This is a genomic window from Alteromonas sp. Mac1 (assembly GCF_001562125.1).
Taxonomy (GTDB): Bacteria; Pseudomonadota; Gammaproteobacteria; order Enterobacterales; family Alteromonadaceae; genus Alteromonas; species Alteromonas stellipolaris.
Genome location: NZ_CP013932.1, coordinates 1,074,387 through 1,132,057 on the forward strand (window position 1 = coordinate 1,074,387; position 57,671 = coordinate 1,132,057).

A 57,671-nucleotide genomic window follows, 5' to 3' on the forward strand; every position below is an offset into this window, starting at 1 on the left:
GCTCAAGAAGTTGTTCAAGTTTATCTTGGAATGCCCGATGCACCCATTCGTACGCCTCAGCGAGAGTTGGTCGCCTTTAAGCGTGTAAACTTAGCGGGTGGGGAAAGTCAGTCAGTGAAGTTCACCATTAATGAATCGCAACTTGTTTATGTTGATGAGCAGGGGCAGCGCCAACCTTATAAGGGTAAATTACTCGTGACGCTTGGTGGAGGACAAGGTGTGAAACGTAGCGATAACGTTGTGCAACACAGCATTAATCTTCCCTAATATTATGTTCGTTCATCCATAGTAAATGGATGAGCGAGCATACTTGTTATATTGCAGCAGTCAGTGCCATAGTTATGGCACTGACTTTTTAATCAGCATTGAAGCACCCTTGTAGTTTGTCCATTAATACAATAAGTTGCTTTGCTTCAGCTTTCGACATGCCATCTAGTTTACATAACATTTGTGCGGGAACATCCCGTGCTATTATTTTGGCATCTTGCCCCGATTTTGACAGCATTACTCGGCGTACCCGTTTGTCCAGTTCATCTTTAACCACGCTTAACAGCCCTTTTTGCTCTAGTTTTTTTAAAATCAGCGTCATAGCACCGCCATCTATCACAGTTTTATCCAACAATTCTGCAATGGTGACGTTAGATTGTTCCCACAAGGCCATCATCACTACGTACTGTGGATACGTGATATCAAGGCTTTTAAGCAATGGGCGATAGGCACGAGTAAATGCATTAGACAGCGTGTAAAAGCGGTGGCACAACTGGCTTTCTAATTTAAGCGTATCGGGCGCAAGTTCATCAAGTTTAGCTTCATCAGACATGAGCGTTCCTAGAGGAGTTAAAAAGCATGAATAATATTTTGCATGCAAAGGACTTGATCTGCAAGCGGCATTGGTGTTAATTTAGTTTGTATGCAAAATAAGTTGCATTTACTTTCTATTAGATATTTTCATTACGCGATTTCATTACTGGGCTTCAATAAAGAATGCTCAAGTTGAGCGAAGCAAACGAGGATTTATACAATGCATACACTTCAACAAGTGGTTTATACCGGTACAGCAACTGCAACAGGTGGTCGTGAGGGAACAGCAAAATCAAGTGACGGAAGCTTAGATGTTACCCTTTCAACACCAAAAGCATTAGGTGGAGCGGGTGGCAATGGCACTAACCCAGAGCAAATGTTTGCAGCTGGCTATTCAGCGTGTTTCATTGGTGCACTAAAGCATGTTGCTGCGGCTGAAAAAATTAAATTGGGCAGCGATATAAGCGTAACTGGCGATGTATCTATTGGGCCTATCGAAGTCGGTTTTGCTATTGCAGTAAAACTAAGCGTCGATTTAGGTGATATGGAGAAATCTGTAGCAGAAAGCTTAGTGGCTAAAGCGCACCAAGTATGCCCATACTCAAATGCCACACGTGGCAATATTGATGTGCAAATTTCAGTAGCCTAGACATCTTAATACCTTTCTTCCGCTTGATCATCTGTGTAGCTGCAAAGGCAAGGGAAAGGGGGGAAACGTTAATTTAACCGCTGGTGTCGTTGCTTGTCGTTTTGGGCTTAAGCATTCAGGTACTTCTTTGTTATTATGAGTAAGACAGAAAAAATAACAGGAAGTATTATGAAGAATATAGGCTGGGTAGCCATTTGTGCGCCAATATTGTTTGCGTGTAGCGAACAACCCTCACAAGAACCGACAGCACCATCAGCGGTTTCTGATAGTGCCGATAGCAAAATTGCTGCCGAGAGCGCGGTATCTAAAGTAGATGTGCTCAGTGAAATAGAGGCGGGTAAAGATTACCACTCATTCGCCAATCCATCAGAAGTGCGAGTTACTCATTTAGATTTAGACTTAACTGCAGATTTTGAAACATCAACATTATCCGGCAGTGCTACGCTAACCGTTGAGCGCAGTGCACCTAACTTTAATGCGGTAGTTCTTGATACTCGTGCACTGAATATTACATCAGTTACGGTTGACGGCGATGCAGTGCCTTTTGATATGGGCGACACCGATCCTGAACTTGGCACGCCACTTTCTGTTGAATTACCTGAAGGAGCAGATAAGCTAACCATTGCCTATTCTACCTCGCCTGAAGCATCGGGTGTTCAGTGGTTAACGCCAGCACAAACCGCAGGAAAGCAACATCCTTTCTTGTTTACCCAAGCGCAAGCTATGCATGCAAGAAGCTTTATTCCACTGCAAGACTCTCCACAAGTACGGGTGACCTACACAGCCACCATACATACCCCTGAAGCTTTATTGGCAGTAATGAGTGCGTCTAACGATCCTACTACGGCTCGTGATGGTGAGTACTCGTTTACTATGCCGCAGCCTGTACCTTCGTACTTAATCGCATTAGCAATTGGTGATTTGAAATTTAAACCAATGGGCGAGCGCACGGGGGTTTATGCCGAACCTAGTATGTTAGACGCAGCGGCAAAAGAATTCGAAGATACCGAAGCCATGTTAGAAGTTACGGAAAAAACCTATGGCCCATATCAATGGGATCGTTACGACTTACTGATTTTACCGCCTTCTTTTCCCTTTGGCGGAATGGAAAACCCACGCTTATCATTTATTACCCCTACAGTGATCGCTGGGGATAAAAGCTTAGTGTCACTGATTGCGCATGAACTGGCGCATAGCTGGTCGGGCAATACGGTTACCAATGCCACGTGGCGCGATCTGTGGTTAAACGAAGGTTTCACCACCTATTTAACTTACCGTATTATGGAAATGATATACGGACACGACCGATTTAAAAAAGAAGCGGTTTTGGGATACCAAGATTTACAAAACGATATACAAGCCCTCAACGAAGAAGATGAAATTCTAGCTATCGATCTTCGCGGAAGAAATCCAGATGATGTTTTCTCAAATATTCCTTACGAAAAAGGCGCGCTCTTTTTACGTGAAATTGAAAACAAAATTGGTCGTGAAAATTTTGATGCGTTTTTAATGCAGTACTTTGAAGATTTCGCGTTTAAAAGCATTACCACTGATACGTTTTTAGCCTACCTGGATGAAACCTTGTTGGTGCAATACCCAGATAAGTTAAGCAAAGCACGCATTCAAAAATGGGTGTTTGAGCCTGGTATTCCTGAAGGGGCGCCTGTGCCAGAGTCGGATGCCTTTGATAAAATTGATACCACTCGTAAGGCTTGGTTAGCCGGTGAGGTAGAAGCGGCAAATATAGATACCGAGCAATGGACAGTGCATGAGTGGTTGTATTTCTTGAACAATATGCCAAAGGAACTATCCGCAGAGCAACTGGCTGCACTAGATGCTGCGTTCTCGTTGACCACCACGCAAAATAATGAAATCGCCCACAGTTGGTTGATGATTGCAGTGGCAAATGAGTACAAGCCGGCCTACGACCGATTGTACGAGTACCTAGTTAATATTGGTCGCAATAAGTTAGTTAAACCGCTATATCGTTCGCTTTCTGCAACACCCGAAGGCAAAGCTTTTGCTAAACGTGCCTTTGAAGAAGCAAAGCCGGGTTATCACCCTTTAACCATTAGAGCCAACGAAGGCTTTGTGGAATAAAAGCGATCTTTACAAGCCTTAAGGCGTAGAACTAATTAGGTATCATCAGTAGCACTAACGGGATGGTTAGCGCTACTGATGACGCATATTACCGATGTAATTGGTTCATGTAGCTAATACGCAATTAAGGAGACTCTATGTATACGCAAAAACTACAACCTGATTCTTCATTTCCCGATGTGCAAGTAACGCTGAGCACCGGTGAGGGTGTTTCATTAAGCAACAAACGTGAAGGTTGTGATTGGAAGATGGTGGTTGTTTACCGTGGTAAGCATTGCCCTATCTGTACCAAGTATCTAAACGCGCTGGAAGACTACAAAGGGCGTTTGTTAGAGCTTGGCGTTGATGTCATAGCGGTATCTGCTGACAGTCAATCTCAGTTAAAAGAGCATCTTGAAGATTTATCGATTACGTTCCCTATTGCTTCGGGGTTAAGCGAAGAAGATATGAAAGGGCTAGGTTTATATATTTCTGTGCCTCGCAGCGAAAAGGAGACCGATCACAATTTCGCAGAGCCCGCGTTGTTTATTCTAAATCAAGATAACACTATTCAAATAAGTGAGTTGGCTAATGCGCCTTTCGTACGCCCTGATTTAGAGCAGCTGGTATCCGGTTTGGAATTCATTCGCAACCCAGAAAATGATTACCCAATTCGCGGCACCTTTAGTGGATAGCGCTAATGGTTAGCTCTGATGGATAGCTTTATCAGATAGCAACATCGCTGCTTATATGAAATGTTTAAGAACAAGATGCCCGCATAGCGGGCTTTTTTATGCTTGTCACAAAAGCTCGTCATATATTCAAGAAAAGCACCGAGATACCAGTAATACTTAGATATTCTCAGGGCGAGTAAAATCGATCGCCATGGCAGCGGTTTTTTCTTGAAACTCATCAATGGCATGATTTGGCAATTGTACATTTACGGTAACGTGCTGTGCATAGTCACAACTGACTATCTTGCCTGAAAATTGTTCGCATAAATGTCGGACGAATTGCTCGTGCTTAAAGTCGATATCAATAGAGATATCATAAAGGCGCACTTCTTCTCGGGTGGGAAGTTGTTCCATAGCTTGCTGCGCTGAAGTTGAGTAAGCTCGCACTAACCCACCAGCACCTAGTTTAATGCCACCAAAATAGCGGGTAACAATAATCATGACATCGCCCACCCCCTTGTGCTGTAGAACATTCAGAATGGGCTTTCCGGCCGTGCCACTTGGTTCGCCATCGTCAGCCATTGCTGCGCTTGATGGGGAGTGGGGATTGCCAAGTAAATACGCCCAACAATGGTGGCGAGCATCTGGATATTTTTGCTTCACATTTGCGAGGTGTGACATCGCGGCTTCGCGACTATCTGCAAAGGCGGCAAAGGCAATAAACTTACTTTTTTTAATCTCGTACAGGTTTTCAATCTGCTGAGCGGGGACGGGATATGACATGCCGCCATTGTACCTGAATTTCGCCTCTGGCTAAATACAGGTACAACAGCGTTTTGCGCTTTACTACTTTACTAGAAGCTACTTTGCATTAACGTAGAATGCCTGAAACTGTTTCTGATACGTTTGTCGCACCTTTAAGAATTTCATCCATCACACCTTGAACTTGGGTGATCTGTTGACTGTTAAGGTCTACGTTATCCTTCACAGTTGCCATCTTACTGGTAGACTTGTTTGCCAGTTTGCGGTTTTCAGCCACTACAGATTCAATTTCTACAGTTGAATCACTGGTACGCTGTGCTAGTTGGCGAACTTCGTCAGCAACTACAGCGAAACCACGACCTTGTTCCCCAGCTCGGGCTGCTTCAATAGCAGCGTTTAGAGCAAGAAGGTTAGTTTGATCTGCAATACCACTGATGGTGGTTACGATGGTTTCAATTTTAAGTGATTGCTCACTAAGTTCGTGCATCAATTTATTGGTTTGATCAACTTCATCTAGCGCCACTTGAAAAACATCAATACTACGTTGAAGCGATGACGCGCCGTCTGCGGCAATCTGTGAGGTTTCTTCTGCGGTAGATACGGCAAGTTCAGCAGCTTGTGAAATGGCGTGCTTTTCTTGAACTTGCGCTGTAACGTCCGATGCAAACTTGATAACTTTGACAACTTTACCAGTGCCATCAAACACGGGGTTGTAAGTGGCTTCAAGCCATAAAGTTTCTCTATCTGCGTCAATACGCTCAAAAGTGCCTGACGAGAACTGTCCACTAGCTAAAGATTGCCAAAATTGAGGATTGTTCTGATAGAAGTCTTCTTTACAGAACATACGATGGTGCTTGCCTTTAATTTCATCAAGACTGTATTTTACTGTCGCGGTGAAGTTTTCGTTGGCGGTAACAATGGTGCCATCTGGTTCAAACTCGATAACCGCCATCGACTTATTCAGTGCATCGGTGATCGCTCTACCAGAAAAAACAGCATTCTCTTGCTCAGTAACATCATGATAAATGGCGTTAATTTCAACACCTTCACCATTACGAACGCTAAAATAGCTGGCTTTTAGCCATTTTGTTTCACCGGTCTCTGCTTTCATCGCAACGGTATTCGTGTAAGATCCACCGTTTAACAATGACTGCCAAAATAGACGATAATCGTTGTCGCTCTGAATACCTGGCACACGAAGATCTTTGTGGTTGAAAGAGGGCGTTCCTGTATTTGGGCGCGCTAAAATGTTTAAAAGCGGAGATGATGCGTATAAACAATCTCCTCTCTCAGAATACACTGCGTAAGCAAGGTTTTCTTTCAATGTACTTAGCGTTGTTGCTAAGCTGGTATTCTCGTCCGTGAGTGAGGAAACTTCCTTATTATATCGTGAACTAGATACAAACATGTTGGCTCCGTTACCTTCTAATAAAGTATGCTTATTATAGAGCGGTTATTTTTGCAGCGCTTTTAGACAATAGGCGCAATTGATAGGATTTTAGGTATGTAATTTAATACCAATTGGGTGAGGTTACTATTTTTTAATACTTGAGCCGTAATTAGTCCATTCTCAAACAAAATCAGAGTCAATTTACATGAAAGTTCTCCACACCTCAGATTGGCATTTAGGTCAAAGTTTCTTCACCAAAAGCCGTAAAAATGAACACGAGCAATTTTTTAAATGGCTACTTGGGGTGGTTGAGCAAGAAAACATAGATGCCGTTGTTGTGGCCGGCGATATTTTTGATACCGGCACACCGCCAAGTTATGCGCGGGAACTTTATCATCAACTTGTAGGTGACTTTCAGGGGGTGGGATGCACCTTGGTGGTGTTAGGCGGCAATCATGACTCGGTGTCGGTATTAAACGAAAGCAGGGAATTGTTGTCTTACCTAAACTGCCACGTTATTGCTAGTACCTATGGCAATACCGAAGCGCAAGTTTTACCCTTGCGCACCCGAGGTGGTGAAATAGGCGCAATATTGTGCGCTGTACCTTTTATTCGTGCTAGGGATGTTTTAAAAAGCGAGGCTGGGGAATCAGCGATTGAAAAACGTCAGGCGCTGGGCGAGGCCATTAAACAGCACTATGCCAATCTTTATCAAATTGCATTAGATAAACGCAGCGTGTTGAACGTCGATGTGCCCATTATTGCTACCGGACACTTAACGGCCCTTGGGGTAAGTCAAAGTGAAAGTGTGCGCGACATTTATATAGGAACGCTAGAAGGTTTTTCAGCTGAGGGGTTTCCTCCGGCAGATTATATCGCACTTGGGCACATTCACCGCCCACAAAAAGTGGCAGGCTGCGACCATATTCGATATTCCGGTTCGCCTATTCCGTTAAGCTTCGATGAACTGAAATCACAAAAACAGGTACTAATAGCCACATTCGACAACAAAACGTTAGTCGAAGTAGAAAGTAAGCCTATTCCTCGTTTTCAAGCGATGGCAGTGTTGCGAGGTAATTTAGAAGACATTGAGCTTGCCTTACAGCAAAACGAGGCGGTAAAAAGCGCAAGCGCTGAACACCCAGCTTGGCTGTGTATTGAAGTAGAAACTCAAGATTACTTAACCGACCTGCAACAGCGCATACAAGCACTAATAGACGACAAGCCTGCCGAAATTTTGCAATTAAAGCGAATGCGAAAGCAAAGAGCCAGCGCTATTTCAGCAGAAGAAAACGTCAACTTAAGTGAGTTGTCTGTACGTGAGGTTTTTGATGCAAGACTATCGTTGGAAGCCTTTGAGTCTGACGAAGATAAACAACGCAAACAGCGAATTCAAATCCTGTTCGAACAGGTAGTAGACGATGTGCAGTTATCCCACGAGGGCAGCGAAGATGCAGTCGATGCCAATGCACAGGCGAATGAGGGGAACCTATGAAAATTCTTACCCTCAGGCTTAAAAATTTAAATGCCTTAAAAGGAGAGTGGAAGATAGATTTCACCCAATCTCCTTTCATCGACAACGGCTTGTTTGCCATTACCGGTCCTACTGGAGCGGGTAAAACAACGTTGCTTGATGCTATTTGTTTGGCGCTCTATCACCAAACGCCACGCTTGGGCACTATTTCGGCCACCTCGAACGATATTATGACTCGCGGCACGTCAGAGTGCTTGGCAGAAGTTGAGTTCGATATAAAGGGCAAAGCGTATCGCGCATTTTGGAGTATGCGGCGCGCTAGAGGAAAAGCTGACGGCAATTTGCAATCTGCCGATGTGGAATTAGCAGAAGTAGAATCTGGTAAAGTATTGGCCACTCAGGTGAGACCTAAGAGCGAAGAGATAGAGCGCCTTACTGGGCTTAACTTTGCGCGCTTTACAAAATCGATGATGCTATCTCAAGGTGATTTCGCTGCCTTTTTAAATGCAAACGAAGGCGACAGGGCTGAATTACTAGAAGAGCTTACCGGCACTGAGATTTATGGCCAGTTATCTCAAGCAATTCACGAGAAATATAAAGCAGCAGAAACGACAAAACGGGAATTCAAGCTAAAGCTAGAGGGCGTAGCGTTGCTCAGTGAAGCGCAGCATAATGAACTTAGTGCGCAGCTGGACCAATTCAAAACCCAGCTCCTCACTATAAATACTGAGATTGTCTCGCTTCAAGAGCAACATCGATGGCAACAGGCGTGTGAGCAAAATCAACATGAGCTGACTAAGGCTAACGCGGCATTAGTTGAAGCGAATAGCGTTTATGAACAGGCGAAAGACGAATTAGCGCTATTAGTGGCCGGCGAGCCAGCTGAATTACTTCGTTTGCCTCATTCTGCGCTTAGTCAGCTTTGCGAAGATGTGCAACGTATTGCCAAAAATCTCACCTTGAAACAGCAGCAATTACCTGACTTGGAAAGCCAGCAGCAAACCCGGCAGGCCGAATTTGAAAACAGCGAAACGAACTTTGCGACTGCGAAAGCCCACCAACAGCGTTTTGAAACCTTGATCAACGAACAAATCATTCCTATTGATACTGAAATCAATAAGCTTTCTAATCGTATAGAGACAAACCAGCAGTCATTAGCGGATGCGAAATTAAAGCAGGGCAAGGCGCAAGAAAGTCATCAAGCATACTATGATGAACTTGAAGGTAAAAAGCGCATGCTAGATGAGCTAACCACCTACCTTAATGCTCATGCGGCAAATGGTAAAATGGCAGGTGAAATCAGTGGTTGGAAAGAAAAAGCCGCCCGTTTTAGCGATGACGAAAATACCCTTGCAGAATTAACCCAAAAAATAACAACAACGCAGCAGCTTAAAGACAGCGCTGAGGCTGACTTAACTGAGAAACAACACTACAAAACGAATGTGGTGTTGTTACATCAACAAAGCGCAGATAACGTTTCACAGTGTGAGGCTAACCTCAATCAACTACTTAGCAATGGCGACGCGGCCAGTGTTAATGCAGATATAACTGCGCTCAATAACAACTGGCCTGTTCTTGCTTCTTGCGAACAATGGCAGCGGCTTTATATCAGTCATACAAATAGCCATGCAGACAAAGCCAAAAGACTAACCACCTTGTTATCAAGTATTGAAACCCTTAAACAAGAGCGAGCAGAGTTAGCGGCAAGTTATAAAGCAACGCAAAGTCATTTAAAAGACGTTGAGTCGTTAATCAAGCTAGATGCTGAGCTTGCTCATTTGCGTCAAGCGCTCTCGCCAGGCGATGCGTGCCCCTTGTGCGGTGCAACTGAACACGATGCTTCTTTAATGAATATCGATGTGCCCGAAACTATTGCTAAGCGCGACGAGTTAACCCGAACACTTGAGAATATTGAAAAGTTGGGTACGCAAAAGCGAGAGCAAATCAGTACCGCAGAGTTCGAAAAACAGCAGTGCGAGAAGGTGGTTGCAGAGGCAAAAACTGCCTTTTCTCAACTAGAAGCCGACTGGCAACAGGCTATGTTAACGTTAAATGCGAGGGTTGAAATTTCAGATGTTGAGTCATTTAACCAGCTTCAACTTAGCTGCAAAGAACGTCAATCTCGTTTAAGCGCACAGCTTAGTAATATACAAGCTAGCGAGACTAAATTGGCCGATGCTAAAAACGATACGCTTTTGCATCAACAGCAAATAGACTCTATTAACAGTGAGATAGCGCTTTTAACAGCAAAAACATCGCAGCTGGAAGGGCAGCTACACGACTTAAACAATACAAAATCTAATGTTGAAAGTGCACTTGTCAATAACCGTCGCACACTTATTAACGAGATTGAAAGGGTGGGGTTAACACCGGATGCAAACATAACTAAGTGGCTTACTCAAAAGCACAACGATGTGGAAGCGTTTCAAGAGAAAACCCATTTACACAATAGTTTGTCTCACGAGTTAAAAGCCCTTGAAAGCAAATTGGTTGAGCTAAGCGAAGCTAAAGCGTCTGCGGATAAAGAAACCCAGCTATACAGCACGCGTATTCAAGAGACTGAAGCGAAGCGAGAAGTGCTGCTTACTAAACGTCATGCTTTATTCCCCGAAGCAGATATCGGCGCCGCTAGACGTGAAATTCAAAACACCCTCTCGGCAAAAGAGCAGATATTTAAAAAATGTGATACTCACCTTCGTGAGGCGCAACGAGCGTTAGAAAATGCTACCGCCCAGTTAAAAGTACTTACTGTAGAATTAGAAGAGAAGCAACAAGACAAACAAGTGAAACAAGTCGCCTTCGATACCGCATTGCAGCAAAGCCCATTTGCTGATGAAACCGAGTTTTTAAATGCATTATTACCCTATGAGGAGCGCCAGCGTTTACTTCAAAAGAAACAGTTGATTGAGCGAGAGCAGCAGAATGCGCAGTTGTTACTGGATAACGTCACGCAGAAGCACAACACTCTATTAGCACACGAACGCGCCTCTGAATGGCAACAATCGACTGTTGAAGCCACTCAGGTCAGCTTGAATCAAAAAGGTGAGGAAAAAGATCGGTTACTTGCACAACAAGGCCAACTATTTCAACAATTAGAGAGTAATAGGCAGGCGGTTGAAAAACAGCAAAGTTTAATCAATGAAATGCGTGAATTTGAAACTTCGTATGATGATATTGCTTATCTACACTCGCTTATTGGTTCAGCCAGTGGAGATAAATTTAGGCGATTTGCGCAAGGTCTAACGCTAGATAATTTGGTTCGACTTGCCAATCAACAGCTCGATAGGTTGCACGGGCGGTATCAACTTACCCGCAACACAAAAGACAGTTTAGGTTTAAGTGTATTAGATACGTGGCAGGGTGATGTGGTGCGAGATACTAAAACGCTATCAGGGGGCGAAAGTTTTCTGGTGAGTTTAGCGCTAGCGCTGGCACTGTCTGATTTAGTGAGCTTTAAAACAAGCATAGATTCTCTTTTCCTCGATGAAGGTTTTGGTACGCTAGATGCCGAAACCCTAGACGTAGCGTTAGATGCATTAGATAACCTAAATGCTAGCGGTAAAATGATTGGTGTTATTAGCCACATAGAAGCAATGAAAGAACGTATTCCTACCCAGCTGAAAGTCATAAAACGAAATGGAGTAGGGTTAAGTGCGCTGGAAAAATGTTACTCAGCGACAGAAATTTGACGGGAATTTGGCAGGTTTCATTTTTTGAAGCTACACTACATATAGCCTTTAGTGATTTATCGCATACAACACTGCGATCTCAAAGGTGATACCGACTACGCTGTGTTGTAATTTTAACGGCGCATATCGTTTAGTCAGGGTGATGTTTATAAGGTAATTACACGCAAAGTGGATCTTGCATAAGTACAGATTGTTGGGGGCGTGTAACCTTCCATGTGCGACCTGAATGCAAGATGGCGAGTGAAATTTCTGATTGCCGCTTTGTGTATTTTGATAAGTGAGAGTGTGTTCGCGTCGTGCGTTATTACCTCACCATTAAAAAGCAAAGTGGGCACACCTATACCAATGGTGAAAGGCGAGCAGCATTTAACACTAAACTGTGATTTAGCCCTCCCGCATATTTTTCATTTTCCTCGTAACTTTGTGAATAAAGCCGTGCTGTATCGGCTAGAGGCTGATGCTTCTAAAACAGATGCTTATAAAGCAAATAGTCCTACACCAAATCATTCTGGAACAGCCAGCTTCGAAACGGCCAGCTCCGAAAAAGAGAGCGCCGGAAGAAACAGCTTAGAAGCGCCCACGTTAACCCCGCCCATCGAGCTGCCTAGCGCGCGGCAAGCTTATATACTTCCCATCGGTGCGGCTTCATACATCTTAAAGGTGGATGCGCAATTCGCTAGGGCACTGTACCCGAGCTTATCCACAGTACCTGACTTCCACGCATTTAATACTATTCATACCTTAACGCTAAGTGCATTTGCTGGATTTTGCTTTGCGTTGGCTATCTATGTTGGGGTGTTGGGCAACAGTATGCGAAGTTTTGGGTTCTATTCTTACAGTTTTTACGTGGCAAGTGCGGCCATCTTTTTCTTGTTGCAAGAAGGCATTTTTTACGCCTTGTTACCCAATATACAGTTTCTAAATAGCGTACAGCTAAGTGTGCTTTTTGCTGGGCTAACCATTTTTGCTTCTTTGCGCTTTCTAGATCAATTACTCGATTTTAAAGCTATGCTAAAAAAGTGGCAACGCAGCACACTGCATGGTTTATCGCTAATAATATTAGTTTTGGTGAGCGTGCAGTTAGTGTTAAGTAGTGATGTGAGCATGATGGTAAACAAAGTCATGTCGAAACTCACTTTGGTTATCATGGCCGGTATTTTATCAGCAATACTTTATGCGGCGTATCATAAAGTACACTGCGCTAAACTAGTGTTACTGGGGGTCTCGACAATAATGCTGGCTATGCTCGCCAGGTTTTATTTGAAAGACTATAGTCCGTTCCTTCAGCGGTACGGGCTTATTATTGCCGTCACGATAGAAGCCTTGATATTTGCTTTTGCTGCCGCGCAAAAAGTGAAAAAGTTAGATGATGACAGAATGGCCGCGTTCAAACGGGCAGCTACCGACCCCTTGTGTCATATTCTTAATCGCGACGGATGGGAAGGGGCTGCAAAAATACTCTTAGATGAATTTAATCATCACGGTGGTTTCATAACCTTGATGTTCATTGACGTGGATAATTTTAAACGAATTAATGATTCGTTTGGGCATCAATCAGGCGACGATGTACTGCGTATTATTTCAAAAATTCTTAAAGGGCAATGCCGCGAGCAAGATGTGGTGGGAAGACTAGGGGGCGATGAGTTTGTAGTGCTAAGTTATTGCCACAGTTGTAGTCAATCTAAGCGTCTGGTAAAGCGTATTCAGCACAGGTTTAGTGACTTAGTTATACAAACGCTTAACGCACAAATTCCAGTTTCAGCCAGTGTTGGGGGCTTAATTATAGATATGCCTTGTAGCGACTTAGAGGCGTTACTCGACCAGGCTGATACACTGATGTACGAGCAAAAAAAGGCACATCAAAGTGCAATGACGCAACCCATTTAAGCGGGGATTTAACGAAGAGTTTGCCTTAAAAAACTGTCGGTAATCAGATTAAAACGTATAGCCCAACAATTGAATATCTTGAGCGAAGTGGTTATCAACTAGAGCTTTAATTTTATCGGTGTAATACGCTTGATAGCTACTTCTATCAGTGGCTTTACGCTTGTGTGGAAGTATTGATGTGGCAATGGCTAGGTGTTCGCAAATTGCGTCGAAATCTTGCTGCAAATTCTCATAGTAACCAATAAAGTTAGTTAATAAATTGCCATGTAAATCTACAAGGTAATCGCTTTGCAATTGCAGAGAAGTGTCTATGTGGTATTGATACGCTCGTGCAGGATTAAATTTCCATTGCATGAAACTTGCGAAAGTTTCATGGCCTTCCATGACATGAGGACGTTCGCGCTTAATGTGATGATACGAGCTAACTTGCAAGTCCCACGGGTTTCTCACTACGGCAAACTTGTACAACCCATTAAAAAAATCTTCAGGTAACATTTCTTTTGCAGCAATAATACGCGAATGGCGAGGAAAGCGGCTACCAATCTTATGCCCACAAAGCTGACTCATTTTATTACTGATAAACTGTGCTGCGGCATAACGATGCCCCCAACGATACTGTGAAAGGGCATCACGAATACTCGTGCCACCCGTCTTGGCAATGTGTACAAAGAGAAACTGTTTACTGTGGGAAAGTAGCACCGGGTATTATCCTAGTCATAGGTGATATAAGTATCGATACAGTGTGGCTGTTAAATGTGACAAGTATATGGATGCTTGGGTCATACCTACTATGGAATAGACGCTGCAAAGTTGCGAAATCGGTTGGCTTTTGCTTTTTGTCGGTTGAGAGTAAAGCTATGATAAAATACCGTTAAATGAAGCTATGACAAGGGTAGTGCGACACAGAAAATGAGTATGTACATAGCTTCAATGAGTACACCCTATTGCCACTAATGACAGCACGAAAACGAAAGTGAAAATGGAAATTAAATGGTAGATCTGAGTTATTATATTGGTGTGGATGGTGGCGGCACGCATTGCAGAGTGCAGTTAGAAGATGAGCAAGGTAACGTATTAAGTTGCGCCGAAGCTGGTCCTGCCAATATGATGACCAATGCTGCTGGCGCAATGCAGTCAATTATTAGCGCTAGTGAAAAAGCCATCAGCGCAATAAGTCGGCCCGCCAAATCGGCAATCAAGCTCAATCAAATACACCTAGCGGCAGGGCTTGCTGGCGCAAATATTCCCAGTGCGTTAAACGAGTTTTTAAATTTACACCACCCCTTTAAAAGCATTAACGTCATCAGTGATTTGCATGCCGCATGCCTTGGGGCGCATAACGGCCAATCAGGTGCATTGATTATCTGCGGTACTGGGTCAGCGGCTACGGTTTTTACTGGCTCCAGCACCAGTACTAATTCGCACCGGTTTAATGATAAGGGCGGTTATGGCCTTTCAATTAGCGACAATGCAAGTGGTGGTTGGTTAGGCCTTGAAGCGGTTAAGCAAAGCTTGTTGGTGTTCGATGAACTTATCCCTAAGAGCCTCTTATTTACATCAGTTTGTGATAGATTGGTCGTAACAAATGCACACCAATTGGTAACAAAAGTGGCGGGGTTTAAAGGGAAAGAGTTTGGTGCATTGGCACCATGTGTTGTGGCAGCCTACGAAAAAGGGTGCCCCGCAGCCAAGGTACTAATTGAACAAGGTGCTAGCTACCTCAATGGTGTTGGTGAAGCACTTACCTGCAATAGAATTGACGATAAAGCATTCTCCAATGATCAAGATTTGCCCCTTTGTTTAGTGGGTGGGCTAAGCCATGTGTATCAGCCACTATTAAGTGCTGGTCTTCAAGCTAGGCTAGTTGAACCTAAATCATCACCTCAAGCAGGGGTTATTCAATACGTAAAACAACAGGCAGCACTGGCTTAATGCAAACAATTACCGCACACAAAGTACTGACCACCTCAGGTATTAAGTTTAACAAGACGCTATGCATAGAACAGGGCGTGATTAAAAGCATTCGAGATGCCACAAAGCAAGAGCTTGCAAATGAGCGTGAAGGCACGCTTATACCTGGGTATGTTGATACCCAAGTCAATGGTGGTGGGGGAATACTGTTTAACCATACGCCCACGTACAATGCGTTAAAAACCATGGCGCATGCCCATTTGCAGTTCGGCACTACCAGTATGTTGCCTACGCTTATTACCGATAATGCGACTACTATGGCAAATGCCGCCGATGCAGTAAGTGAGGCCATTGCAGATAGTCATCCCACTATTGAAGGTATTCATTTTGAAGGGCCATTTTTGAGCACTGCGAAAAAAGGTGTGCATGAAGAAAGCTTTATTCGTACCCCTAGTGATAGTGAATTGGCGACCTTGTGCCGAAAGGATATTGGCAAGGTATTGCTAACAGTAGCACCTGAAAGCGTGAGCCTCAGTTTTATTAAAGAAATGGTGGCAGAAGGGATAGTGGTTGCACTGGGGCACACCAATGCCAGTTTCGAACAAGTGAGCGATGCGCTTAACGCTGGTGCGACAGGGTTCACTCATTTGTACAATGCGATGTCGGCATTTACATCGCGTGCGCCAGGCGCTGTGGGCGCAGCTTTGTTATTTGATAACGCGTATAGTGGGTTAATTGTGGATCATCACCACGTACACCCTAAAAGTGCCGAATTAGCCATAAAGGTTAAAGGCAAAGAAAAGATCATGCTTGTGACCGATGCCATGGCGCATGTGGGAAGCAACCTAGACACGCTTGCGTTTTTCAATACAGAAATTAAGCGTAGCGGCAGCAAACTCACTACGCCTGATGGCACATTGGCCGGCTCATGCCTAGACATGCATGGGGCCGTAATAAATACTTGTCATGATTTGAGCGTAAGTTTAACCGACGCAAGTGCAATGGCCAGTACTACGCCTGCCACCTTCATGGGAATGCAACAAAAACTAGGCAGTCTCGCAGCAGGGCAGTATGCGAATGTATTACTAGTAGATGACAATGTTAACTTGGTCGACATTTGGGTAAAAGGAAGGCTTCAATAACACAAGCTTCAAGGGTATATTACCCCAATGTGCTGTGGATCAGCGTTCTGAGACTGCCCTCTCGGTGATTCAAAAAATTGAATTTTCTGGAGAGTAACATGACCTACCGCGTTGCAATTGCCATTTCAGGCGCCGTTTCTTTGGGTTCATATGAAGCGGGTACGCTTTATGAAATTATTGAAGCGTTAAAAGAACATAACGAAAACTCTGCCAATCCAAAAATTGAAATAGATGTGCTTACTGGCGCAAGTGCTGGTGGCATGACCGCCGCAATGATAGCGCAAAAACTCTTGTATGATGGGGATGCCTTATCGGGTGAAAACACCAACGTGGCTTACGAAGCATGGGTTAAGTCGGTTGATATCAACGGATTATTGACGCCCTTGCCGGGGGACAATGCCAAAAATTCACTCCTCTCAAATGGCTTTGTAAAAACCATAGCGGATAAGCTCATTAATAGCCGATACGTGAAATCATCCTCGCCTAGCGCTGCGCAAACACCGTTACCCCCACCGCTAGTGCAAACACCTCATGTGGCCAGTGCAACCTCTATCAGGTTGGGGTTGGCGATGTCTAACTTAAATGGCGTAGATTACGAGGTAGATACCTACGCATATTTAACGGAAACCTTGGGGAAAGGGAAGTTCACCCAAACACGCCATCAAGACCGATATACTGCCACGCTGGATAACACAACAGATAATCAGGCTGTTTGGAATGAGATCAGTGCAGCGGCGCGAGGATGCGGCGCCTTCCCAGTAGCGTTCTCTCCGGTATCGCTCACGCGTAACTGGTTGCACGGTGATTACAGTGGCCGTGGCGCCGTTAAATTTGAAAACAGTACCTTTAGTTTTATGGATGGTGGTGCATTTAATAACTACCCTCTTGGTATGGCAGTATCTTTGGCTGAACAAAATGATACTAACTATACCGATTACGAAAATAGGTTTTATTTCTACATTTCACCTAACCCTAGGGAAAGTGCAGCCAATCCAGAATTTGATGCAACCAAGGCGTCGTTTGCTGACAGCGCCAAGCAAATGCTCAATAGCGTGTTTCTACAAAGTGGATTCCAAGAGTGGTTGATTCAAGAGAAAGATAACGAAAAAATTCTCAGGTTAGATAAACAAGCCGATACTTTACGCGAAAAATTATACACCACAAGCAGCGAAGAGGTGTTCGCAGAGCAAGCCATTATAGATTCAATGATTGGCGTGGTTTATGGCGATAATGAAGCAGAATATGCCGCCGACGTTGCCCGACTTGCGACACAATATCGTGTTGATGTTGAAGACAAACCTCTTCCGCCAAGCCATTTCAAACTATGGATAGATACGATTGCGGTACTAGAACATGCCGCGGGGCTGGGCCCCACCAATTTAAAAACTATCTATACTATTACAGCAAAAAAAGACGAGCTTAGCGGTGAGTTGCTTGGGGCATTTTTGGGCTTTTTTGACGAGCGCTTTCGGCAATATGATTACGAACGGGGCAGATTAAATGCCATGCTGACCATTAATGGAATATTAGATAAGCAGCGAGACGAAGCCGTAATTCAAAAGCAATTACCACTGAACATAGAAAAGCGTGATCATCATAGTATTCAACAGTTTTTAGATTCATCGCATTTAAATCATGCGTCTATGGCTGATGTGCAATACGAAAACAGGCAGTTGGCATACAAGCGCGTTAAAGCGCGCTTTTTTGCGTTTGCAAAAGACGCAGGTATAGCAAGTGTTGCACGCTTTTTTGCTTGGAATTTCATTGTTAGAAAAACGGTAAAAAAGGTATTGGTGTTATAGCTTAAAAAGCCATTTTGACAGGTATTTCAAAGTATATATTAAGGCAATAAACTAAAAAGCCCAGCAAGGTGAATTTACCATGCTGGGCTTTAGCCATAATATTAACTATTCAAAGGATTACTTGCCTTCGCTATGCGCCAAGAACTCTTCGTAGTTACCTTCAAAGTGGTTAAGCTTATTATCTTTAATTTCGATGATTTGCGTGGCCAATGATGAAACAAACTCGCGGTCGTGGCTTACAAAAATAACCGTGCCGTCGAATTTATAAAGCCCGTTGTTTAGCGCTTCAATAGATTCCATATCCAAGTGGTTTGTTGGTTCATCCATGACCAATACGTTGATGTCTTGCAGCATTAGCTTACCGAACAACAAGCGGTTCTTTTCTCCACCAGAACAGACTGCTACCTTCTTGTTAAAGTCGTCTGAGCTAAACAATAAGCGGCCTAGCATACCACGAACTTGTAGGTCGTCGTGCTTAGGTAAGCGCCATTGGCTCATCCAATCGAACAAGGTTAAATCGCAATCAAAGTCTTTGGTGCTATCTTGCGGAATATAACCAATCGCGGCGTTTTCTGCCCACTTAATAGTGCCGTGTTCTGGTGATAATTCATCAACTAAACATTTCAATAGCGTGGTTTTACCTGCGCCGTTTTCACCAATAATGGCAAGGCGCGAACCTGCTTCTAACAACAGGTTGGCGTTGTTAAATAATGGAAGATCTGGGTAGCCATGACCTAAATCTTCTAGGGTAATGGCTAAGCGGTGAAGCTTCTTATGTTGTTCGAACACAATGTAAGGCTTGCGACGGCTTGATGCTTTAACTTCAGCAAGCTCAATTTTTTCTAATCGCTTAGCACGAGACGTAGCCTGTTTTGCTTTAGAAGCATTTGCCGAGAAACGTGCCACGAACCCTTGAAGTTCTTCAATTTCAGCAGACTTTTTCGCGTTTTCATTAAGTAACTGCTCTTGAACAAGCATAGATGCCTCAATGAACGCATCGTAATTACCAGGGTAAACACGTAATTCACCGTAATCGATATCAGCCATATGAGTACATACTGAATTTAAGAAGTGACGATCGTGAGAAATAATCAACATGGTCGATTTACGCTTGTTAAGCTCATCGGCTAACCACGTAATGGTGTAAATATCCAAGTTGTTAGTTGGTTCGTCGAGCAACAAAATATCAGGATCGGCAAACAAGGCTTGTGCTAATAACACACGTACTTTTTTACCAGGCGCGACTTCTTTCATCAAACCAAAGTGATAATGCTCTTCAATGCCAGCAGCATTCAGAATGTCACCCGCGCGGGCTTCGGCGGTGTAGCCATCCATTTCAGCAAATTGAGTTTCTAAGTCGGCAACACGCATGCCGTCTTCTTCACTCATATCTAACTTGCTATAAATTTCATCACGTTCTTTTTTAACTTCCCATAATTCACGGTCACCCATGATCACGGCATCAACCACACTGAATTCTTCAAATGCGAATTGATCTTGGCTTAAGATACCTAATTTAGTACCTGGCGCCATGGAAACGTTACCCGCACTTGGGGTTAACTTACCGCTCAAAATTTTCATGAAGGTAGACTTGCCGCAACCGTTTGCGCCGATAAGGCCATAGCGGTTGCCGTTACCAAATTTGGCAGAGATATTTTCAAACAAGGGTGCAGAACCAAACTGCATGGTGATATTGGCGGTGGTAATCAAAACAGGTATCCAGCGGGTAAATCAGAAGAAAAAAGATAGCTTGTCGTTACACCCAAAATAGAGGTGTTACACGAGTAAGCTTTGGGCGCGCACTATAAGGAATTAAGGCTACTATGTCGAGGAAATTTTGAGCTATTAGGCTTATCTTCACATAAATGTAGTGAACAGTGTGTTTAAGGTTGACGATATCTATACGCCTTTGACGGTAACCTCAGTTCTGTCGATAGCCAAAGCGGCGTTATGCAACAGCGAGAGAAAACCTATGAGTAAGCGTTGCAGATCGTTTGCTATTGGTAAACTGCACCCTGTTAGCCGGTTTTCATTGAAGCCACTTATGTACCACTTTTCGCGCCCTGAAATATCGGCAAATGCGCCAGCATTCCGTAATTTATAATAATCGTAAGCTAGCACTAGTGCAGGTTGTGAAGTAATTTCAACAGGCAAGTCCTTTGTTAAATCGGGACACGGTGATTGGTTGATCACATCGCCAATTGTATGGTTTTTAATATAAGTGGAAAGCGCGTTTGGCCATTCATTCTCTACGTAACGCTGGCGCACGACCTCTTTTAAATGGTGCTCGGTAAATTCGAGATAGTGGGGCGACGTGAGTATATCTTTGTTCCATAGCGTTTGCCCGCCACGTTGTCGATACTGCCACTCTTTGTAATAAATAGGGAATAAACGGTCAAAATCTTCGACTTCGCGCTGAATAATAGTTTCTACCTTAGCGTGTTGGTCAGGTAATAAGGTTACTACACTGTAGCCAGGCTGATACGCTGCTAGCGATGGCACTTGAATGTTTACCAACCCCGTAGGATTCTCAGGTGGTGCAACATCATAAAGATGCATGTGGCCTGCCATGTGAAGTTTCAGGCCCGTCTCGTCTAGTGCTTCAGTGGTGGTGGGAAGCGGCATTCGTTTAAGCTGATTTGAGCTTTTACCAAACAGGCTTTCCAATTGTGATTGGGTGTTGTCGTAAAAGTCTGCCATGGGAAAATGGCTAAAGGCGATAAGTCTTTTATTGTTTGCTTTTGCCCGTTTAACGATGGTTGTTATCCACCGCAGTAACGCTGGTTTATAGGTCAATAAGGCGTTATAACCAGCGTTGCCAGAGCCCTTAAAATTTCCATCAGCGTACTGCCCCTTCGGAATATACACATTGGCATCGATAGCCAATAACCACACGTCTTTAATTGGCTCTACTAAGTAACTGGCGTCAGGCATAAAAATACACGATGCTTCATCGCACCACTGCCAACCTCGATTTTCGTATTCAATACTGTCGAAGGGCGTTTCGTACAGCAAATCCTGTGTATTCGCAGAAAAACCATGATTTTTAAGCGTTTGCATAATCTCTCGATAGCCCCACTCACGAATGTCATCCATACAGTGCCACGCACGGTTATTAATACAACGAATGTGATCGGGGCTATAAATAGCTGCTTCATTGCCTTTTGCTGTCAGAAAATCTGGTTTACCTCCTGGTCGTGTAAAAGGTCGCACAGGGTCGTGGTTACCGGTAATCGCAAAAAAACGCATGCCATAGCGCGTGTGGTATTCGTCTAAAATACGCGCAAGCGCTTTCACATTTGCTGGCTGCCCATCGTCAGAAAAGTCGCCGGGCAGGGCTACCAGTTTAATTCCGCGGTCGGCAATATCATCTAGTGCTGCACGAAACGCAAAATAGTTCTCATTGAATAAACGCGTAGACGTCAACTGTGACTGCATGCTGCGCATGAGCAACGGTGCTTGTGTCTCTGGGTCTTTTGGGAACTGGTTTGCTGACCCGGATTTTTGGCTACTCATACCTAAAGTGTTAGCGTCGAAAGAGGTTACATCTTGTGAACCATGGCCGAAAGCCAGTGTCGCTGGCGCAGCGTAAATGTCGTGTAAGTGCACATCGGCGATAAATGCGACCTCTGTGTTCGCGGCCTCTTTAAGTGCATTGTGCACGAGATTAGCGTCCAAATGCTCCTGCGCAGTTGCCTTACTGTAATTTATCAGCAAACACGCCATTACCACCATGCCACAGGTACAGGTTTTGACTACGTGGTTCATTAAGCCGAATAACCCTATTCGCCATAGATGATATTGGTTCATATACACCTTATTTTTTATATCAATTAGATAAAGACGCAGCAGACAAATAAATGGGGACAGGTTGATTTTCAATGTCACAAAAGATTCATCGCTAGTATGACATTTTTATTAAAATTAGGGGGTTAGCAGTTTTTTCATGTCCCCGCTCTTTCGTTATTTCCTTCTACCTCACATTGAAATTCAAGAGCAAAGAAAAATGTTGTTTTGGTTGTTACTTTGGTTGAGCACAGGTTTTGCCAGCGCAGCTGATTTTGATGAGAACGCACCCTTAAATCACTATCAATGGATAGGTTCGCATAACAGCTACAAGCGAGCGCTTCCCGATAGTGTTTATCAGCTTCTTAGTTTGAAAAATACGAACAAGGCCAACCAACTTAACTATGCCCACCTTTCGCTGAATGAGCAGTTATCACTCGGTCTGCGTCAGCTAGAAATTGATGTGGTTAATGATCCCAGCGGTAATCAATATCAGCAGGTTGAGCTCGCATCCCGTCTAAATGAAAACTGGTTGTCTGCTCATGAGGTTAAACAGTTAGCAAAACCTGGTTTTAAAGTAATGCATATACCGCATGTCGATGTGATGACGCATTGCGCGACATTAAAAGTATGCTTGAAGCAGCTAAATGCTTGGTCTGCCTCCCACCCAGAACATTTTCCTATTGTCGTTATGATGAATGCGAAAGAAACGCAGCCCGATTTTTTGAAAAGTAACAAGCCGGTTCTTTTTGATGAAGCTGCCTTCGCTAGTTTAGATGAAGCTATACGCAGTGGTTTACCAGGTCGACTTGTTACCCCAGACGACATTCGAGGGAATGCAAAATCATTACAAAGTGTTATTACGAATAACGGTTGGCCCAGCGTTAAAGCGTTGCGTGGAAAATTCATATTTTTGTTCGATGGCAATGAAAAGCAGCTTGATAGATACACCCAAGGTCAAAATAACCTGAAGGGAAGAAGCATGTTTGCATCGTTTGAACCCGGACATCCGTCAGCGGCCATTATGATCCGCAACAACCCCATTAACCAACAACAAGACATTCGCCAGTTGGTGGAGTCTGGCTATTTGGTTCGTACCCGCGCGGATGCCAATTTATCGGCTTCTAATGAACAAAAAGCACTGCAACGAGATGCGGCATTTCAAAGCGGGGCACAACTTATCTCTACCGACTTTTATTCCCAGTCTCCCCAAGCAAAGCGCACCCAATACTCAGTGCATTTTGAACAAGGAAGATTGATGCGCACCAATCCAATTAACTACTAAAAATCGACATAATTTAAATCACTATTTTAAAAGGAATACACAATGCAAGCTTCATTCAAAAAGCACACTTTAGCACTGGCTGTGTTAAGTAGCGTAGGCGCGCTATCTTTTCCCACTTTTGCGCAAGAAGTACCACAAACTAATACCGCTGAAGACGATATTATTGAGCAAATCGTAGTGAGCGGTTTTCGTAGCTCTTTAATAAAAGCTAAAGATCTTAAGCGTGATGCGCTAGGGTCGCAAGATTCGATTGTGGCTGAGGATATTGCTGACTTCCCCGATTTGAACTTAGCAGAATCGTTGCAACGTATCCCAGGTGTAACAATTACGCGTGAGGCTGGTGAAGGGCGCCAAATTTCACTTCGTGGTCTGAATGCTGATTTCACTCAAGTACAGCTTAACGGTATGGAAGCGTTAGGTACGTCTTCATCTGCCATGGACAGCCGAGGTACCACCAACACCTCACGCTCGTTCGATTTTAATATTTTTGCGTCTGAGTTATTTAACCAAATTGATGTGAAAAAGTCGTACTCTGCTGACATGGACGAAGGGGGAATTGGTGGTACGGTAGCACTGCATACCGCAAAACCTTTTGATTACGAAGGTTTCAAAGGTGCACTTAGTGTACAGGCCGGACAAAATTCACTGACTGAAGATACGAGTCCCCGCGTGGCGGCGTTAGTATCAAATACCTGGGACAAGTTTGGGGCATTATTCTCTATTGCTTACAGCAAACGTGATACCAGTGAGCAAGGTTATAACACCTACCGTTGGCGGCCACGAACAGACCAAGGTTCAGATATTTCGGGCTTGTCAGAAGCCGACCAAGCGGCTGTAGAAAGTGGTGAGCTACGCTTCTCTCGCGGTAGTCGCTACTCGCAGTTTAATAGCGACCAAACACGGGTAGGCGCAACCGTGGCCTTACAGTATCGTCCAAGTAACGATTTATCATTCGGTCTTGATGCACTTTATGGAAAACTGGAGAGTGACAGGAAGGAGTATCATCTTCAAAGCCGAGGTTCTAGCTCTACGGCATTAGGGTGTACTGGCCCAGATTATAACGACGGAGCACGTTACTTCTGTTCAGAACTCGTAGATTTAGACTATAACGAAAACAACGAAGTTATATACTCGCAGTGGGCTAATGCAGCCTTGCATTCTGAAAGCCGCAGTCAAATAGCTGAGACAGAAATTACACAGGTTGTTTTAAATGCTGATTGGGTGGTGAGCTCTGATTTATCGCTTTCTGGTTTAATCGGCACAATGAGCAGTGATTACACCAGTAATAGCGCCAAAGTTTACTTAGAGTCTTTTGCTGACATGACAATTGATTATCGCGATGATCGTTTTTACGGTACTAACTCATATATTGGCGACTACGATCCGACAGACATTAACGAATTTCGCTATCACGAAATTGATCTTGCAGAAAACGAAGTTAATAACAGCTTCGATGTGGCTAAATTAGATGCCGATTATGCGTTAAATGATCAAAGCAGTTTGAAATTTGGTGTGTCAATGAAGCAGTTCGAACATGAAAGTGGCGATGTTCAAACGGCAAATGTATTGCGCAGCGAATGGCAAAGTGGTGAGATTGCAGACGTGGTTGATTCGAGCTATACGTTCATCAATGATAACCACGAGAAGCAAAATTGGTTAAGTGTTGATGTAGACGGTGTACTAGGCAGTTTTAGCGTTAACCGCGATTTAGCTGCATCGCAAACGCCAGATAAAGTAGAAGAAGAAACGCAAGCTGCTTATGCCGTGTATGAATTGGACATGCTACTGGGCGACAGCGAACTTCGTGCTAACGTAGGACTTCGTTATTACAATACGGAAATTAACTCTTCCGGCCTGATCAATGGTACTGAGTACGTTACTGTAACACGAGAGTACGACGGTATATTGCCTGCGATGAATGTGGCGTGGTATGCCACAGATAATTTAGTCGTGCGTGCTAGTGCTGGTAAAAACCTAACGCGCCCTACACTGGGGAGTTTGTCAGTAAGCGGTACCGTAAACACAGATCCACTATCGGGTTCAAGTGGCCTTAATATTGGCGCTGGTAATCCCGCATTAGAGCCTTTTGAAACATTAAATATGGAAGTGGGACTAGAGTACTACTTCGATGAAGTAGGCTATGTTTCTGTTTCACACTTTCGTAAAGACATCGAGAACTTTATAGCGTCTACCACAGTAAGCATTCCTTATGGCGATACGGGCTACCCATTGGCGTTAATCGAAGGTGCGATTGATGAAGATGGCAACCCTCAAACCGCAGCAACCTTGTACAACTTCTCGCAACCGCAAAACCTTGATGATAGTGACTTTTCTGGATGGGAGTTTGGTGTTCAACGGGATTTTGATTTCCTGCCTGCGCCATTTGATAATTTTGGTGCTATTGCTAATTATACGTACGCCGATGGCGAATCGCTTCACAATATATTGGTTGATGGTGAAACAGTTCAGGTTTCGCGTCCTTTCTATGGGCTATCTGAGCATACTTACAACTTCACACTTTATTTTGAAACGGAAACTTGGGGAGCGCGAGTGTCTACCGCATACCGCGATGATTATTTAGTGACGGTTGAAACTTCAAGCTCCGATCAAGATGAAGCGGGCTTTCACGGCTCAACTTACTGGGACTTTTCGACATTTTACAATGTGAATGACGCATTAAAAGTGACACTGGAAGGGGTAAACCTAACTAATGAGCGGGAAGAGCAGTATTCAGACTCAGATGATCGTCTTTACAATACCACGGTAAGCGGAAGAACCTTTTACCTAGGCTTTACTTACGCGATGTAATTGTAAGCATAGTCATGCTGAGAAAGTATTAAAGGGCACCTTAGGGTGCCTTTTTCATACAGTGAGAGATGTTAACTAATGGCGGTAAGTCACACCAAGATAAACATTTCTTCCACTGAATGTGGTGTTGTAAGCACGATGTGTAGAATCAGAATACTGTTCTTCACGTTCGTTAGTCAGATTCGTCGCTTCGGCGCGCAATTCCCAATGTTCTCCTAAGTGGTAGGCGATAACGGCATCTAAATACATGCTTTTTTCAAACCCAGTTTCGTCTTCATCAATGATGGTTTCGTCACCGATGCGGGCTAAATAACTATCGCGGTAGGTCGCGGATAGCCTAGCACTCAATGCGTAACTTTCCCAATATGCGGTAACGTTGGCAAGCCAAGGTGATAAATAGGGAAGTGAGGTATACTGCAGCTTTTCGCCAGTGACGGAACTAAAATATTGTACGTGTCCTTGGGTGTAGCTTAGGTTGCTTATCACACCTATCTTGTATTCAGGGTGCGTAGGCCATGACGTTTCTAGCTGGTAACTGCCCTCCAATCCATACAACCACGCGTGCTGTGTGTTAGATGCGGTAATGCGTTTTACTAGTGTATCTGCATTTATGGTGTCGCCGGTCCAGTTTGTGTATTCAGGTGTGTTTGAAAACCGCATTGTTTCAGAGGTGTAAGCAATGTAGTTATCTAAATATTTGCTAAATGCTGATAGTGAAAACTGACTGACCCCATTTGTGTATTTTTCTAATGCAATGTCTAGGTTGTAAGAGGTATAAGGACGCAAGTTTTGGTTAAAACCATACAGAGAGTTAGTCTCAGGCAAATATTCTACAGGGCGCGTAATATCATTGAGTTGGGGCCGCCCCATGGTTCGGCTCAATGCCATTCTATATAGCGTATCTTGCTGCAACTCATAGGTAATATTCAATGATGGCAGCCAGTTAATGTAGTGTATATTGGGGATGCTACTTAACAGAGCATTTTCATTGTTAACGCGTGTGTGCTCATACTCTACTCGTAACCCACTGTTAACATGCCAACGGCCGACGTCATGCTGCCATTGCGTAAATAGGGCAATGCGGGACTCGGTAACGCTACTTTGGTAGTGTGAAGGGGGTTCATGAGTAATATGGTTTATATTTTGAAGCGCTTGGGTATTGGTAGGCAGATTGAAATAACGAAATACCTTGTTGGTATCAAGGGTTAACCAGTTTAATTTAGGATGTGTGGTAAGCGCTGTACCAAGGAACGCGGGAACCGTGCTATTAATGCTAGTTACATCATCGCTAGTGGTTTCTCCGGCTGGTATGTCGTTAAAGTGCGCTTCCCACTCTTTATCTAAAAAGTTTTGAATGTTAAGCAACTCTGATTTGTTTTCAAACCTGACGGCGTCCACTCCCCATTGCCATGTACTTGTTACTGATGGCTCGAAACTCAGCGTGTATTTGGCATTTATAAACTGGGTAGAGGTAAAGTATTGCTCACTATCCAACTCTTTCATTCGCCAAAAAGAGGGGGCGGTTAAATCGTCTGAGTAGGTTATATTGGCGAAGCGGCTATCTTGACGGTAGTCAATGACGACGTCGGTAACACCTTGCATATAGGCTTTATTGCTGGTGGGGATGTCGTAAGATGCCCCTTCCAAGCCAAGTAATAGATGGCCTTTCCAAGCACTGCTAATATCATGATGTGAGTTTAATACCCATTGGTTGTAGGTTGTGGAAACGTGTTGAAAACGACTTTCTGTGCCAACTTGGGCATGTTCGTACGCCGCATAGATCAATTCGTTTTTTTCGTTCACGTCGGCAGCAGTAATAACCGTTTCGCCCGCTACAATGGGAGTGGAATTTTTGCCTCTAGGGTAAAGGTGGTACTCAAAACGGTTTCCACTTAAGCTGCCATAGAGCCAGTCGAAGGTGGTGTGCTGATGGACCGTTTTGTATTCTATCGAGGCGCCCACACCGAGCCGTTTCATATCACTTTGCCATACCGAATAGCGATTTCCCCGTGGTACGCGATATTCGCCATTATTCCAAGCAGCAGTGAAATCTGGGTCCAGCTTAGAGGTATCAGCGCCATCGGGGGGGATTTCCCGCCAGCGGAAGGTATTTGCGCCCATTTCTTGTGATTCACGAAGCCCGTAACTTATTGAGAAAAGGGCTCCCCACTTATCGTTGGTTGAAGATACCATTGCCGAAAGCTTTTTCGACAAATGATCGCTAAATTGATTATTACCTAATTGTTGAGTAACACTCCAGTTTAATCCCGGATTGTCGAATGGATGTGCCGTTTCTAGCGCTGCAATACCCGCCATGCCACCAGAAGCTTGATTCGCCGAATAACTCTTAAGAACCTGTATTTCACTAAATAAATCAGTGGAAAACAAATTCAAATCAAAGGTTCTGTCTTGTTGTTTTTGTTGCCGACTGTCCATGGGAGAATCGTTGTTTGCCAACACTGGCATGCCATTTAATGTAACTAAGGTGAAATCGGGGTTGAGCCCGCGCAGCATTATTTGACGTCCTTCACCGGCTTCTCTGGTTATCGAAATACCGGATATACGCTGCATCGATTCGGCCAAATTACGATCGGGGTAGGTGGCAATGTCGTTAGACGCAATAACGTCAGATATGACTCGATTTTCCCGTTTTCGTTTGCCAGATATATTTAACGAGGCGCGTATACCGGTTACGGCTATTTCTTCAATTGCGATATCTGCAACAGGCGTTTCACGCTCTTGAATCAGCGTGAAACCGTGTGGTTGAATTAGGTAAGCATAGCCCGTGTCATGTAACAATAACGTTAGCGACGCCGCAAGAGTGTAGTGCCCTTCAATCTTTGGCGCCTCAATATTGGCAATATCTTGTTGATTAACCGCGAAAGGGCGATTGAATTGTGTAGCAAGTGCTTGCAGGCTTAGTACGAGCGGCTGGGGCTCAAGATATACCGGTTTTGTTTCTTCATTGGTTTGCGCTGCCCGCAAAGCGAAACTTGTTATGAAAAGTGCAGGTAAGCAGAGGCACCAGCATACAACGCTCATCCGTAATAGAGAGAAATATACCGTTGAAGCGTTATTCGCTCTCATCATCTATCAGTAAAACATTAGCGAGCAGTTTCGATTAAAACAAAGCGGTCCTGGTGCTCTTCTAAGATTAATCCTTGTGCGCTAGCTAACAATTTTAGTGCTGCTTCAGGTTCGGCTACGTTGAACCGTCCGGTTAGCAAAGCGTCTTTGTTAGCAGTGATTTCTACCGGTTTTTGTAAGTAGCGAGAAAAGCGCTCTACCGCAAGGTAGAGGGGTTCATTGAAAATATCTAGCCAGCCACTTCGCCATGCCGGTAATTGATCATCCACTAATCTAAAGGTTTGGCTCCAAAGGTTGTTCTCTAGCACAATACCTTCACCTTTAGTGAGGGTATGGGTTTTGTCTGCAATAATTTTCACAATACCATCATATACACGAATAACGGTCTTATCAGAGAGTTTGTCTATGTCAAAAGCAGTACCTACTACTTCTACTTTCACTTTGTCTACGCTGACGATAAACGGCCTAGATGGCTCGTGTGCTACATCAAAATAGGCCTGCCCTTTACGTAAGCTCACTTCACGTAAAGTGGCACTATGGTTAACATTTAAATGTGAGTCACCATTTAAGTACACCGCAGAACCGTCTTTAAGCACTTGAGAAATACGCTGAGCTTTGGGGGAAGATAGCTGCATGGTTTCTGATAATAGTGCCACGGTATCATCGGCGATGTTGTGTGAGGGTGTTGGCTGGTTTAATTTTAAAAACGCGACAAGAACGGCAACCACCACAATACTTGCAGCCATGGCCCAATAGTGAGTATGGGATGTGTGAGGTTTTTTGTTCAGTGCGCTATTGCGCTTCAGGTTAGACTGTTCGCGAAGATTAGCGGCAACGTTTATTGCTGCCATTGCAACTTCAGGCTGTCCGAATGCTTGTGCAATTCGTTGAAATGCAAGTTGATGCTGCTTGTCACTTAACCACACTGATAAGGCAATTTTGCCTTTTTCGTCTAATTCGTCGAAGCGATCAAACCAATCAGCTGCCTGGTCTAAATGCTCTTGTTGTTCCATCTATGCCTCTGTTACCCGTCTACTTATTAGTAGAGTGTTTGCCGCCTAAAGTGGGGACATTAATGAGTGGGTTAGTGATTGTTTTTTTCCCAACCTGCTGCTTCTAACTTTAACGTAAGTTCTACCATGGCGCGGGTGAGGTGTTTTTTAACGGCCTCTACACTTAAATTCAATGTGCAGGCTATTTCATCTCGGCTTAGGCCATCTACTCTTCGTAGTATAAACACTTCGCGTCGCAGTGGTGTCATATCCGCGAGTACTGTCTCGATAAAGGCGAGCTTCTGTGCATTGTGGTAGCTCTTTTCGGGGCTGTCATTTGCGGCTTCAAGTTCTTCGGTTTGCCAATCTACCGACGAAGGGAGTTTTTTGCGTTGGTGATCGTAAAGGACTGACTTCGACACCGTAATCATATAAGCAAGCGGATTGTCCAGTTCGGCGTATTGCGCGCTTTTGCTAGTTCTAAGCAGAGTTTCTTGCAGTACATCGTCAGCAACGATATTGTCGTTGGTTAGCCCACGAATAAATGCCCTCAACGCGTTGTACCGCTCGAGGCCTTCGTCTGCCGATAATATTTGCCAGTCTAATGTGTTGGGTGGTTGAGTCACAAAGCAACGTATTTACACAAATAATTTAACTAAGTGTATTGCACATATATTTCATTGATGTGACGACCTTTAAGTTACCTAAATACTAGATTTAGTGTGTGTTATTCATTGCGAATATCTCTAATCCGAATTAAGCAGACAGTTTGTGATGCTCACTTTGCGGTATTGCAGCGGTACTAGGTAATACGCTAGCTATATCAGATAATTTACTTTTCACATCGATATTAAGCGGCGTAGGCTTGGACGCTAATTGTTGCATTAAGTAACTTTTCCCAGCCGCTACACCCACCTTATAATCGTGGCGAAGATCACTATCCGCGCTACCGAGTAATTTGCTCTGTAATTTAGTGCCTGCGAAAATTTGAACAATCTCGGCATCCGCTGGAGGGTTAGCAATAAAGGCTAACTCTTGCTGATAAGCTTGTTCATGTTGAACTAAATAGTTAATCGTTTTTGGGCAGTGACCTGTTGCGCAAACTAATGATTTAAGCTTGTGTAACCATGCCGATTGCGCTTGAAAATTCACATCACCAGTACGAATAACCACAATTTTTCTAGCCCCGCGTTCATAAGCCTCACGCACAGGTAAAGGCGCACCTAAACCACCATCTAAATAGTAGTCGGATTCAGGTTGTGCCTGAGGAAGCTCTGTTGTTACGCTTTCATTAACCGACACCGCGTTATAGTCAGTAGTCAGCTTTACACCTTGTTTGTATAAGAAGGGCAGCGCACTCGAGGCTTTCAACAGTTCACGCCATTGATTACCATTGCCTTTCGGGCTTAAAAAGTATGGCTTACGATCACGAGAGTTTGTGGCGGTAATGAATAGCTCACGATCTCCTAGGCTTTCTTTTGCGGCCTTGAAATCTAAAATTCGGTTGGCTTCTTTCGTTTTGTCAAAATACCAATCTAAATCGACAATATGTTTGCCCACCAGTCCGCGACCTAACTGGAAGAAACGTTTGTGTCGAGATAAACCTCGAATTAATCGTTTGGCATAGCCTTTTTGCCGGGCTAAAAAGCTTGTTAAGTTCTGTGACCCTGCTGACGTTCCAATGAACATATCGAAAGGATCGTACCCTTCTTCTAGCCAGGCATCTAACACGCCAGCTGTGAAAATCCCTCGCTGCCCACCACCTTCAGCGATGAGTGCAAGTTTCGTGCGCTCGGTGGCATAAAGAGGAAAGGACGTGGGCGCAGCAGAGGAATTCATTTCATTACCTGTTTATTAAACCTGTTTAGTTGATTTAACTAATGTAACGAAAGGTGCAGCTGTTCGAAAATTGAAAGAATGAATCGGTGTGATAGGAAAAAACCTACAGGATGTTAGCTACCTGTTGCTGTATTGCTCGCTCGATTATCAGCTTCGAATTTACAGGAAGGTATTTTGTGTGTGCCTCGATAAAAATTGGCTTTGTATAAATATTTTTTATCGCCGCGTTTACTTTCTCAATAAAGGCCAGTGCTTCTGGCGTTTTACCGCATATCACGTGGCCAGATACGAACTTTGGGTTGTTCGCAATAGCGTAACTTCTCATTTCAACGGGCTGGGTATTGCCAAATGATCTATTTAGTGATGCAGGGAATATAAGTGCAAAATCAGCTTTACCTGCTGAAATAATCTTTATAAAACGGCTAAAGAATGTAGGGTTGCTCAAAGCTATTATCTGACTCTCATCAATGTTGCTTAAGTCATTATCTACCCGCTCACCATAAGAATAGGTTTCTGGCAGCACAATAGCTGATGCGTTAAATGCATTTAAAGCCTTGTGAATGCTGACTACTTCGCCATTCTCGTTTAGTAATTCTGGAGCCAAAGGCGGAAGTGAGGCGAGCTGATACAGTTGTTGCGTTTGAAAGAAGTTTAGCGGCAAAGAAAAAGTATACTTCTTTTCTCGCTCGGCTGATTTTATCTTGTTGATCACACAAACAGATTCGCCATTATCTATCTGTTGGAATGAACGTTTAAGTGAGACTTCTAAAATAGGCTTGTCGTAGCCTATGGCATGAACCAATAATTGCGCGGTGTCTACACTGGCCGAAAAAGGGGAGTGTGGTTGATTAATTCTGCTTGTTAAATTGTGATCGTCAGTATGAAGCGTTATTGAAGATGTATTAATAACGTTTCCACTCACCAACCCTGAAATAAATAAGCTGAAAAAGAAAGTGGCCAAAAAGGCGAAAAAGCGCATAGAGAGAAAAGTTGGTTACTCTTAATTACTATGCGTGAAGGGTAAACCTATTTCACTATTTTTAAAATACTTGATAGTAAAGATATGGGGTTTATATACACCTAACTCCCCATCACATTAAATAAGGCCAAGCCGTTATTTTTCGAAATATGAACCGAAACTACCTGTTATATGTACGAAATGTAATGTTGTAGATTGTAAAAAGACAAAGGAAGCCTTATGAATTGTATGTCTAAATTATTGGTTGGCGCCGCGGCCGCTATCGTTGTTACCACGGGAACGGTGCAAGCTGAAGCAGTATCTTCTCACAATGTAATGCAGGCGCAAGCTCACGCGTACAACAAACAGCAACTTCTTGAAATGGTCAACCGTGCTGATGTGCAGGAAAAATTGGTAAGCTTAGGTGTATCACAGGGCGATGCTGTTTCTCGTATAAATGGTATGACTAACAGTGAAATAGCGCAGCTTAACAGCCAACTGAATGATGCACCTGCAGGTGGTGTAGTGGGTGCAGTAATGACGGTGCTAGCCATTATCGCAATTTTGGATTTAGTAGGTGTAACCGACGTATATCCCTTTATTCGTCCAATCAATAGTTAACATGAATTTTGATGTATTCTTCAAAGCCTGCTTTTTTGCAGGCTTTTTAATGCTAAGCGGTTGCCAGGGAACGCCGCAGGCCGACCGTATCGCGCTACAAAAACCTTCTGGTGTGCCATTACGCCACACTATTGATAGGGTTCCGTTTTATGCTCAAGAACAATTTTACTGTGGCCCCACCACATTATCTGAAGTATTCGAGTATTACGGCCACAGTGTCAGTGCGAATACCTTAGCGTCCCAAATATTTATTCCTGATAAAGAAGGCAGCTTACAGCTAGAAATGATTGCGGCAACGCGCCAGTATGATTTTTTACCTTATACCGAACGGGGTACGCTGACTAAATTAATGCAGTTAGTGAGTAGTGATATACCTGTCATTGTATTTCAAAACTTATCTATTCAACTGCTACCCCAATGGCACTACGCGGTAGTGACAGGTTTCGATTTAACCACACGCACTATTACCTTGCATACAGGCGTTACTCCCAACCACATGATGTCCTTCGAACTATTTGAAAAAACATGGGGTAGAGGAAATTATTGGCTACTTGCGCCCGTTCCTTTGAATAAAACCAGCGGTAGCATGAACCCGTTTACTTATGTCAGTGCTGCGTACGATATGCTAGAAGTGGGTAAAGGCGAGCAAGCTGCGGCTTTTTTACAAACTGCTACCAAGCAGTGGCCTAATCAATGGCTAGCCTATTTCTTATTAGGTAATTACTATTTAGAAGAACAGCCAGAGAAAGCGGTAGAATGGTTTAAGCAGGGGTATCAGGTAGGTCAAAATCAAGCAGCCTACATGAACAATTATGCTTACGCCCTGGCCAGAAGTGACAATCTAACGCGTGCGCTAACAGTCATTAATGAAGCCTTGTTGCGGTTTCCTGACGATGACAATGTAAAGAAAACCGCGTTAACCATAAAAGCAGATGAGTGACTACTGCCAGTAGTTGATTGTTATCTTTGGCTGATAATTAATTGCAAAGCGCACATGTTTTTAAACTCAAGCTTTTAAATCAGGCCCTAATGCATAATTGACCCAATAGCAGGTGATTCTTTGACTTTTGCTGCGCTATTGAGGTTACCTAATTCGCTAGCTTCTTCAACTAGTGCGGTCATCGCGTTAATGATATCAAGAAAATTGGAAAGCTGGTCATGAGACAAATCCTTAGATAGCGTTTCAATTTTACTAACAAGCTGTTTAGTGGGTAAGCGCATAGTGTCAAAATCTCGTTGTTTAGTGCGTATTACGCAGTTATTTGGTCAATACCTGCCCTTGAACTTTCAATTAGCTTGCCAACTTTTTTTGACGCAACCCTTACGATAAAAAGTGCATAGTTAATACAAAAAAGAAAAGCCAGCTGAATAGCAGCTGGCTTTATAGATGGGAACGCTAAGCTTAATAATTAGAAACTATATCTAACGCCTACTTTTATTCTCCAAGTCGACTGCTCTTCATCAAACGAATTATAGTTGCTGGTGTCAGTACCACCATAGGCTTCTGAGTAAACATACTGGCCCGCATCATTAATGTCATAATCGAACAATATTTGTTGTGGGTAGCTTAAATCATATACCTTACCCCAATCACTATTTAGCAGGTTGGCGAAGTTATCGATGTTCAGATAAATGCGCCCTTTATGGCCCTCAACAAAACCAGGGATTTCTTGCGAAATCGCCAAATCTACTGTGGTTATCCATGGTTGGGTCGATGAATATTTACTTACATAACCGCCAGCACTGCCGGCTACACCTGCTTGCTCAGCAATAGCCATGATTTCGTCGTAACTAAGGCCACTGGAGAAATCAATTGCTGCGTCGTTAGCACCCGATGGAATGTAAGGTAAATAAACGTCTGAATCGTCAAATTCAGACTGGTCACCCAACCCCCCGTCTTGGTATGCACCTAGTACCCAAGAGAAAGGCTGACCAGAACGGCGTTCAAAGAATAAATTAACGTTAGTGTTGTAGCCGTCGAAAAACTGGTGGGTGTAACCAAGATTCACTAGAAAACGGTGTTTGATTTCGTAATAAGCCGTGCCCACTAAAGGGTCGTTACGATTAACTGTAACTTCATACTGATAGTTGGATTCCGCCGTTGAACTTGTACCAGGGTTCACCTCAGTAATATCTTGATGAGTATAAGAGGTATTGAGGCTTAAACCGTTATCCCATTGCTTAGCCAGCGCAGTGGTAAATATAATGCTGCGGCCGCCATCATCAGAATTGGTTAGCTGTATATCGTAGTTATCTTCATATTCAGTACCATCATAAACGTTGTCCCAAATAATACGGCCATCTGGGGTACTGTTACCATTATCGATACGAGACAAGTCTTCCCAGTAAGCCGCATTTTGGCGGTCAACGTAAGTTAATTCAGTCGTCCACGCAAAGTTATCTCCTAGGGCAGGGATGTCGAAAGTGTAGTCTGCAGCAATCTGATAACGCCAGTCAGAAGGCAATTCAAAATCAGGATCGATTGAGTTAGTGCTTCCCGCTCCTTGCATTAACGCACTTTGTGCTTCAGTAGGAACTGAAGTGAAGTCTACCGAACTTGCGTCAAGGCTAGAAAAGGATACTGAGTCATTGGTTACACCATCGGTGGTGTATGCGTTAGAGATCCACACCAGTGGCATACCACCATAGAAACGGCCGGCACCACCTCGTAGAGTTAAGTCGTCATTGATATCCCAGTTAAAACTTACCCGAGGAAGGAAAATATCGAAGCCATCAAGATTTTCGGTATTAGTAAAGCCGTAAGTGTTGCTGAAGTTATCGTTTAGCTGAGGAGAATCTTCTACGGTAAGGTATTCGTATCGCAAGCCTGCCGTAACAGTAAAGTCGTCGAATAACTCATACGTGGCATCGCCATAAAGCGAGTAAACAGTACTTTCAACATTATAGGCAAGATCTTCAACATCGTTGGTATACGCATTAGCGTATTCGAAATAAGAAATTTCCTGATTAGCGAATGCCTCAGTATCATCAAAATACCACGTACCTAAAGAGTCTCGGCCGTAAAGATTGTAGTTCCATGTGTTTTCTATTTCGGTACCGAATTTGTACTCAATATCTCCCGCTAAATAAGTCGCGTGGAAGGCGAAGTTCCACACTTCATTTGCGAGGACATTGGCATGACGGTTCTCATCCGCCCCACCAACTATGCTGTAGCCACTGTCTGAACCCGCGGCAGTGTCGATATTGATTTCACCCCAATCAGAAGCTGTAACAGAAGCTTGCTCAAATTCTTTGTATGAAAGACTTACTTCTGTTTGAAGGTTATTTGACCAATCTGAATAAACGTGGGCAGTGTAATATGTATTTTTCTGCGCTAAGGTCCAAGCACTTGATGATAATAGGATAGTTTCTGAATCGTCGTTATAGTTTTGTGCTGCGGTATTTTCTTGATAGCTATAGGTAAAATCAGCACGGTGGTCGTTGTTAATATTCCAATCTAGTTTGATGAGATATTTTTCGTCTTCGTCTGCATCGGGTGCGCCTGCAATCGAATCTTCAAGGCCGTAAGTGTCACTGAGGGCAGAAATCACTTCTTCAGCCGCACTGACAAGTTCCGTAGGGTATGCAGAAGCGTTAAAGCCAGTATCAATTTCTTCTTCCCATTTTTCATAAGAACCAAAGAAGAAAAGCTTATCTTTTATTAACGGGCCACCTAATGTAAAGCCGTAAGACGATTCGTCGTTATCAACATCATAGTCGGTGTTGTAAAGTTTTGTGTCTTTTGCAGTACCAGAAAAAGGGACTTCTTCATAGAAAGCGGTACCATGAAATTCGTTGGTACCAGACTTGGTGACCACATTCACATTACCGCCACCAAACTTACCTGCACGAGCGCTGAAAGGCGTAAATTCGACAGAGACTTGGCTGATGGCGTCTAAGGATACCGGAGGACGTGACGTAGGATAGCCATTGCTCTGCAGGCCAAAGGTGTCGTTTACCCCTACACCATCAACAGTGAATGTGTTGTATTTAGGATTCGAGCCCGCAATACTTAACTCTTCACCATCAGCACTAACAACAGCTAGTGGGTTGGAACGAACAATATCTTTGATGTCGCGGTTAAAGGTGGGCATGTTTTCAATGGCAGATTCGCCAAACACTGAATTCGACCCGTTATTTGAGAAGAAGTCGCGAGTACCGGTAACCGTAACACGCTCTATATCTGAGATAGATTGAAGCGCTGCATCTAGTTCAAATGTGTCGTTTAGTTCTAAATACACATCTTCAATAACACGACTTTGGAACTTTTCTGACTCGACGACAATCATATAAGGACCACCAACACGTAAACCACGTGCTGAGAATGTTCCTTCTTCATTAACGGTTATCTCTTTTACCGTACCTGAGGGCTGATGAATGATGGTAATAGCGCTGCCTACCGCGGGGTTACCTTGAGGACCCAATATGGTTCCTCGCATAGACGATGATTGACCAGTGGCTGCAACGGCTGTAGTTGCAATGCCTATAGACAATGCCACAGCCATCGCGACGCGATTAAACTGAATCTTATTATTCATGTGTGTCTCGTTATAGATCAAGGTTGGGTTTTGTGCTCAGCTAGCCACGCATGCTTACTAAGCACGTCTTATTTACTGTTGCCTTAGGTAGCGCAATTGTTGGCTATTTTTATTTCATCTTTATTTCATTTGTGTAAATGCAAATTTGCATAACAATATGAAATAAAAGGTTATTTGAGCTTTTTGGGAGGGTTTGGGTCAATCGCTTTTACGTGTTTTTACATGCTTTACATGTATTTACTCAATGGCTAGGTTGAATTGCGTTAAACCTACAATACATGAGAGGAAATACGTGCTAACTAGTAAAGCCAGCTAATCGGTTGACATCCGGCTTCATTGCTTTTGGCATGAAGTCAAAAAGTGCTTTCACCCTAGCGGCGTTTTCTAGATCTTTGTGGGTCATCATCCAGAGGTCGGTACTTTGATGATTTACTTCGATGTTTACTCTTTGCAATTTTTCAGTTCCTTCTCCCATAAAACAGGGAAGGTAGGCAAGACCCATCTTGTTTTCAGCGGCTATCAACAAAGGCTCAAAAGAGTCGGCTTTCATGACTACCTTTTCTTTTGAGATGAGTTCTGATATTCGAATAGAAGCATTGCCTTGAAGCATCACTAACCAAGATGCAGATTCAAGAGGATGTTTACCTTGGAGGCTATCGATATAATCAGGAGCTCCGTAAACTCCAAATGCAATTTTGCATAACTTCGTGCCGACTAAGGGGGAAGGTATTTCACTTGCTGTACGAATGGCAACGTCTGCATCCAAATGTGAAATATCAATTTGTCGAGATGTCAGGTTTAGATCCAACTGTATTTTCGGATAACGTTCATGAAAAGTAGCTAAATGAGTACCTAAAACTAACCGAGACAATGCGTCTGTTGTGGTCAATCGCAATGTACCTTCGAGCTTCATTTCTTGTCCGAAAATTTTATGCTCCAGCTCTTTCACTGTATTTTCTACAGCAAGTGCAGAAGCAAGTAACTTTTGCCCCTCTACGGTCAATTTATAGCCAGTTGATAGCTTGTGAAAAACTTGTAGCTTATGGCGGTACTCAAAAGCATCCAGTCTTCGCAGTACCGTACTGTGGTTTACCCCAAGCGATCGAGCGGCAGCGGACAGAGACCCTTCATTAGCCACGGCCAATACATACTGCAGATCGCCCCATCTTATGCTGTGCATTTTTGCATGCCAAATGTGTTTAATTAGCGTATTTACCAAAAATTTAGCACAGGTATAGTTTTCTCACCAACACATTGAACTTTAAAATTAATAATCAGGAGCAAAAAATGTTTAGGAAAAGTCTATTAATCAGTTTCGCAAGTTTACTCGCTTTTTTCCAGCTAGCGTCCGCTTTGGCACAAGAAACACAGTTTGTTGACTCAGCTAAGACGTTAGAAACTGCGGAAGCTTTTCTTTGGGCAGCAGGTTCTGGAGATATGGAAAAACTTCAGGTACTTATGGCAGATGACTTCGTTTGGCACAACGAAGGTGACGCGAGTATTCCTTGGATTGGAAAGTGGGACTCAAAGGGTAAGGTACTAGATACTTTTCTTCCTCGTTTCAGCGCAGGTTTGAAAGTAACAAGTTGGTCTACAGATTATAGCTTCGTAAATGGGGAACAAGCGGTATTTATGGGCACCATGAGTGCAATACTGAATGAATCTAGCGTGGATACAGGCACATTCAGTTGGGCCGTACGCGTTCACGTTGAAGATGGTAAAGTGAAGAGCTGGAACTGGTTTGAAGACAGCTTTGCAGTATCTAAAGCCTATCACGCTAAGCAATAACTAGTGTAAAACAGCTCTTTTCTAATAGCTTGATATGCTAAGTGGCGTGTTGAGCTAATTGCTTTGCGTCACGTTAATTGGTTTTTACAAGAAAAAATGGTGGCCCCACCCTGACTTGAACAGGGGACCTGCCGATTATGAGTCGGATGCTCTAACCAACTGAGCTATGGGGCCATATTTGAAATGCGTTTGCATTAATACGCGAAACGTATCAATGAAAAGCGAGCGCAAGTATAAGCAGTTTTATTTGCCTTGTCACGCCTAGGGTTAGGCTTTGTGAACAGTTTGCTTTATTTTTGTTCAGCTTTGCACGCATTTGTGATGAATTTGCATTCTTATCACCTTCTTTATCTTAGTCGGTAACCTCAATCCTTGACGAGCCAGCCACATTGGCAGCACTATGAAGCTTAGCAATGGGTCTGTTGATGTTTAACACCGCTGGGCGAAGGGGGAAACCCCACTTGGCGGTGGCCCACGCACATGAAATTCAAACAGGAAGTACAAATAGAAATGAAAATGCACAGGCGTTTAGGTGTCATATTAGCGATTGTTTTAGGTTTGTCGGGCTGCGATAAGCTGGGCATGAGTGAACGTGAAGTGGGCGAGATCCCATTTACGCTTACGGGCATAGAGAATGGCGCATGCCCGTTAATGGTAAAAGTCGGGCCTACGAAATGGCAATTAGATTACTTTGGCTTTTATCTAACCAAACCTGAAGTACGTATTGACGGTAAATGGCAGCGAGTATCGTTTAAGCAAACGCAATGGCAAACCCAATCTACGGCGTTATTAAAGTTTCATACACTGTGCAGCGACCCACAAAATGCAAACAATAAAATTATTCTTGATGTTTCTGAAGGCCTTTTAAAACTGGCCACAAACCTTCGGTTTACGATGGGGCTTCCTTTTGATGTAAATCATACCGATCCATTAGCTCAGGCATCACCGTTAAGTGATGCCGGCATGTTTTTAAACAAACAGGCAGGACATCGTTTCTTACGTTTAGATTTATCTCACGCGGGGGCAAATGATAAACAGTGGCAGTATCATTTAGGCAGTGCTAATTGTGTGTCTGAATCCGTCGATACGGCGCCTGAAGCATCTTGTGCTTTTACAAACAGGGTAGAATTTATTTTACCGATGACTCAGCTCGACAGCGAGCTGGAACTTGAGATTTCGGTTTCGAATATACTCGCTCAGGTGGACCTTTTAGAAGCCGATAGCTGTGAATTTGGGAGTCCTGATGCACAACCCTGTAAGCAATTACTTCGTAACTTACTGAATAGACCTTGGATAAAATGGGATTAAACACATAGTAAGCGTTCAATGTAGACTTTCGGATACTAGAGAGGCAGGTCTTCGCAGGTCATAATAATGCTAGCGAATGGCTAACCTGAGTATTAGCTACGTGAAATAACATTTTTAATTGATGATAGATGCATTTATACGCGTGAACGTCGTTTTATGCTTATACTTTAAGTCGAGATAATAACCTATCGCCAATAGGTTATGCTGTGCACATAGTCTCAAAATTTGCTATCTTAATAAAATTGAAATTTTCCTGAACAGGGCGAACTGGCGCGGAGAAAAGAATGACAGAGAAGGCCTACCTGATAAGCGGTAGAAATACCATTATCCATAAAATTCGAAAATTAGACTTGTTAGTAACCAATGGCGACGATAATCCGCCCATTATTGTTACTTACAAAGGTATCAAGCAATACGAAGGGAAAATCCCTGACAACAAGCGCGATGCCAAAATGATGGACATGGAGCTTGTTGACATTACAACAGGAGATGTATTTGGTGATGAAAAAACCTTAGTCTTTATTCAAACCCTTAATGGGAAAGAATACAAAATCGATTACACAAAAATCGGTACCAGCATGTTCATCAAAATCCATCAAGATAGCATTTTCTAGTCATTAGAAATTATAGTGGGGTCAGCAAACCTGCCCCCAGTTATCTGCCAACTGCGTATTAAACCCCGCAATTGGCCGTGCTTCTCCCTTAAGTTGCACATAGCGCTGTTCAAATATTGAAAACCTACAAATATCTACCGGCGTGACTTCTGACGCGTTAACGCTATTGATAATACCTGCAGTTTCCAACCCCTCGGCAATGAGTTCGGAACAAAACCAACTACTGAAGTCTTCTTGGTTGTAACTGATGCTTCCTAAAATAGGGTGACTATCTAATGCGTCTACAGCGGAGCCGAAAAGTTGTAGTACATCATAAGCTTTCCCTTCTTGAGCAAACATGAAATTAAAGAAATCACGCTTGTTTTGCTCGAACATATTGCGAGCAGATTCACCTAACGGCAACCACCACATGTCGCCGTCGTAAGTATGCACCCGCTCACTTAATCGATTAGTCATCACGCCTTTTTTACCTTCATAGACGGTAGCTTCCATAACTTGATTAAAGTATCGACCAGACGCTTCATCACGCATTTTGGTTTGCATAACAATGGCAATGTGCGTAACGGCTGAGCGCGTAGTTAACTTTGTCCAGCGAGAAAAAAGGCTATTTCCGCCAAAAGCGATAATATCGCCTGGGCGCATTTGTTCTCTAATATGATGGTATTTTTGCTGTTCTAACATGTTTACCTCCTTGTCTAATGACTGAGTGACTTGTATCAAAGTGTGTGCAACCCGCGACCAGTAAGCGTTTTAGTATGGTTAATTATCGGCTTTTATCGTCCGTTTATCGCTTGGTCTCACGTAATAGAGTTTTAACCTTTTTATAGCGCGAATGTCATATTTTTTCACTAGTTTATGCTCGCGAAGACAAAAGTAGTTGTCGACGCATCATTTAACTAATCTCATTTGAGGAACTTGATATGGATATGTCACGCCACGTTAGATTACCTGCTTTGTTTGGTCTTGGGATCACACTTGCGCTATCTGCAAGCCTAGCCAATGCAAATGGGTATCCTGAAAGTACTGAAAAAGACCTTGTAGCAGTTTGTGAAGCGATAAAAGAAGATAATCGTTTAGCGTTGCACAAAGCAGTAAAACGCAGCCGTATTAGTTATAAAAATTTGCACAAAGGATTAGTGTGTAACGGCGAAGATATGCTTTCTTTCGCCCAGTCGCATAACGCGACGTCAACAGGCGATTATCTTGCACGTAGACTGAACGCTAATAAATCAGTCTTAACGGCGAAACGTTAATAGCAAGAAAATCAGACTTTATGATTGAATTTTAAATCCCTGGATTTGGAGCTACTGTTTTTCAGTAGCTCTTTTTTTATTTAATGGTTTCGTAATCCATTATTAAAAGAGCAATACCTTTTCGCACATGCCCTCTACGCACAAATCCTCTAGGTATAAATCTAATGCGCACAACCCTAATGAGCATAATCCTAATGAGCATAGCCCGTCTATTACTGCCTGATTCAGCTTAGAGAGAAAAACCTCGATAAAGACCAATGTCTTACTAGCGTACTATTCGTTCAGCCGATAGACTGTTTTCGGTAAGAGGGAAATGCTTCTTCTACAGATTTACCGTGCTTTCAGGAGAACAATAAGTGTGATGGTTGGACTACAAAAATGGATAACCGGCGCGATATTAGTACTTGGGTGTTATTACCTCGGGACATGGCTGTCTTTCTCAACAGGACTGCCATTGCCTGGCGCGCTTACTGGCTTGCTCATTCTTCTGGTCGTGCTTTTTATCGTCCCTAAAGCAGAGCCTCTTGTAGCGCGTGCTGCTTCCCCCTTACTCAGTCATATGTCGGTATTGTTTGTACCTGCGGTGCTTGGTGTTAGCGCATATTGGAAAGAGATAGCACAAAACGGGTGGGCTATTGGGATCGCCATCGTTTTCACTACCTGCATTAGCTTGGGGATTAGCGCTAAAATAGCAGAAAAGCTACTTGCCTCACGTCATGGGCACTTTTCGCAAGTACCTACCGACAAAAAAGTACCTGCCAACAAAAAAGTAGCTGATCAAGTCACCAGGCAACAGGACGTAAAAAAGGGAAGTGAAAATGATAGAGGCTATTAGAAATACCACCACGCTTTCGGGTATCGCTTGGCTTGCAATTACGCTTCTTTTTTATTGGATTGGATTAGCGATAAATCGTAAATATTACCGTTACCCGATTTCTCACCCACTTATTTTTACGGCGCTAAGTGTAGGTTCGGTTGTGTATTTATCAAATACTGCTATGGCGCATTACCAGCAGTCTGCTAGCTTGCTACATTGGTTGTTAGGCCCTGTTACCGTCGCGTTGGCATTGCCGATTTACCGACAATGGCAACGCTTGCGTCACTATGGTTTACCTTTGCTGCTAAGCATTATGGCTGGCGGAATTGTAGCACCTATTTTGGCATGGGCAGCGCTGTGGGTATTCAACTCGCCAGTCAGTATTCAACTCACCATGTTAGCCAAGTCTATTACCACACCTCTTGCCATGGAAGCATCGGCTCAAATAGGTGGGATTCCAGCCCTTGCTGCTGTGTTTGTTATTACTACCGGTGTGGTGGGTGCCATTGCGGCAACAAGCGTTTTTCGTATTTTTAAGGTATCCGATACTCAATCTCAAGGTGTTGCACTTGGGACTGTTGCCCATGCGGTAGGAACCGCGAAATCTCTACACATGGGCGATGAAGTGGCTGCCATGGCAACACTCGGTTTATGTGTGAACGGCATATTTACCGCTATTATTTTGCCATTATTATTTAGTTTTCTCTCACCATCGCTTTAATATTGACTACAATGGATAAAAGCATTTCATTCGAAAGTGCTATTGTTAGTTACGACGTGTCAGGTCAATATATGAACCGTCAAAATTTATCGCTTCAGTTCGAAGTATTAACGCCGATACAGTATTGATTACAACACATTGTAATTTTCACTGTTATCAAAAAGCTAGGTGGTAAGATTATTCAATGTTTTCTGTACTCGTCTGTGACGACTCATTAGTCGCTCGAAAACAAGTTGCCAAATGTTTGCCTCAGGACTGGGAAGTTGCTGTGCATTTTGCAAAGAATGGCCAGGAAGCTCTCGTCGCGCTTAAAGAAGGAAAAGGTGACTTACTGCTGCTTGATTTGAACATGCCTATACTTGATGGTTATGGCACGTTAGAAGCAATTAAAGCCGAAGGTTTGTCCACGAAGGTCATTGTAATTTCAGGCGATATTCAACCTGAAGCCTACGATAGAGTAACGGCCTTGGGGGCATTGGACTTTATCCGTAAGCCCGTATCGCCTCAAACCCTTGCTGAAGTACTCGATAAATTTGACATACTGCACAGTGAGCCAGAACCTGTTGTTGAAGCCGCCCCTTTAGATCCTGACATTCGTGACTGCTACCAAGAAATAACGAATATTGCCATGGGGCAAGCCGGTGACCACTTGGCGCGTATCATGAACGTGTTCGTTCGACTTCCTATTCCCAATGTAAACCTTATTGAAGTATCTGAATTGCACATGATGCTTTCAGATATTGAAAGCCATGAACAAGTTACCGCCGTGTGTCAGGGCTTTTTAGGGCCGGGCATCAGTGGCGAAGCCATTTGTATTTTAAGTGACTCAAGCTTTGAAGATGTGGCAAAAATTTTAAATGTGGAAGGCGAAGTGGATGATCAGCTTCAGCTAGAACTTTTAATGGATGCGGCAAGTATTCTTATTGGCACTTGCCTTACTGGCCTAGCAGTGCAAATGGATGTTAACTTCAGCCAAGGTCATCCTATTGTTTTAGGGCAGCACAGAGCCATTACTGAAATTATCAGTATGAATCAGATTCGATGGAAAAGAACCCTCGCCATTGAGCTAAGCTATGGCTTAGAAGGTTACAACGTGCAATGTGATTTGATTTTGTTATTTACAGAAGAGTCGATGAAAATGATGAATTCGAAACTTGCCCACTTGTTGGAGGACTTCTAATGAGCCAGCATTTGGACGATTTACTCGAATTCCATTGGATGATGGATATGCTACAAACGGTTGATGTTGGCATCGTTGTGCTAAACCGACAGTTTAAAATTCAAGTCTGGAACGGCTTCATGGAAAGTCATAGTGGTATGTTGCCCAGTGACGTTCGTGATAAGTCGCTTTTTGATTTATTTCCTACCATTAAAGAAGACTGGTTTAAGCAAAAGTCTAAACCGGTATTTGAGCTAAAAACCAGAGCCTTTATGACCTGGGAACAGCGCCCTTATTTATTTAAGTTTCCTAACTACCGGCCGATTACAGGTAGTGAATCATTTATGTATCAAAACATCACACTGTCGCCATTAATATCGGCTACAGGAAATGTTGAGTACATCAGTATGATGATTTACGACATGACAGATGTTGCGGTTGGTAAAAAGCAACTTGAAGCCATACAAGTGCATATGACGGAAGCACAAGAGCGAAATCAGCTCGCCCGCTAATATCCACTTTAATCGCTACAAGTAACATGCGAACCAACCCTCCATTTTTTATTCGAGTTAATCGACACGTGGCCGTAGTTCTGCGTGTTGCCGGAGTCATTATGCGAACGTTTTTCCAGTTTCTACTCTCACCCTTTTTATGGCCTTTAGAGGCGAAAGCAAAAGCTATTGCTTCGACAAAGCATTCCATTCTAGTCGCTACGGTTTTTATGTTAGCAGCATGTGGCGGCGGAGGCGGTGATTCAGATAGCGGCAGTGGCGGTGGCAATAGTGACTTAGTGATTAACGCCGGTGACGATGCAACGGTTACCGAGGGGGCAAGCTATTCATTGAGTGCGGTAGTGAGCGGCGGGAACGAAGAGTATACCTATCGTTGGTCGGCATCGCCTTCATTGACAATCACGCACGAAGACACGAGCGATTCTGCTGCTAGCTTTGAAGCGCCAAGCGTATCTAGTGCCACCGAATATACTATTACGGTAACGGTGAACGACACGGGGGGCAACGAAGCTAGTGATTTAACGGTTATTACTGTAGTGCCGATTAATATAGCCCCAGAGGCGATTATTGAAGTACCTGAGTGGGATGGACTAGATGCAAATAATTTCCCTGGTGGCGTAGAAGTTATTTTTGATGGTAGTAGCAGTACCGATGATGACGCCGCCGACGACAGTGCATCTATTTCTGATTACAGCTGGACGCAAACCGACGGCACTAATGTTATTACCGGTGAAGAAACGAATTTATCAACCCTTACTATCGTCACGCCCATTGCCAATGATGCGCAGACCCTAAGTTTCGAGCTAACAGTCACCGATAGTGAAGGTACCACCGACACGGAATCTGTCACTATTTTTGTGCAGTCAGAATCAGACACGCTACCTGTGGTTGACGCAGGTTCTTCGCAAGGCGTTTTCAGCGGTGAAACTATTGTACTAGATGGCGATGCCAGTACCAGTATTCCAAGCGCGTTACCTCTTACTTACGATTGGGAGCGTAGCAACAACGTATCTTCAACAACGCTACCTGTTAATGCAGCAGATGCAGCTACCTTAAGCCAAAACGTAGATATTCAAGCCATAGACGATGAAGATGACTTATCTACTTTTGCTATCGCGCCTGCGGTAACTGAATATACCGTAGTGGCTTACACATTAACTGTGACCGATGCCAACGGTAATCAAGTAGAAGACACCATTAATGTAGGCGTACGCCCCATGCCCACCCCGTTAATTAATGATACTGGCGTGTTGCAGCAAGCAACTAATAATGCGCTGACTGAAGCTCAACAAAATGAGTGGCCAGGTCAAGATGGTCAACGTGGTGCAGATGTTGTTGAGCAAAATGGTTTGATTGAGAAAGCAGGAAGAGGCAAAGCGGGCTTCGATTATACCCGTTTGAATGCTAATGGTGATGAACAGGATGCCAGTGCAGATACGTGGTCATGCGTACGCGACAACGTAACGGGCTTAGTGTGGGAAGTGAAAACCGACGACGGCACACTGCAAGATAAAGACTACACTTATTCATGGTATAGCGACGATGTTAATGGTGGCTATGAAGGTGACTTAAGCGGTAGCGGTACGGTGTGCTCGCTGACTAGTTGTAATACGCAAGCCTATGTCACGGCACTTAATGCTCAAGGACTATGTGGGTTTTATGACTGGCGTATGCCAACTCATCAAGAGCTTTTCTCGCTCATGCATTTAGGCATCTCTGATAGCATGACCATTGATGAAGACTACTTTCCTTATACCGGTGTACTTTCAGCAAACCCAGTGTGGTACTGGACTTCTGTGCCTAGCGCTGACGGTGTAAACAGTGATGATGCGCAAAATGCATGGGCGCTGGATTTCGATTCTGGGGTAGATAACTTTTTAAATAAATCCTCGGCGGCAAAAGTGCGCTTAGTAAGAGCGGGGAGATAATCATGAAAATTTTAGCACCTGTATTAGCACCACTAGCAGCATCATTGATGTTAGTTTCTACTAGTTTGTCTGCACAAACCTGTTTGTCAGATGGGCTTGAAACCACACCGGATGAAGACTTTACCACCATCACCAGTAGTACGGTGTTACATGAGCCAACCGACTTGGTGTGGGAGCGCTGTGCAGAAGGCCAAACGTGGGACGGGTCTACCTGTGATGGCGAAGCGGTGAAGTACACGTGGCAGCAAGCCTTAAAATTAGCGCAAGCGGCCAGTGACGAAGACTTATTAGGCTGGCGACTTCCCAATGTTAAAGAACTTGCCACCATTGTTGAGCGTGATTGTGTACGCCCCGCTGTGAACAGCACTATGTTCCCCGAAACACCACCCGATGACTTCTGGACTTCTACTCCTTCAGTTGATGATCCTGATAGGGCTTGGGTAGTGGCTTTCTTCAATTCGAGCCATTCAATCAAAGAGAAAGATCGCTTTATTTACGTTAGATTGGTGCGAACGTACACAAACGATTAGCGAATAGGCGCAAACCTTCAGTTTATACTTTAGACTAGTGCTAAGGTTGTAAGGTAGGAAATGCGAAAGCGCGCACTTATAATGCGCGCTTTTCTTATTGCTAGCAGGCATCCATGTTTACCTTGATACTTCACCCTGATTTTTCGCAGTTTAGACTCATGTCACCTTCCTATTTACGTGCAAGCTAGCCACAATAGTCTCATGAAATATTTTGAACGCCTTTTACTAGGTATCGTAAGCACCGTGCTACTTGTTGGGTGGGTTAAACCAGCCTCGGCAGAAATTGCGTGCAACATTGATTTTGCTTATGGCTTAGCTGTAAACGACACTCAACTTCGCGTTATGGAAAAGTCCCGCACACGGGTGCAAATTAACGATCAAACTCAGCTTTTTATTGATGGGCGTTGGCAGACCCTTTCCGCTGAACAAAGCGAGTGGTTAGGAGAGTACGCCCACGGTCTGCATTATGTGGTGCCTAAAATGATTGTTTTGGCTACCGAGGGTGTCGACTTAGCAGTAGATACTATTGAAAGTGTTTACCTAGGTTTAGTGGGAAGCGATCACGACAGCTACGAGCGCTTAAATAGCGCCATGAAGCGAGTAAAAGTAAGGGTTAAAGACAAGTTCCGTCATGCAAGTAATCACTATTTCATTGGTCCAGGATCGCTTGAAAGCGTGGACGATTTTGTTGATAGTGAGATTGAAGCCCAACTGGAAGAGGCTATTTCTACCTCGGTAGGTGGTATCTTGTCGGCTATTAGCGGGATTAATACCAACAGCGATGAAGTGAACAGTGAGAAGGTCGCTGAAATTACCCGTCAATTAGGCACGGTAGGTGAGCAGCTTGAAAGAGATATGAATAGCAAAGCAACCAGCCTGCGAAATAAAGCAGAGTGGATTTGTAACAAGCTAAAACGATTGGATGTTGCTGAAGAAAAGCTTCGCGCTTCAATTCCGGCACTGCAACCGTATAACCTCATTACTTCCCATTCCCCAGAAGAAACGGAATAGCAGGTAGCCTTGCGCTAGGCTCTGATAATTCAAGCCAACCCAAACCGTACTTATACAAAACAAGACAGTAACGTATTCAGGTAGCGCCTGCCTTTGGCGGTTACCTGCCAGTGGGTATCGGTAATATCGAGTAGCCCTTGGGTCTGTGCATCATCCAAAGCGTCTTGATATTCTTTTGTCAGCTCCACGCCAGTTAGTGCGGTGTAATCCTCAATAGGGCAGGGCTCTACCAATCTAAAGCGATTCATGAAGAATTCAAAAGGTAAGTCATCAGTTGGTACTTGAGTTTCAGTATCCAAGTAAGGGCGGGTTATTTCCATGTAGCCACGAGGATGTTTTATTTTGACTGTACGCGTAATAGTACCCGTGGCGATATCCGTAATCTTGCCGTGGGCACCGCAGCCTATTCCTAAGTAGTCTCCAAAGCGCCAGTAGTTAAGATTATGCTGACACTGATGTCCTGCTTTTGCGTAAGCAGAAATTTCGTATTGCTCGTAACCTGCCGCTTTTAAACGTGCATGCCCTTGTTCTTGAATATCCCACAAAATATCGTCATCGGGTAATTCAGGCGGGCGAGAATAAAAGGGGGTATTAGGCTCAATCGTTAGCTGATACCACGACAAATGATAGGGTGATAACGCTAAGGCTTTATCTACATCCGACATGGCATTTTCCACACTTTGCTCAGGCAAACCGTGCATCAAATCTAGATTAAACGTGGGTAGGCCAGCACTATGCGCTTGATTTATCGCCTCTATAGCTTGGGTATCGTCGTGAATGCGGCCAAGCACCTTTAAGTGGGCTGGCTGAAAGCTTTGTATGCCTACAGATATGCGGTTTATACCGGCTTGATAGAATCCAGCAAAACGTCCACTTTCCACCGTGCCAGGGTTTGCTTCCATGGTAATCTCAGCATTCTCCGCTAAGTTCACCCGCGTGCGAATACCGTTAATTAAGTCGCCAATTGCCTCGGCTGAAAATAAGCTTGGCGTGCCTCCGCCAATGAAAATAGTTTCAACGGTTCTATCACCAATACGCTTAGCGTCAATGGCTAAGTCATCAAGTAAGTGAGCCACATATTCTTTTTCGGGCAGCGCAGACTTTAAACCGTGTGAATTAAAATCGCAGTAAGGGCATTTTTGTACGCACCAAGGAATGTGCACGTACAAACTTAGCGGAGGATTACGCAAAGGTGTTTCTCATCGTTTCTAATAATATAGCTAGGGCATTTCCGCGATGACTGATACGGTTCTTTTCAGTTTTATCTAATTGTGCGGCGGTACAATTGTGCGACGGCACCTTGAACACAGGATCGTAACCAAAGCCACCATCACCTTCACGGGTATTAAGAATTTCACCTTCCCATTTACCTTGGCTAACTAGCGGCACTGGGTCGCCAGCGTGGCGCATAAAAACCAATGTGCAAAAGAAGTGCGCTTTGCGATTATCAGAACCGGCTAAATCCACTAATAACTTATCGATATTGTCGCTGTCGGTAGCATCTTCGCCAGCAAAACGAGCTGAATAAATGCCTGGTGCGGCCCCCAGAGCATCAACCACTAAACCCGAATCGTCAGCAATAGCGGGTAAACCTGTTACCTTGGCAGCATGTCGAGCTTTAATGATGGCATTCTCAACAAAGGTAGTGCCGGTTTCAGGCACGTCTTCCACGCCCAATTCCTTTTGCGCGATAACATCTACACCGTATTCAGCAAACAAGCTGGTGAACTCACGCACCTTGCCCTGATTACCAGACGCAAGCACTATCTTTTGAGGAAAAGTCATAAAAATACCTTAACAAATTTAATTTTTGGCTAGTTTGCTGATGCAGTATACCTAGGATTCACTGTCACTGGACGATAACTAGTGCGGTCAAGTAGGTGTGTTGGCTGCGTAGCAAACCCTCCGCCGCATGGATGCGGCGGCGGAGCGTACAGGGATATATTTACCGCGTGTTTGTGGAGCAGCCAACACACCTGATTGGCCGTGTCAGCGTTACCATATCGTAGCATCGCGTTAGCGCTTTTTAGTGCGTACTTTGGTTTTGTTCTTTGGCTTCGCTTTAGACTTGGCTTTTGCTTTGTCTTTGGCCGTTAGCTTTTTCTTTCTTGGGCCAATCTTGGGAGCTTTATTTTGCGGACGAAGTTCTGCAATCACGCGTGCTTTGATAGGCTCTTCGGTGTAGCGTGCGGCTTTGGAGATAAATTCAAAGTCGTGGGCTTCTATCAGCGATATTGCAGTGCCTTTAGCGCCAGCACGGCCGGTACGGCCAATTCGATGAACATAGACATCGGCTTTACGTGGCATATCGAAGTTAATAACATGACTAACTTCAGGTACATCAATGCCTCGCGCAGCTACATCGGTGGCCAGTAATACTGGCACTTCGCCACTTTTAAAGCGCGTTAAGGCTGCCATACGTTTATCTTGTGGCATTTCGCCTTGTAACCAGCACACCATAATATCTTGCGATGCTAAGTAATCTTTTAGCATTTGTAGGCGTTCACGGGTTTTAACAAAAACAACCGTAGTAGTCGCTTGTTCTTTTAATATATGAACGAGCAATGCTTTTTTATGGTTCAAGTCATCAGCTAAGTGATACCACTGGTGAATTTTGTTCTTTTCTTTACGTGACGGAAACGCTTCAATCACTTCAGGATTTTGCAGAATGTCGTTAGCAAACTGACTTACACCACCGCCTTCTAACGTGGCAGAAAATAGCATGTTCTGTTTGCGCCAGCGGGCTTCACTCGCAATCTGGTTCACAATAGTGCGAAAACCCATATCTAGCATGCGGTCGGCTTCATCTAGTATAAGGCACTCGATGTCACGGCAATCGGCCATTTCATTTTGAATATGCTCGAACAGACGCCCTGGGGTCGCCACCAAAATATCGATGCTTTGGCTAAGGGTTTCTCTATCGGTACCGTAGTTAATACCACCAGTGATCACACCACTAACAATGTCAGTGTGCTTGGTTAACTCAATAGCTTGTTCATACACCTGAAGCGCAAGTTCGCGGGTAGGGGTAAGAATAAGAATGCGGGTTGAACCTGGTTGTTTACGCGGGTAGTCGAGTAAAAACTGACAAACAGGTAACAAGAACGCAGCGGTTTTTCCCGTGCCTGTGGGCGCAGAAGCTAAAATGTCGCGTCCGTCCATTGCATGAGGAATAACCAAAGATTGTACGCTGGTGGGGCTCTCGTAGCCCATATCCGCCACCGCGTGGCAGAGTTCTTCGTCTAATTCGAGATCTTCGAAAGTCATAGTATAAAAACGCTTATATTGAATGGGGCGTATTGTAGCATTTATGGTACAAAACGTAGAAAAAAAACACGTAATAGATAATTTACTGAAGTGTTTTGTGTGAACACCTCACAAATCCATGTTGAAAGCACCTTTTTAAAGCGCTATGAGAAACTAATTTATTACAGCGCGTGTTCAGTGCGCCTTATTGAAGGCGATTTACCTGTGCGATTTTCTCGTGCGACTAATAAAGGGAAAAACGTGATCGCCTTAGCACAGTAATGCGCTTATTTTCTCTAATTTAGCGTTGTTCAGTGCTTCGCGAATTTCTGGGCCTTTAAATCCTTGTGCAATAATGTGCTGAACATCCACTGCATTGGCGGCCACTAATGCCTGGGTTATCAAAGTTTCGCGCTCTGACCAATGTGATGAATTCATAGTGCCGGTCTGCTTCGGATCAGAAAATTGTAGTGCAATAGGCAGCAGGGCATTGAGAAAAAGACTAAAGCGTTCAGGTCGTCGCCATGCATCGGTTTTATTAAACACAGTTAACAAGGTTTCGGCTTCTAGTTTGTCGTTATTAATAAGTGAAGCTTTGTGCTCACTCACCATTTCGGCAATGTCGCTTACCGTGTTCTGCACTTTCAATCGCTTACATAATTGCTGAACCTGTTTATGTGATAAGCCCGAACAAAGCGCAGCAAAACGCACTTCTATTGAGGCTGTATAATTGGCGCCCTGATTTTGAGGTTGAGTGCGTGTTTGAATTTGTTGAAGTGCCTGAATACCAGTATCAAAAGAGCTTTCAGACTCGCTAAGTTCTGCAAACCAGTCGTCTAAGCCGTGGCACGCTTTTAATGTTTTGAAAAATACTTCGGGCGTGGCTTCAAGCAAACTTCGCTTAGTTTCTTGCCATACTCTTTCTGCACTTAGGCTGGTTAACTCACCAGACTTGGCCATGGCGGTCATCAGGCTTAAGGTTTCTTCAGCAATGGTAAAGCCTAAATAGGCATAGCGGGTGGCAAAACGGGCTACGCGAAATACCCGCAAAGGGTCTTCACTGAAAGCCTCTGAAACATGACGAAGCACTTTATTTTGTAAATCTTGTTGGCCATGATAGGGGTCGATAAGTTCGCCGTCTTGGTCTCGAGCAATCGCATTTACTGTTAAGTCGCGGCGTTTTAAATCTTCTTCTAGTGTTACCGACGTAGAAGCATCACATTCAAAGCCAGTATAGCCGCTACCCATTTTACGCTCGGTACGGGCAAGTGCGTATTCTTCCGAGGTTTTAGGGTGTAAGAATACAGGAAAGTCTTTACCCACTTGCGTAAAGCCTTTAGCTAGCATTTGTGCCGGTGTTGCCCCTACCACCACATAATCACGTTCGGTAACTGTTCTCCCTAATAGGGTGTCGCGCACCGCGCCGCCAACTAAATAAACCTGCATGTAACCTCTATATCGTAAATTTTCTTAAGCCAATGGGTATTATTACAGAAGCAGTTTACATAAGCACACTTTGACTTCTGTTCACGCTCTGGTAGTTTAAATCGCGTTTTCAACTTCAACAGCGAATACCATGTATTTGAATTACTTTGGGTTAAGCGATAATCCGTTTTCAATCGCGCCAAACCCCGATTACCTCTATATGAGCCCGCGGCACAAAGAGGCGTTAGCGCACCTTACTTTCGGTTTAAGTGAAAGTGGCGGTTTTGTTATGCTTACCGGCGAGGTAGGTACAGGGAAAACCACGGTTTCTCGTAAGTTATTGCAACAGTTGCCCGATAACACCCAAGTAGCAATGATACTAAACCCAACGCTTTCTGCGCTGGAGTTGCTCGCCACTGTGTGCGATGAACTTGGTTTACAATACCAAGAAGAGAAAGCCAGTTTAAAATACTTTACCGACTTAATTTTATCTAAGCTTGCAGAAAATCACCAACAGGGTATGAATACCGTGTTAATGGTTGATGAAGCGCAGCATTTATTGCCGGAAGTATTGGAACAGTTACGGTTACTCACTAATTTAGAAACTAACCGTGAAAAGCTATTAAAAGTAGTATTAATTGGCCAGCCAGAATTACAGCAATTATTAAAGCGCAACGAGCTCAGACAGCTCGCACAGCGTATTACTGCGCGGTATCATTTACTGCCACTTACCGCGCCGGAAGTTAGTGCTTACATCGCACATAGATTAAGCGTAGCTCACGGAGATGTGAGTATTTTCAGCAAATCTACCTTGCGTGCAGTGCATCAAATAACGGGGGGGATTCCAAGGGTTATAAACCTGCTGTGCGATAGAGCGTTAACACTTTCTTTCACTAAACAACATGCGGTAGTGCAAAAGCCTATTTTTCTTGCCGCAGCACAGCAAATTCTTGGTGAAGATGTGGTAAGCCAGCGTATGCAGGGTAATCGCAAATGGTGGCTTTTCAGCGCATTTGTGGTGGCTGTGTTCTGTGGCTATGGTCTAGGGAGTTTATATGTCTAATATACTTAGTATTAATGACTTAAAGCCCGGCATGGTGATTGTTAGAATAACGCAACAGAACGGGCCGGTTAAAATTCGAAAATCAGGCTTGGTATCTAGCGATGCTATGGTGGAAGGCTTAGCAGAAATGGGTGTTCAGGAAATAGAAATAGATCCTGACCAAACTGTAGAAATTGCGCCTTCAACTACAGCCGGAACTGGACATCGCACGCAAACCCAAGCGCTACTACGTGGTCAGCACGATACCAGCGCAAAGTTCGACAAAACACTATCTGACCAATTTAATCGCAGTTTGTTTTTGCCTACTGTACAAGGGCTGCCTTCCGTGTGGAAGGTATACGGCAAAGAGCTTGCAACTTACTCGGCTATTGTTGCAGTTGGTTTATGCTTAGGGTTTCTGGTTGCTACGCGAGGTGAGTGGTGGCCTGCGGTTACGGCGTCGGTTGTGGAATCTATTCAACCTGAAGCCTCAACGGCGACGGATAGCTCGCTAATGGGTCAAAAAACGCTGACACAAACACCCTCACCGTTAACGGAACCCGTCAGCGGGCAAGGTAATGGACAAACAACAGCGCAAGCAACTATACCGCAGGAGGAGTCTAATGTACCTGAACAAGGAGCGACATCTAGCGCAAATTTACCTTCTGAAAAACCCGACTCGCAAAATGTTGGTTCAGATAACATAGCTCAGGCCTCTGGCGCTAATGCTAAACCAAACTTGCAAACTTTGTCTAAGCAAGCCGCGGCAGAGGATGAAAATGGTTCTGAGGATACCTTCGATTTAGCAGCGGCTGAACAAGAAGGGCGTGTGCTTAATGCTCAAGGTGACCAAGAAGACAATAAAATTGAAGTATCACCAGAGCTATTAGCTCGCTTTAACCAAGCGGTGGCAGCACTGGATACCCAAGCCGAGAATGATGATTTTGAGCCAAAAACGAAAGTAACGGTACGAGATAACATTCAGCGTGTTGATCAGTTGCCTGTGCGGCTACTAACGCGTTTGCCCTCTATGAATTTCAGTGCGCATATGTACGCATCTCGGCCTGATGATCGTTGGGTGCGAGTGAATGGCATACAAATGACTGAAGGCGATTGGATTGATGATAAAGTGCAAATTGTCAATATTGAAGCGCAGCAAGTGGTATTAGGTTTTGAAGAAGAGCTTTTCACCATGGCGGCGCTTACTGACTGGTAATGGCAAAGGAAAAGCAACGGGTATTGAAGTGAAAATTAATACCCTTGGCTTATAGTCAGGATGCTAATCAGTCTGGCGCTTGATTTACCAAAACATCTTGAAAGAAAGTCGACAAGTTCACGTTGAAATCATCGGGCCGTACGCCCGATACAATTTCGTCATCATTCGCACTTAAATCTAGTCGAGTAATATCGCCATATTGCTGCGAGGGGACACTATAAAATGTCATCACAATGGGGCTCATCGTGCTAAGTGGGTTTTGTTGGCTGACAATGGCAAGTTTTCCACTTTTTAGCCTAACAATTGAGCCTACCGGGTGCACCCCCATGCATGTAACAAACTGGCTAACTAAGGTTTGGTCGAGTCTGTCGTCTTCTGTTAGTCGTTTGAGTGCTTGTGTAGGGCTAATGCTTTCTTTATGGGGGCGGTTAGACACCATAGCATCGTAAGTATCAATAATGCCTGCAATGCGCGCAAATTCGGAAATTTCTATTTCTTTTAATGCATTAGGGTAACCGCTGCCGTCTATACGTTCGTGGTGTTGCGCGATAATCGATAACACTAAATCTGAAATCTCACCGCACTGCTGAACAAGCTCAACACCAATATCAACATGAGTTTTCATCACTTCCCAATCTGCCGCTGACAAATCCTCAACGTTGTTATGAACATCCATAGGTAAGGACGACATGCCAACATCCATTAACAAAGCCCCTAAACTCGCTTGGTCTATGGTTTCTCTGTCATAGCCTAGAAATTGGGTAAACATGCCCATTAAAATACTACAGTTGATGGAGTGTTCTAGCAGGTAAGCGTTGTTGTTTTTTATCAGGGTTAAGCAGGACAGGGCGTCTTTGTTATCAAATATACTATCGATAAGGCTTTGTGCTAGGTCTTTCAATAACTTTAAGTCGTTTACTGCACCGC

47 protein-coding genes, 1 tRNA gene and 2 pseudogenes (2 of these 50 cut by a window edge) are annotated in these 57,671 nt (G+C 43.9%); 28 read left to right on the forward strand and 22 right to left on the reverse strand.

What is annotated here, in order from left to right:
- On the forward strand, positions 1-267 hold the final stretch of the coding sequence (locus tag AV939_RS04480) for a glycoside hydrolase family 3 C-terminal domain-containing protein (RefSeq protein WP_061997186.1). 2,331 nt of this gene lie to the left of the window's left edge; 267 of the gene's 2,598 nt are visible here — the last part of the coding sequence; the start codon falls outside the window, past its left edge; the stop codon is at positions 265-267.
- 88 nt (positions 268-355) lie between these two features.
- Here AV939_RS04480 and AV939_RS04485 read toward each other — a convergent pair whose 3' ends face one another.
- Positions 356-820 (reverse strand): MarR family winged helix-turn-helix transcriptional regulator, encoded by a 465-nt coding sequence (locus AV939_RS04485; protein WP_057793646.1) that lies wholly within the window; start codon positions 818-820, stop codon positions 356-358.
- Between the two features lie 201 nt (positions 821-1,021).
- On the opposite strand from AV939_RS04485, the gene AV939_RS04490 reads away from it, so the two are divergent.
- The 3 genes from AV939_RS04490 (at position 1,022) to AV939_RS04500 (ending at position 4,224) form a co-directional block, all read left to right on the forward strand.
- Positions 1,022-1,450, forward strand: a complete 429-nt coding sequence (locus AV939_RS04490) for an organic hydroperoxide resistance protein (RefSeq protein ID WP_057793643.1) — start codon at positions 1,022-1,024, stop codon at positions 1,448-1,450.
- Positions 1,451-1,618: 168 nt separating this feature from the next.
- Positions 1,619-3,550, forward strand: a complete 1,932-nt coding sequence (locus AV939_RS04495; RefSeq protein WP_057793641.1) for a M1 family metallopeptidase — start codon at positions 1,619-1,621, stop codon at positions 3,548-3,550.
- A gap of 137 nt (positions 3,551-3,687) precedes the next feature.
- On the forward strand, positions 3,688-4,224 hold the full coding sequence (locus AV939_RS04500) for a peroxiredoxin-like family protein (protein ID WP_061997188.1): 537 nt from the start codon (positions 3,688-3,690) through the stop codon (positions 4,222-4,224).
- A 156-nt stretch (positions 4,225-4,380) separates the two neighbouring features.
- Here the strand turns inward: AV939_RS04500 and AV939_RS04505 are convergent, their stop codons facing one another.
- The 3 genes and pseudogenes from AV939_RS04505 to AV939_RS20480 form a co-directional block, all read right to left on the reverse strand.
- On the reverse strand, positions 4,381-4,986 hold the full coding sequence (locus AV939_RS04505; protein ID WP_061997190.1) for a YigZ family protein: 606 nt from the start codon (positions 4,984-4,986) through the stop codon (positions 4,381-4,383).
- Between the two features lie 88 nt (positions 4,987-5,074).
- Positions 5,075-5,443 (reverse strand): annotated as a pseudogene (locus AV939_RS20475) (methyl-accepting chemotaxis protein); the annotation flags it as partial.
- A 162-nt stretch (positions 5,444-5,605) separates the two neighbouring features.
- Positions 5,606-6,373 (reverse strand): annotated as a pseudogene (locus AV939_RS20480) (PAS domain-containing protein); the annotation flags it as partial.
- A 187-nt stretch (positions 6,374-6,560) separates the two neighbouring features.
- On the opposite strand from AV939_RS20480, the gene sbcD reads away from it, so the two are divergent.
- The 3 genes from sbcD (at position 6,561) to AV939_RS04525 (ending at position 13,405) form a co-directional block, all read left to right on the forward strand.
- Entirely contained in the window at positions 6,561-7,850 is a 1,290-nt protein-coding gene (sbcD, locus tag AV939_RS04515) for an exonuclease subunit SbcD (RefSeq protein WP_061997194.1), read from the forward strand.
- Positions 7,847-11,518, forward strand: a complete 3,672-nt coding sequence (locus AV939_RS04520) for an AAA family ATPase (RefSeq protein WP_061997196.1) — start codon at positions 7,847-7,849, stop codon at positions 11,516-11,518. Before sbcD ends, AV939_RS04520 begins: the two co-directional genes overlap by 4 nt.
- A 240-nt stretch (positions 11,519-11,758) precedes the next feature.
- Complete coding sequence (locus AV939_RS04525; RefSeq protein ID WP_197427693.1) at positions 11,759-13,405, forward strand: GGDEF domain-containing protein; 1,647 nt, start codon at positions 11,759-11,761, stop codon at positions 13,403-13,405.
- 48 nt (positions 13,406-13,453) lie between these two features.
- On the opposite strand, the gene AV939_RS04530 is transcribed toward AV939_RS04525, so the two are convergent.
- Positions 13,454-14,104: a sulfotransferase family 2 domain-containing protein gene (locus AV939_RS04530; RefSeq protein WP_061997201.1), complete on the reverse strand. Its 651-nt coding sequence runs from the start codon at positions 14,102-14,104 to the stop codon at positions 13,454-13,456.
- A gap of 291 nt (positions 14,105-14,395) precedes the next feature.
- On the opposite strand from AV939_RS04530, the gene AV939_RS04535 reads away from it, so the two are divergent.
- The 3 genes from AV939_RS04535 to AV939_RS04545 all read left to right on the forward strand — a co-directional run bounded on the left by AV939_RS04535 (position 14,396) and on the right by AV939_RS04545 (position 18,260).
- Positions 14,396-15,337 (forward strand): BadF/BadG/BcrA/BcrD ATPase family protein, encoded by a 942-nt coding sequence (locus tag AV939_RS04535; RefSeq protein WP_061997203.1) that lies wholly within the window; start codon positions 14,396-14,398, stop codon positions 15,335-15,337.
- A complete protein-coding gene (gene nagA / locus AV939_RS04540; RefSeq protein WP_061997205.1) occupies positions 15,337-16,458 on the forward strand; it encodes an N-acetylglucosamine-6-phosphate deacetylase in 1,122 nt (373 codons plus the stop codon). The genes AV939_RS04535 and nagA overlap by 1 nt, the downstream gene beginning before the upstream one ends.
- A gap of 98 nt (positions 16,459-16,556) precedes the next feature.
- A complete protein-coding gene (locus AV939_RS04545) occupies positions 16,557-18,260 on the forward strand; it encodes a patatin-like phospholipase family protein (protein ID WP_061997207.1) in 1,704 nt (567 codons plus the stop codon).
- A gap of 117 nt (positions 18,261-18,377) precedes the next feature.
- On the opposite strand, the gene AV939_RS04550 is transcribed toward AV939_RS04545, so the two are convergent.
- Together AV939_RS04550 and AV939_RS04555 are read right to left on the reverse strand one after the other, a co-directional pair.
- Positions 18,378-19,970 (reverse strand): ABC-F family ATPase, encoded by a 1,593-nt coding sequence (locus AV939_RS04550; RefSeq protein WP_061997209.1) that lies wholly within the window; start codon positions 19,968-19,970, stop codon positions 18,378-18,380.
- Positions 19,971-20,159: 189 nt separating this feature from the next.
- Positions 20,160-22,070, reverse strand: a complete 1,911-nt coding sequence (locus tag AV939_RS04555; RefSeq protein WP_082746029.1) for a metallophosphoesterase family protein — start codon at positions 22,068-22,070, stop codon at positions 20,160-20,162.
- A gap of 136 nt (positions 22,071-22,206) precedes the next feature.
- On the opposite strand from AV939_RS04555, the gene AV939_RS04560 reads away from it, so the two are divergent.
- On the forward strand, positions 22,207-23,331 hold the full coding sequence (locus tag AV939_RS04560; protein ID WP_061997212.1) for a Ca2+-dependent phosphoinositide-specific phospholipase C: 1,125 nt from the start codon (positions 22,207-22,209) through the stop codon (positions 23,329-23,331).
- Between the two features lie 42 nt (positions 23,332-23,373).
- Complete coding sequence (locus AV939_RS04565) at positions 23,374-26,139, forward strand: TonB-dependent receptor (RefSeq protein ID WP_061997213.1); 2,766 nt, start codon at positions 23,374-23,376, stop codon at positions 26,137-26,139.
- Between the two features lie 75 nt (positions 26,140-26,214).
- Here the strand turns inward: AV939_RS04565 and AV939_RS04570 are convergent, their stop codons facing one another.
- The 5 genes from AV939_RS04570 to AV939_RS04590 all read right to left on the reverse strand — a co-directional run bounded on the left by AV939_RS04570 (position 26,215) and on the right by AV939_RS04590 (position 33,036).
- Positions 26,215-29,124, reverse strand: coding sequence for a TonB-dependent receptor (locus AV939_RS04570; protein ID WP_057793607.1), 2,910 nt, complete (start codon positions 29,122-29,124; stop codon positions 26,215-26,217).
- Between the two features lie 119 nt (positions 29,125-29,243).
- A complete protein-coding gene (locus AV939_RS04575) occupies positions 29,244-30,239 on the reverse strand; it encodes a FecR family protein (protein WP_057793605.1) in 996 nt (331 codons plus the stop codon).
- Positions 30,240-30,310: 71 nt separating this feature from the next.
- A complete protein-coding gene (locus AV939_RS04580) occupies positions 30,311-30,844 on the reverse strand; it encodes an RNA polymerase sigma factor (RefSeq protein ID WP_057793603.1) in 534 nt (177 codons plus the stop codon).
- A gap of 130 nt (positions 30,845-30,974) precedes the next feature.
- Positions 30,975-32,057, reverse strand: coding sequence for a patatin-like phospholipase family protein (locus AV939_RS04585; protein WP_057793601.1), 1,083 nt, complete (start codon positions 32,055-32,057; stop codon positions 30,975-30,977).
- A gap of 103 nt (positions 32,058-32,160) precedes the next feature.
- On the reverse strand, positions 32,161-33,036 hold the full coding sequence (locus AV939_RS04590; protein ID WP_061997214.1) for a hypothetical protein: 876 nt from the start codon (positions 33,034-33,036) through the stop codon (positions 32,161-32,163).
- Positions 33,037-33,264: 228 nt separating this feature from the next.
- On the opposite strand from AV939_RS04590, the gene AV939_RS04595 reads away from it, so the two are divergent.
- Together AV939_RS04595 and AV939_RS04600 are read left to right on the forward strand one after the other, a co-directional pair.
- Complete coding sequence (locus AV939_RS04595; RefSeq protein WP_057796328.1) at positions 33,265-33,636, forward strand: PA2779 family protein; 372 nt, start codon at positions 33,265-33,267, stop codon at positions 33,634-33,636.
- A gap of 1 nt (position 33,637) precedes the next feature.
- Positions 33,638-34,576, forward strand: a complete 939-nt coding sequence (locus AV939_RS04600; protein WP_061997215.1) for a PA2778 family cysteine peptidase — start codon at positions 33,638-33,640, stop codon at positions 34,574-34,576.
- A gap of 86 nt (positions 34,577-34,662) precedes the next feature.
- On the opposite strand, the gene AV939_RS04605 is transcribed toward AV939_RS04600, so the two are convergent.
- The 3 genes from AV939_RS04605 to AV939_RS04615 form a co-directional block, all read right to left on the reverse strand.
- Entirely contained in the window at positions 34,663-34,857 is a 195-nt protein-coding gene (locus AV939_RS04605; RefSeq protein WP_057793595.1) for a hypothetical protein, read from the reverse strand.
- A 188-nt stretch (positions 34,858-35,045) separates the two neighbouring features.
- Positions 35,046-38,174 carry a TonB-dependent receptor gene (locus tag AV939_RS04610; RefSeq protein ID WP_061997216.1) on the reverse strand — a complete coding sequence of 1,043 codons (3,129 nt, stop codon included), beginning with the start codon at positions 38,172-38,174 and terminating at the stop codon, positions 35,046-35,048.
- A 295-nt stretch (positions 38,175-38,469) separates the two neighbouring features.
- Positions 38,470-39,354, reverse strand: coding sequence for a LysR family transcriptional regulator (locus AV939_RS04615; protein ID WP_061997217.1), 885 nt, complete (start codon positions 39,352-39,354; stop codon positions 38,470-38,472).
- Positions 39,355-39,461: 107 nt separating this feature from the next.
- Between AV939_RS04615 and AV939_RS04620 the strand changes: the two genes are divergently transcribed.
- On the forward strand, positions 39,462-39,962 hold the full coding sequence (locus tag AV939_RS04620) for a nuclear transport factor 2 family protein (RefSeq protein ID WP_082746030.1): 501 nt from the start codon (positions 39,462-39,464) through the stop codon (positions 39,960-39,962).
- A gap of 97 nt (positions 39,963-40,059) precedes the next feature.
- Here AV939_RS04620 and AV939_RS04625 read toward each other — a convergent pair.
- Positions 40,060-40,136: transfer RNA gene (locus AV939_RS04625), tRNA-Ile, on the reverse strand.
- A gap of 306 nt (positions 40,137-40,442) precedes the next feature.
- On the opposite strand from AV939_RS04625, the gene AV939_RS04630 reads away from it, so the two are divergent.
- Positions 40,443-41,270 (forward strand): MbnP family protein, encoded by an 828-nt coding sequence (locus AV939_RS04630; RefSeq protein ID WP_231751162.1) that lies wholly within the window; start codon positions 40,443-40,445, stop codon positions 41,268-41,270.
- Between the two features lie 284 nt (positions 41,271-41,554).
- Positions 41,555-41,884: a hypothetical protein gene (locus tag AV939_RS04635; protein ID WP_057793573.1), complete on the forward strand. Its 330-nt coding sequence runs from the start codon at positions 41,555-41,557 to the stop codon at positions 41,882-41,884.
- Positions 41,885-41,905: 21 nt separating this feature from the next.
- Here the strand turns inward: AV939_RS04635 and AV939_RS04640 are convergent, their stop codons facing one another.
- Positions 41,906-42,565 carry a hypothetical protein gene (locus AV939_RS04640; RefSeq protein ID WP_061997218.1) on the reverse strand — a complete coding sequence of 220 codons (660 nt, stop codon included), beginning with the start codon at positions 42,563-42,565 and terminating at the stop codon, positions 41,906-41,908.
- 239 nt (positions 42,566-42,804) lie between these two features.
- Here AV939_RS04640 and AV939_RS04645 point away from each other — a divergent pair, with 239 nt between their 5' ends.
- The 8 genes from AV939_RS04645 (at position 42,805) to AV939_RS04680 (ending at position 49,815) form a co-directional block, all read left to right on the forward strand.
- A complete protein-coding gene (locus AV939_RS04645; protein WP_061997219.1) occupies positions 42,805-43,137 on the forward strand; it encodes a DUF3718 domain-containing protein in 333 nt (110 codons plus the stop codon).
- Between the two features lie 361 nt (positions 43,138-43,498).
- Positions 43,499-43,972 (forward strand): CidA/LrgA family protein, encoded by a 474-nt coding sequence (locus tag AV939_RS04650; protein ID WP_061997220.1) that lies wholly within the window; start codon positions 43,499-43,501, stop codon positions 43,970-43,972.
- The gene (locus tag AV939_RS04655; protein WP_061997221.1) at positions 43,956-44,675 is read left to right on the forward strand and encodes an LrgB family protein; all 720 of its coding nucleotides are present in this window, start codon (positions 43,956-43,958) and stop codon (positions 44,673-44,675) included. Before AV939_RS04650 ends, AV939_RS04655 begins: the two co-directional genes overlap by 17 nt.
- A 184-nt stretch (positions 44,676-44,859) precedes the next feature.
- Positions 44,860-45,855, forward strand: a complete 996-nt coding sequence (locus AV939_RS04660; protein ID WP_057793564.1) for a response regulator — start codon at positions 44,860-44,862, stop codon at positions 45,853-45,855.
- Complete coding sequence (locus tag AV939_RS04665) at positions 45,855-46,346, forward strand: PAS domain-containing protein (protein WP_057793560.1); 492 nt, start codon at positions 45,855-45,857, stop codon at positions 46,344-46,346. Before AV939_RS04660 ends, AV939_RS04665 begins: the two co-directional genes overlap by 1 nt.
- Before the next feature lie 209 nt (positions 46,347-46,555).
- On the forward strand, positions 46,556-48,274 hold the full coding sequence (locus tag AV939_RS04670; protein WP_231518025.1) for an Lcl C-terminal domain-containing protein: 1,719 nt from the start codon (positions 46,556-46,558) through the stop codon (positions 48,272-48,274).
- Positions 48,275-48,276: 2 nt separating this feature from the next.
- Positions 48,277-48,804, forward strand: coding sequence for an Lcl C-terminal domain-containing protein (locus AV939_RS04675; protein ID WP_057793558.1), 528 nt, complete (start codon positions 48,277-48,279; stop codon positions 48,802-48,804).
- Between the two features lie 201 nt (positions 48,805-49,005).
- Complete coding sequence (locus AV939_RS04680; RefSeq protein ID WP_138118100.1) at positions 49,006-49,815, forward strand: YggN family protein; 810 nt, start codon at positions 49,006-49,008, stop codon at positions 49,813-49,815.
- A 50-nt stretch (positions 49,816-49,865) separates the two neighbouring features.
- Here the strand turns inward: AV939_RS04680 and hemW are convergent, their stop codons facing one another.
- The 3 genes from hemW to srmB form a co-directional block, all read right to left on the reverse strand.
- A complete protein-coding gene (gene hemW, locus AV939_RS04685) occupies positions 49,866-51,005 on the reverse strand; it encodes a radical SAM family heme chaperone HemW (protein ID WP_061997222.1) in 1,140 nt (379 codons plus the stop codon).
- Positions 50,998-51,600, reverse strand: a complete 603-nt coding sequence (rdgB, locus tag AV939_RS04690; protein WP_061997223.1) for an RdgB/HAM1 family non-canonical purine NTP pyrophosphatase — start codon at positions 51,598-51,600, stop codon at positions 50,998-51,000. Before rdgB ends, hemW begins: the two co-directional genes overlap by 8 nt.
- Positions 51,601-51,831: 231 nt before the next feature.
- Positions 51,832-53,082 carry an ATP-dependent RNA helicase SrmB gene (srmB, locus tag AV939_RS04695; protein ID WP_061997224.1) on the reverse strand — a complete coding sequence of 417 codons (1,251 nt, stop codon included), beginning with the start codon at positions 53,080-53,082 and terminating at the stop codon, positions 51,832-51,834.
- Between the two features lie 99 nt (positions 53,083-53,181).
- Here srmB and AV939_RS20160 point away from each other — a divergent pair, with 99 nt between their 5' ends.
- Positions 53,182-53,343, forward strand: coding sequence for a hypothetical protein (locus AV939_RS20160; RefSeq protein WP_156454625.1), 162 nt, complete (start codon positions 53,182-53,184; stop codon positions 53,341-53,343).
- On the opposite strand, the gene AV939_RS04700 is transcribed toward AV939_RS20160, so the two are convergent.
- Positions 53,332-54,507, reverse strand: coding sequence for a multifunctional CCA addition/repair protein (locus AV939_RS04700; RefSeq protein WP_061997225.1), 1,176 nt, complete (start codon positions 54,505-54,507; stop codon positions 53,332-53,334). The two genes, AV939_RS20160 and AV939_RS04700, sit on opposite strands and share 12 nt — an antisense overlap.
- Before the next feature lie 130 nt (positions 54,508-54,637).
- On the opposite strand from AV939_RS04700, the gene AV939_RS04705 reads away from it, so the two are divergent.
- On the forward strand, positions 54,638-55,549 hold the full coding sequence (locus tag AV939_RS04705; RefSeq protein WP_057793548.1) for an ExeA family protein: 912 nt from the start codon (positions 54,638-54,640) through the stop codon (positions 55,547-55,549).
- Positions 55,542-56,744: a general secretion pathway protein GspB gene (locus AV939_RS04710; protein ID WP_061997226.1), complete on the forward strand. Its 1,203-nt coding sequence runs from the start codon at positions 55,542-55,544 to the stop codon at positions 56,742-56,744. Before AV939_RS04705 ends, AV939_RS04710 begins: the two co-directional genes overlap by 8 nt.
- Before the next feature lie 67 nt (positions 56,745-56,811).
- Here AV939_RS04710 and AV939_RS04715 read toward each other — a convergent pair whose 3' ends face one another.
- Positions 56,812-57,671, reverse strand: the 3' portion of a protein-coding gene (locus AV939_RS04715; protein WP_061997227.1) for an HD-GYP domain-containing protein. The gene runs 364 nt beyond the window's last position; only the last 860 of its 1,224 coding nucleotides appear in the window; its start codon lies off the right edge, out of view — the gene reads right to left on this strand; its stop codon occupies positions 56,812-56,814.

Excerpts from the sequence above, each read along its gene's own strand:
- AV939_RS04485 (WP_057793646.1), bottom strand. The coding sequence starts at position 820 with ATGTCTGATGAAGCTAAACTTGATGAACTTGCGCCCGATACGCTTAAA.
- AV939_RS04490 (WP_057793643.1), top strand. The coding sequence starts at position 1,022 with ATGCATACACTTCAACAAGTGGTTTATACCGGTACAGCAACTGCAACA.
- AV939_RS04495 (WP_057793641.1), top strand. The coding sequence starts at position 1,619 with ATGAAGAATATAGGCTGGGTAGCCATTTGTGCGCCAATATTGTTTGCG.
- AV939_RS04500 (WP_061997188.1), top strand. The coding sequence starts at position 3,688 with ATGTATACGCAAAAACTACAACCTGATTCTTCATTTCCCGATGTGCAA.
- AV939_RS04505 (WP_061997190.1), bottom strand. The coding sequence starts at position 4,986 with ATGTCATATCCCGTCCCCGCTCAGCAGATTGAAAACCTGTACGAGATT.
- sbcD (WP_061997194.1), top strand. The coding sequence starts at position 6,561 with ATGAAAGTTCTCCACACCTCAGATTGGCATTTAGGTCAAAGTTTCTTC.
- AV939_RS04520 (WP_061997196.1), top strand. The coding sequence starts at position 7,847 with ATGAAAATTCTTACCCTCAGGCTTAAAAATTTAAATGCCTTAAAAGGA.
- AV939_RS04535 (WP_061997203.1), top strand. The coding sequence starts at position 14,396 with ATGGTAGATCTGAGTTATTATATTGGTGTGGATGGTGGCGGCACGCAT.
- nagA (WP_061997205.1), top strand. The coding sequence starts at position 15,337 with ATGCAAACAATTACCGCACACAAAGTACTGACCACCTCAGGTATTAAG.
- AV939_RS04545 (WP_061997207.1), top strand. The coding sequence starts at position 16,557 with ATGACCTACCGCGTTGCAATTGCCATTTCAGGCGCCGTTTCTTTGGGT.
- AV939_RS04555 (WP_082746029.1), bottom strand. The coding sequence starts at position 22,070 with ATGAACCAATATCATCTATGGCGAATAGGGTTATTCGGCTTAATGAAC.
- AV939_RS04560 (WP_061997212.1), top strand. The coding sequence starts at position 22,207 with ATGTCCCCGCTCTTTCGTTATTTCCTTCTACCTCACATTGAAATTCAA.
- AV939_RS04565 (WP_061997213.1), top strand. The coding sequence starts at position 23,374 with ATGCAAGCTTCATTCAAAAAGCACACTTTAGCACTGGCTGTGTTAAGT.
- AV939_RS04575 (WP_057793605.1), bottom strand. The coding sequence starts at position 30,239 with ATGGAACAACAAGAGCATTTAGACCAGGCAGCTGATTGGTTTGATCGC.
- AV939_RS04585 (WP_057793601.1), bottom strand. The coding sequence starts at position 32,057 with ATGAATTCCTCTGCTGCGCCCACGTCCTTTCCTCTTTATGCCACCGAG.
- AV939_RS04590 (WP_061997214.1), bottom strand. The coding sequence starts at position 33,036 with ATGCGCTTTTTCGCCTTTTTGGCCACTTTCTTTTTCAGCTTATTTATT.
- AV939_RS04595 (WP_057796328.1), top strand. The coding sequence starts at position 33,265 with ATGTCTAAATTATTGGTTGGCGCCGCGGCCGCTATCGTTGTTACCACG.
- AV939_RS04600 (WP_061997215.1), top strand. The coding sequence starts at position 33,638 with ATGAATTTTGATGTATTCTTCAAAGCCTGCTTTTTTGCAGGCTTTTTA.
- AV939_RS04605 (WP_057793595.1), bottom strand. The coding sequence starts at position 34,857 with ATGCGCTTACCCACTAAACAGCTTGTTAGTAAAATTGAAACGCTATCT.
- AV939_RS04610 (WP_061997216.1), bottom strand. The coding sequence starts at position 38,174 with ATGAATAATAAGATTCAGTTTAATCGCGTCGCGATGGCTGTGGCATTG.
- AV939_RS04615 (WP_061997217.1), bottom strand. The coding sequence starts at position 39,354 with ATGCACAGCATAAGATGGGGCGATCTGCAGTATGTATTGGCCGTGGCT.
- AV939_RS04620 (WP_082746030.1), top strand. The coding sequence starts at position 39,462 with ATGTTTAGGAAAAGTCTATTAATCAGTTTCGCAAGTTTACTCGCTTTT.
- AV939_RS04630 (WP_231751162.1), top strand. The coding sequence starts at position 40,443 with ATGAAATTCAAACAGGAAGTACAAATAGAAATGAAAATGCACAGGCGT.
- AV939_RS04635 (WP_057793573.1), top strand. The coding sequence starts at position 41,555 with ATGACAGAGAAGGCCTACCTGATAAGCGGTAGAAATACCATTATCCAT.
- AV939_RS04640 (WP_061997218.1), bottom strand. The coding sequence starts at position 42,565 with ATGTTAGAACAGCAAAAATACCATCATATTAGAGAACAAATGCGCCCA.
- AV939_RS04645 (WP_061997219.1), top strand. The coding sequence starts at position 42,805 with ATGGATATGTCACGCCACGTTAGATTACCTGCTTTGTTTGGTCTTGGG.
- AV939_RS04650 (WP_061997220.1), top strand. The coding sequence starts at position 43,499 with ATGGTTGGACTACAAAAATGGATAACCGGCGCGATATTAGTACTTGGG.
- AV939_RS04655 (WP_061997221.1), top strand. The coding sequence starts at position 43,956 with ATGATAGAGGCTATTAGAAATACCACCACGCTTTCGGGTATCGCTTGG.
- AV939_RS04660 (WP_057793564.1), top strand. The coding sequence starts at position 44,860 with ATGTTTTCTGTACTCGTCTGTGACGACTCATTAGTCGCTCGAAAACAA.
- AV939_RS04665 (WP_057793560.1), top strand. The coding sequence starts at position 45,855 with ATGAGCCAGCATTTGGACGATTTACTCGAATTCCATTGGATGATGGAT.
- AV939_RS04670 (WP_231518025.1), top strand. The coding sequence starts at position 46,556 with ATGTTAGCAGCATGTGGCGGCGGAGGCGGTGATTCAGATAGCGGCAGT.
- AV939_RS04675 (WP_057793558.1), top strand. The coding sequence starts at position 48,277 with ATGAAAATTTTAGCACCTGTATTAGCACCACTAGCAGCATCATTGATG.
- AV939_RS04680 (WP_138118100.1), top strand. The coding sequence starts at position 49,006 with ATGAAATATTTTGAACGCCTTTTACTAGGTATCGTAAGCACCGTGCTA.
- rdgB (WP_061997223.1), bottom strand. The coding sequence starts at position 51,600 with ATGACTTTTCCTCAAAAGATAGTGCTTGCGTCTGGTAATCAGGGCAAG.
- srmB (WP_061997224.1), bottom strand. The coding sequence starts at position 53,082 with ATGACTTTCGAAGATCTCGAATTAGACGAAGAACTCTGCCACGCGGTG.
- AV939_RS04700 (WP_061997225.1), bottom strand. The coding sequence starts at position 54,507 with ATGCAGGTTTATTTAGTTGGCGGCGCGGTGCGCGACACCCTATTAGGG.
- AV939_RS04705 (WP_057793548.1), top strand. The coding sequence starts at position 54,638 with ATGTATTTGAATTACTTTGGGTTAAGCGATAATCCGTTTTCAATCGCG.
- AV939_RS04710 (WP_061997226.1), top strand. The coding sequence starts at position 55,542 with ATGTCTAATATACTTAGTATTAATGACTTAAAGCCCGGCATGGTGATT.